Raw genomic sequence first — 56388 nt, 5'->3', positions numbered from 1 at the left:
TGCATTTTGCCTGCCGGATCACCGAGGTCTATCGGGGTGAAGAACACTGGCATCTGCAGGACGCCGAAGGCTTCACTCACGGCCCGTTCAGCCATGTGGTCATTGCCACGCCGGCGCCTCAGGCGACCGCGCTGCTGGCCTCCGCTCCGAAACTCGCGGGCGCCGCTGCCGGAGTCAAAATGGACCCGACCTGGGCGATCGCCCTGGCCTTCGACACACCGCTGGATACGCCCATGGAAGGCTGCTTCGTGCAGGACAGTCCGCTCGACTGGCTGGCCCGCAACCGCAGCAAACCCGGACGCGACAACACGTTGGACACGTGGGTCTTGCACGCCACCAGCACCTGGAGCCGGCAACATATCGATCTGTCCAAGGAAGCCGTGATCGAGCAATTACACGGTGCTTTCGCCGAGCTGTTGCACAGCGCGATGCCCGCACCGACGTTCAGCCTCGCCCACCGCTGGCTCTATGCCCGCCCCGCCAGTAGTCATGAATGGGGCGTGTTGGCCGATGCTGACCTGGGCCTTTATGTGTGCGGCGACTGGTGTCTGTCCGGTCGTGTCGAAGGCGCCTGGCTCAGCGGCCAGGAAGCCGCCCGCCGCTTGCACGCGCACCTGCAGTGAACCGTATCAATCCGGGTAAATTGCTGCTGTCGAAATGGACAGCAGCCCAACCGCAAAACCGCGAAAAACATTTTCTGGTGACCGAATTGTTCCGGGATGAGGACGGCACGGTGCTGGAAGTTGAATTGCAGGCGGTGTTGACGAAGCGTAGTGAGCGGCTCGATTGGCAGGTCTTGCAGAACGACAGCACTTGGTTGATGGGCTGGAAGTAAACCCTGTGGGAGCGAGCTTGCTCGCGATAGCGGTTCTACATTCAACATCTGCATGTCAGTCAGATTGCAATCGCGAGCAAGCTCGCTCCCACAGGGCTCTCTAGCGCCTCGACAAAAACCTATACAAATAATTTGACTTGTACAGCTTCGAATCTATGATGAAGATTATGTTGTACAGATCCAACACTCTGTACAGGTTTAGATTCGAGGTGCTCCAATGCCCATCGCCCCCGCCAAACCGAAAATCGCGATCAGCGCCTGCCTGATGGGTGCCGAAGTGCGCTTCAATGGCGGGCACAAGGAATCGCGGCTGTGCAGTCGCACTCTCACTGACTATTTCGATTTCGTCCCGGTGTGCCCGGAAGTTGCTATCGGTCTCGGCATTCCTCGCGAACCGATTCGCCTGGTGGGCGATGCCGAGCATCCCGAAGCCGTCGGCACGGTCAACCGCGACATCAACGTCACCCAACCGCTCGCCGAGTACGGTCAGAAAATGGCCGCGGAACTGCGCGATATCTGCGGTTATATCTTCATGCAGAAATCGCCGTCCTGCGGGCTGTTGCGGGTCAAGGTCTACCACGTCAACGGCGCCCCGGTGGATGGCGGTGGGCGCGGTATCTATGCCCAGGCTTTCTGCGAACAACACCCGGACTTGCCGGTGGAAGAAGACGGTCGCCTCAATGACCCGGTGTTGCGAGAAAACTTCCTCACGCGGGTATTCGCCTACAGCGCCTGGCAACAATTGCTACAGGAAGGCCTGAGCCGTCGTGGCCTCATGGATTTTCACTCGCGCTACAAATACCTGCTGATGGCCCACAACCCGGTGCAATACAAAACCCTGGGCAACCTGCTGGGCAACATGGGCCAGACCGACCCTGCTGAACTCGGCCCGCGCTATTTCAGTGAGCTGATGGAGGCGCTGAAAAAATGCGCCACCCGCCGCACCCACACCAATGTCCTGCAGCACATCAGTGGTTACCTCAAGCAAGCCATCAGCGCTGAAGATAAACAGGAAATGCAACGCGTCATCGGCCAATACCGCCACGGCATCGTGCCGCTGGTGGTGCCGTTGACGCTGCTCAAGCATTACTTGCGCCAACACCCGGATCCGTACATCGCGCAACAGGTTTACCTGCAACCGCACCCGGAAAACCTCAGCCTGCGAAATGCGATCTAAATGAACAGCACACCCGACACCAGTGCCAGCGAAGACCTCGGCGCCGACTTCAAGAAAGCCCTGGACGAAGGCTGGCTGCCGATTCGTGAAGTCGCGCGCCAGACCGGGGTCAACGCCATCACCCTGCGCGCCTGGGAACGGCGCTATGGCCTGATCGTGCCGCAACGCACGCCCAAGGGGCATCGGTTGTTTTCGGCTGAACACGTGCAACGAATTCTGACGATTCTCACCTGGCTCAATCGGGGTGTTGCCGTCAGCCAGGTCAAGCAACTGCTCGACACCCCGCAAGCTTTTACCGAGTCCGTCGAAAACGACTGGCAATTACTGCGTAACACACTGCTGCAAGCCGTCACTCAACTGGCCGAACGCGCTCTTGATGACAGCGTCAATCAAGCCATGGCGCTGTATCCGCCACGGACCTTGTGCGAACAACTGCTGATGCCGTTATTGACCGAACTGGAACAACGCTGGCAAGGCCAGTTCGGCGCGCAGATGGAGCGCGTGTTCTTTTATTCGTGGTTACGCAGCAAATTTGGCGCGCGCATCTACCATAACAATCGGCAATTACGTGCCGCACCGCTGCTGTTGATCAACCACTCGGATTTGCCCTTGGAACCTCACCTGTGGATCACCGCTTGGCTGATCAGCAGCACCGATTGCCCGGTGGAAGTTTTCGATTGGCCACTGCCGGCCGGGGAACTCGCGCTGGCGGTCGAACACCTGCAAGCCCGCGGCGTACTGCTGTATTCCAGCAAAGCCATGAACCTTGCGCAGTTGCCGAAACTTTTGAATGGCGTCAGTTGCCCAAAAATGATTGTCGGACCAACGGTATGCATCCACCACGCCGAGTTGTCCGTAAAAACCACTGAAATCGCTGATTTGTTCCTGGCCGAAGATCCCTTGGCGGCCCATCAGGATCTTGTTCAGCGTGGGCTAATTTAATGTCGAACACGGGAACCACCATGCAATTGATCTGGTTGCGCAGCGACTTGCGCCTACAGGACAACACCGCCCTCTCGGCCGCCGCTGCCCGAGGCCCGAGCGTGGCGGTGTATCTGTTGAGCCCGGAGCAATGGCTGGAACATGACGACGCGCCGTGCAAAGTGGATTTCTGGCTGCGCAACCTGGGCGAATTAAGCCTGGCGCTGGGTAAGCTCAACATTCCCCTGCTGATTCGCACAGCGTCGCGCTGGGACGCAGCGCCGAAGGTTGTGCTGGATCTGTGTCGCCAGCTGAAGATCGACGCCGTGCACGTCAACGAGGAATACGGCATCCATGAAAGTCGCCGTGACGCAGCAGTGGCCCAAGCGTTGAAGGCCGAGGGCATCGACTTTCACAGTTACCTCGATCAACTGTTGTTCTCGCCGGGCACCGTGCTGACCAAGACCGGCACGTACTTCCAGGTGTTCAGCCAGTTCCGCAAAGTCTGCTACGACCGTTTGCGCCGCTCACTGCCAAGTCGGGTGGTCGCCCCAGGCGTTCAAGCGCCGTTGCACATCGACAGCGATGAAATCCCTTCCCGTGTCGACGGTTTCGAAACCCCCAGTGACAGCCTGCGCGCCCTCTGGCCTGCCGGTGAAGCCGAAGCCCGGCGCCGTCTCGATACCTTTGCCGATGCGCAAATCGATTACTACCAGAGCGAGCGCGACTACCCGGCCAAGCCTGGCACCAGTCAGCTTTCGGCCTACCTGGCGGCCGGGGTGATTTCCCCACGCCAGTGTTTACACGCCGCACTGCAAAGCAATCAGGGCGAGTTCGACAGCGGCAAGGTGGGCGCCGTCACCTGGATCAACGAATTGCTGTGGCGCGAGTTCTACAAACACATCCTGGTGGGCTACCCAAGGGTTTCCCGCCATCGCGCCTTTCGCCCGGAAACCGAAGCCCTGGCCTGGCGCGATGCGCCGGATGAACTCGCCGCGTGGCAAGAAGCCCGCACCGGCCTGCCGATCATCGACGCGGCGATGCGCCAACTGTTGGAAACCGGCTGGATGCACAACCGCCTGCGCATGGTGGTGGCGATGTTCCTGACCAAGAATCTGCTGATCGACTGGCGTGAAGGCGAGCGCTTTTTCATGCGTCACCTGATCGACGGCGATCTAGCCGCGAATAACGGCGGCTGGCAGTGGAGCTCCTCCACCGGCACCGACTCGGCGCCCTACTTCCGCATTTTCAACCCGCTGAGCCAGTCGGAAAAATTCGACGCCGAAGGGGTGTTTATCAAGCACTGGCTGCCGGAACTGGCCGGGCTGAATAAAAAAGAAGTGCACAACCCCGCCAACCTCAGCGGATTGTTCGGCGTTACAGATTATCCGTCGCCAATCGTCAATCTGAGCAAGTCTCGCGAGCGCGCCCTGGCAGCCTTTAAAAACCTCCCATCGCGACAAAACGCCGGAGGTGGCTATGAGTGAGTTCCTGCGGCGTTTTGCCCAGCAGTTTGCGGACCTGAACAAGGACAACCTGCAACATCTCAATCAGCTCTATACCCACGATGTGCAGTTCACCGATCCACTGCACGAAGTAAAGGGCCTGGTGCAGATGCGCAGCTACTTCACCGAGCTCTACGCCAACGTCAGCGAAGTGCATTTCGATTTTCATGGCTTCGACCAGATCAGCGAAGGCGAAGGTTATCTACGCTGGATCATGAGCTACCGCCATCCGCGTTTGGCCGGCGGCCGATTGATTAGGGTCGACGGTTGTTCGCACTTGCTTTGGCGCGACAAGGTTTATCGCCACCGGGATTATTTCGATGCCGGGGCACTGATTTATGAACATCTACCCGTATTGGGCCGGGCGATCGCCTGGCTGAAAAGGAGACTGGGATGAGCCTTACACCTCCACGGCGGTACTGGCTGACGGGGGCGAGCAGCGGCATTGGCGCCGCGCTGGCCGAAGAAATCTTGAAAACCGGTGCGCATCTGGCCGTCAGTTCGCGCTCGCTGGTGCCCCTCAAAATCCTGTCCCAGCGTTATCCGGGGCAAGTGATGGTGGTCGCCGGGGACCTGACCAACAGTCAGACCGTGCGTGAAATCGGCGAGCGGATCGCCGAGGATTGGGGCTCGCTGGACACGGTGATCCTCAACGCTGGCACCTGCGAATACGTCGATGCCAAGCAGTTCGATGCATCGATCATCGAGCACGTGGTGCGCACCAATCTGTTGGCCAGCAGCTATTGCATCGAAGCCGCCCTGCCGTTGCTGCGCGAGGGTACCGCGCCGCACCTGGTGGGGGTCGCCAGTTCGGTGACGTACTTGCCGCTGCCCCGGGCCGAAGCCTATGGCGCCTCGAAGGCCGGGTTGCGCTACTTGTTTGAATCGTTGCGCATCGACCTGGCGCCCGAAGGCATTGAAGTCACCGTGGTCAGCCCCGGGTTTGTCGAAACACCGTTGACGGCGAAAAACGATTTCCCGATGCCGCTCAGTTGGCCTGTGGATAAAGCCGCGCGGCACATCTTCGCCAAACTCAAAAACCGGCCACTGGAAATTGCCTTCCCGGCCCTGTTCATGGCGGCGCTCTGGCCGCTGTCGAAATTACCTAACCGGGTGAAACTGGCGATCGGCAAACGCATGGTTCGCAGCCATCCGCCGATCAAGGATCAGCCGTGAACATCGCCATTATCGGCAGCGGTATCTCGGGCCTGACCAGCGCCTACCTGCTGAATCGCAGCCACGAGATCACCCTGTTCGAAGCCGGCAACTGGGTCGGCGGCCACACCCACACGCTGGAGGTGACCGTCGATGATCAACAGTATGCGGTGGACTCCGGCTTCATCGTGTTCAACGACTGGACCTACCCGAATTTCATACGTTTGCTGGGCCAGCTCGGCGTGGGGTTCAAACCTACCGAGATGAGCTTCTCGGTCACCGACCCGGACTCAGGCCTCGAGTACAACGGCAACAACCTCAACAGCCTGTTTGCCCAGCGTCGCAACCTGCTGTCACCAGGGTTCTGGGGCATGTTGCGCGACATCCAGCGGTTCAACAAAGAAGCCCTGCGCGATCTTGAGGAACAACGGATCGGCGCCGACACCACCCTCGATCAGTACCTGAAGGCTGGCGGCTATGGCGAGCGTTTCGTCCTGCATTACATCGTGCCGATGGGCGCGGCGATCTGGTCGATGTCCATGGCTGACATGCTCGGTTTCCCGATGCAGTTCTTCCTCAGGTTTTTCAAGAATCACGGTTTGTTGTCCATCAGCAATCGTCCGCAATGGTGTGTGATCGAGGGTGGGTCCAGCGCTTACATCGCGCCACTGACCGCTTCTTTTAAAGAGAAGATTCGCCTCAACTGTCCGGTTACCCGCGTCGAACGCGATTCCCAGGGTGTGGTTATCCACAGCCCCGCCGGCAGCGAGCGTTTCGACAAAGTGGTATTCGCCTGCCACAGCGATCAGGCCCTGAAACTGCTGGCCGAGCCAAGCGCTGCCGAGCAGTCGATCCTCGGCGCCCTGCCCTACGCCGACAACGAAGTGGTTTTGCACACCGATACCCGCCTGCTGCCTGAGCGAACACTCGCTTGGGCGAGCTGGAATTTTCGCCTCGGTGGCGCCGGGCACACGCGGGCCGCCGTCACCTACAACATGAATATCCTGCAAGGCATCCAGAGCGACACCACGTTCTGCGTCAGCCTCAACCAGGGCGCCGGCATCAACCCGTTCAAGGTGCTAGCCAAATACACCTATGCCCATCCGCAATACAGCCTGAAGGCAGTGGCTGCGCAGCAACGCTGGGAAGAACTGGATGGCGCGCTGCACACTTATTATTGCGGCGCCTATTGGGCCAGCGGCTTTCACGAAGACGGGGTCGTCAGTGCCTTGCGCGTGGCCCGGTCGCTGGGTGAAGTGCTGTGAACAGCGCCCTCTACAGCGGCTGGATCGCCCATCGGCGGTTTGCGCCCAGGCGTCATGAATTCCGTTACCGGATCGGCCTGCTGTACCTCGATCTCGACGAACAGGATGCGGTGCTGGGTTTGTCGCCGCTGTCGGGGCGTAGCCGTTTTGCCCCGTTCTCGTTTCGCGAGCGCGACTATCTGAAAGCGTTTACCGGCACTGGCGTGCGACTGATCGATGCCGTACGGCGACAAGTCGGCCAAGCCATCGGCCATGAGCCCCAGGGCTCGATTTGCCTGCTGACCCAGGCCCGCAGTTGGGGCCTGTCGTTCAACCCGGTGAGTTTTTTCTATTGCCACGAAGCCGACGGCCAACTGGCGGCGATCCTCTGCGAAGTCACCAACACCCCGTGGCACGAGCGTTATCACTATGTATTGCCGGCCAAGGCGCCGGAACACTTGGGCGATTTCCATCAGCATTTCGCCGTGGCCAAGGCCTTTCATGTCTCGCCGTTTCTGCCGCCCGATCTCGAATACCGCATGAGCTTCAGCCCCGCCGCGCAAAAGCTCGGCGTGCACATGGCCGACTGGCAGGGCGAGCTGAAACTGTTCGACGCCACGCTCAACCTGCAACGGGTCACGCTGGACCGCGCAAGTTTGCACCGTTACTTGCGGCGCTTCCCGTGGATGACTGCGAAAACCTGTCTGGCGATCTATTGGCAGGCCCTGCGCCTGCTGCTCAAGCGCGCCCCGATTTTTGCTCACCGGGCTGCCGATGGCAGCTTTCAAACCGCCATCGTCGCCCCACAGGATCGCCGCCATGAAATCCCCTAGCGTTTCGGCCAAAGCCAATCTGCTCAGCACCAACGGCTTGTCCGGCTCGCTGCTGCGCCGGGGTGTTTTGCGCCAACTGGCGCACCTCAAGCACGGGCAACTGGTGGTGATCGAGGACGGTGAACGGCATGTTTTCGGCACGCCCGGCGATCATCTGATCGGGGAGATTCAGATCCTCGATGCGTCGGTCTGGGGATTGGTGGCGAGCAACGGCTCAATCGGCGCGGGCGAAGCGTTTATCCACGGTTATTGGACCTCGCCGGACCTGACGGCGGTGGTCCGGGTCTTCGTCAGCAACCTGGAAGTACTGGATGCGCTGGAAGGTGGCCTGGCCAAACTTGGCCGGCCGTTCGTGCAAGGGCTGCACTGGCTCAACCGCAATACGCGCAAGGGCTCGCAGAAAAACATCGCCGCTCACTACGACCTGGGCAATGACCTGTTCGAACAGTTTCTCGACCCGACCATGATGTATTCGGCGGCGCAATTCCTCAGCCCCGACGACACCCTGGAACAGGCGCAGTTGAACAAGCTGGAACGAATCTGCCAGAAGCTCGACCTGCAACCCGCCGATCACCTGCTGGAAATCGGCACCGGTTGGGGCAGCATGGCGATCTACGCCGCGCAGCATTACGGCTGCAAAGTCACCACCACCACGCTGTCCAAAGAACAATACGCCTTCACCGCCCGGCGAATCGAAGCCCTGGGTTTGCAAGACCGGGTCACCTTGTTGCTCTCGGACTACCGCGACCTCACCGGGCAGTACGACAAATTGGTGTCGATCGAGATGATCGAAGCGGTTGGCCATCGCTTCCTGCCAACCTACTTCAAGCAATGCGCGCACTTGCTCAAGAGCAACGGCTTGATGCTGTTGCAGGCGATCACCATCCGCGAGCAGCGCTACGAACAGGCCAAAACCAGTGTTGATTTCATCCAGCGCTACATCTTCCCCGGCGGTGCCCTGCCCTGTGTGCAGAAAATGCTGGAGATCGTCAGCCGCGACACCGACATGAACCTGCTGCACATGGAAGATTTCGGCCTGCATTACGCCCGCACCCTGCGCCTGTGGCATGAGAATTTTCGCCGTGCCCACGGTCGCTTGAGCGAATTGGGCTACGACGATTATTTCCTGCGGCTGTGGGAGTTTTACCTGTGCTACTGCGAAGGTGGCTTCCTGGAGCGCACCATCGGCACCGCGCAATTGCTGCTGGCCAAACCGGCGGCAATGCCAGCGCCCCTGCTCGGCCGTTTCGATGCTTGAACGCCTGGCCAACGCTGCATTGTTCCAACTCGGCTGGTTCGCCTGCGTCGTGGGCGGCAACAGTCTATGGCTGTTGGTGGCCCTGGCGGCGCTGGTGATTCATCTGCTGTGGATAAGTCGCTGGGTCGATGAAGGCCGATTGATCCTCAGCGTGGTGTTGCTGGGTACCGCCGTCGACAGTTCATTACGCTGGCTGGGGGTGTTCGACTTCACCGACGTTGCGCCGTTGATTCCGCTGTGGCTGATGCTGTTGTGGGCACTGTTGGCGACCACGTTGCGTCACTGCCTGAGGTGGAGCGCCAACCCTTGGTGGCTGGCCAGCCTGTTGGGCGCCGTCGGAGGGCCGCTGTCGTATTACGCGGGCAGCCAACTGGCGGGGGTGCAATTTCCCTACGGACAGGTGCCCACGCTGGTGGGCATCGGACTGCTCTGGGCGATGCTATTTCCTACGCTGCATTTCATGGCCCGGCAGTTGGCGGCGGATCACCACGACTGAGCGTCCGTCAGGCCTTTCACACAGCAACGGTCCACTGCCTTACACTGCGCCCCATGAAAACCATCCCCCATACGCAAATCACCGATCCGGTGGTCACGTGCTCGACCTGCTCAGCCTGCTGCTGTCAGCTCGAAGTCATGTTGATCACGGAAACGGGTGTGCCTGAGCGTTTTATCGATACCGATGACTGGGGCGGGGAAGTGATGTTGCGGCTGGATGACGGCTGGTGTGCGGCGCTGGATCGCAACACGATGATGTGCACCATCTACGAAAAACGCCCGCTGATCTGCCGGGAGTTCGAGACGGGCTCGCCGGAATGCATTGAAGAGCGGCAGGGGATTGTGTCGGTTTACCGCTGAATCTCCAATGTGGGAGCGGGCTTGCTCGCGAAAGCGATTTAACATTCAACATCTAAGTTGACTGTCAGTCCGCCTTCGCGAGCAAGCCCGCTCCCACAGGGTTCGGTGCCAATCGGTCGATTGCTTACAACGGCATCGTGTAGTGCAGCGAATAGCTTTCCACACCGTCGTTGCTACTGCTCAGGCCGGCGTTGGAATAGTGCGTCGCACGAATCCCGACTTCATGCCCACCGGCGAAGCGCAGGCCGAAGCCGAAGCGGTCTTCGAACTGGAAGGCCTGCCCGATGTGGTTGTCTTCCAGTTTGGTATTGGAGAACACCGCAACACCGATCCCCGCCTCGAGATACGGTTTGACGTTTTGCCCGGCAAACTCGTAAACAAACACGGGAGAGAACGACAGGCTGCTAGTGCCCGAAGTCTTGTCGCCCTCCCAATAGGTGTAGGCGCCACTCCAGTAACCGGTCAGACGACCGACATCACTTTGCAGCCAGCTCTTGTCCCAATCGAATTGCATACCCAACCGGTAGGTCATGGTCGAGTCGCTGGTCTGACCGACCCCGAACTCCACGCCAGCCGCTTGTGCGGTCAAACTTTGCCCCATCAATGCGGTCGCAATCGCGGCCAAACAGAATAGTCGCTTCATCAGAAACACCCTTTTCCGAACGATTTCGTGTGGTTTTTTTTGTAGCTTGCAAACACAGCTATAGAAGTCGACGGTTAATCAGAAGTTCACCCCAATTACTCGCTTGCCCCGGCTTTTTTTCTAGTACTTGAAGCTTTGCACAATGCCAGCCGAATTCCACAATACCGGCAGGATATTTCTGAAATGTTCCGGTTCGGCACTCGTCCAGAACTGCGCGGCACGAACGGGGCCCTCGGCGAGTAACTCACGCTCGGCCAACAGGCGTTGCAGTTGCCGCGCCACGGCGGCACCCGTGTCGATCAAGCTGATGTCCTCTGGGATCATCTGCTTTAGCAACGGCTTTAGAAAGGGATAATGCGTGCAGCCGAGAATTATCGTGTCGCAGCCTGCGGCCAGCAGCGGCTCGACATAGCCCTGAAGCAATTGACGCAGGCTCTGACTGTGCAGATCGCCGCTCTCAATCAGCTCCACCAACCCTGGGCAAGGTTGGGTGATCACCCGCACATCCGTGGCAAAGCGATCGAGCAGCGCGGCAAACTTCGCGCTCTGCAAGGTGCCGGTGGTGGCGAGTACGCCGACCACGCCACTGCGGGTGGCAGCGGCGGCCGGTTTGACGGCCGGCTCCATGCCGACGATGGGCCACTCGGGATAATCGCGGCGCAGATTGGCAACGCCGGCCACGGTCGCGGTGTTACAGGCCAGCACCAGCGCCTTGGCGCCCTGCTGCTGAAAAAAATCGGCGATGACGCTGCAACGTTGCTGGATGAATGCCGGGGTTTTCTCGCCGTAGGGAATATTCCCGCAATCGGCGACGTACAACAGCGACTCGTTGGGCAGCAAACGCTGGATCTCAGCCAGCACCGAAAGCCCACCGACGCCGGAGTCGAACACGCCAATCGGCGCTTCACGCATGGGCAGTACCACAGACGCTGCAACCCGGATCACGTTTGACCCGCAATTCGCGGAAGCGCGTGCCCAAGGCATCGATCAACAACAAGCGCCCCACCAATGGCTCGCCGAAACCGGCCAGCAACTTCAGCGCTTCGAGGGCTTGCAGGCTGCCGACCAGGCCCACCAGCGGGCCAATCACCCCGGCTTCGCTGCAAGTCAATTCGGCTTCGCTGCCGTGCCCGTATAAACAGTGGTAACACGGACTTTCAGCACGTCGCGGATCAAACACCGACAACTGCCCTTCCAGGCGAATCGCCGCGCCGCTGACCAAGGGTTTGCGCGCAGCCACGCATGCAGCGTTAACCGCCTCGCGAGTAGAGAAATTGTCGGAGCAGTCGAGCACCAGATCCACCGCAGCAACCGCTGCGGCCAGGGAATCTTCATCCAGCGCCGCACGATGGGCGACCAGTTGAATCTCGGGGTTGATCGCGCTCAAACGGCGGATCGCCGAATCGACCTTGCTCACGCCGACGCTGTCGGTGTCGTGAATGATCTGGCGTTGCAGGTTGGTCAGGTCCACCGTGTCGAAGTCTGCCAGATGCAGTTCACCGACTCCGGCTGCCGCCAGATAAAGCGCGACGGGCGAGCCAAGACCGCCGAGCCCGACGATCAGCACACGGCTTTCTTTCAGCCGCAATTGACCGTCGATGTCGACGTGTTGCAACAGAATCTGTCGGCTATAGCGCAACAATTCCTGATCATTCAGCACGGCAGGCGCCCCAGGCTGATGCGTTCGTGGCCGCCCAGATCGGTGCGGCTGTGGACTTCTTCAAAACCGCGGGTCAGCAGCAAATCGCGCACCGCGTCGGCTTGATCATAGCCATGTTCCAGCATCAGCCAGCCGCCGGCTTCGAGGTAGTCCGGCGCCTGGGCGACGATCAAACGCAGATCGTCGAGCCCGTCGACGCCGGCCACCAACGCACTGGCCGGCTCGAAACGCACGTCACCTTCCACCAGATGCGGATCCGCCGAAGCAATGTACGGCGGGTTGCTGATGATCAGTTGAAAGCGTTGACCTTCCAAAGCGCTGAACCAATGGCTACTCAGCACCGTGGCGTTGTTCAAATGCAGGCGCTGGCGATTGCGTTCAGCCAGGGCCACGGCTTCGATCACCCGATCCACAGCCGTGACCTTCCAGGCCGGACGCTCGCTGGCCAGGGCCAACGCAATGGCGCCGCTGCCGGTGCCGAGGTCGAGGACCGTGGCCGGTGTCGCGGGCAATAACTCCAGCGCGGTTTCCACCAGCAACTCGGTGTCCGGGCGCGGGATCAGCGTGTGCGGTGCGACTTCCAGATCGAGTTTCCAGAAACCTTGCTGGCCGAGGATGTAAGCCACCGGCTCACCGCCGCGACGACGTTGCAAATAACTGGCAAAGGTCAGCGCCGCTTCGCTCGGCACGATGCGCTCGGGCCAGGTGTGCAGGAAGCTGCGGTTCTTGCCCAACGCATGGGCCAGCAATAGCTCGGCATCCAGGCGCGCGGTCGGCGAGTCGGGTAGATCGGCGGCACGTAACAAACTGGCAATGATCGTCATTTATTCACCTATCGCCGCCAATTGGTCGGCCTGGAACTCGGCCAACAATGGCTCGATCACTGCTTCCACGCCACCGGCGAGGATCTCGTCGAGGGAATACAGCGTCAGGTTGACCCGGTGGTCGGTGACCCGGCCCTGGGCGAAGTTGTAAGTACGGATCCGCTCGGAGCGATCACCCGAACCCACCAGCAGTTTACGCTCGCTGGCAATGGCATTGGCTGCGGCGCTGGTCTGCTGGTCGTTGAGCTTGGCCGACAGCCAGGACATCGCCCGGGCGCGGTTCTTGTGCTGGGAACGTTCTTCCTGGCACTCAACGACAATACCCGACGGCAAGTGCGTGATGCGGATCGCCGAGTCGGTCTTGTTGACGTGCTGTCCACCGGCCCCGGAGGACTTGTAGGTGTCGATGCGCAAGTCGGACGGGTTGATCTCGATCGCTTCCTGCTCGTCCGGCTCGGGCAACACGGCCACGGTGCACGCCGAGGTGTGGATGCGCCCCTGGGATTCAGTCGCCGGCACCCGTTGCACACGGTGCGCGCCGGATTCGAATTTCAGCTTGCCGTAGACATTCTCGCCTTCGACCCGGGCGATGACTTCTTTATAGCCGCCGTGCTCGCCGATGTTCTCCGAGAGAATCTCCACCCGCCAGCCACGTCGCTCGGCGTAGCGCGAATACATGCGAAACAGGTCGCCGGAGAAAATCGCCGCCTCGTCACCGCCGGTGCCAGCACGGATTTCGAGGAACACGTTGCGCCCGTCGTTCGGGTCCTTGGGCAGCAACATGCGTTGCAGCCTGGCTTCGATTTCGATCAGTTGCTCTTTGGCTTCGCGAACTTCTTCCACGGCCATTTCGCGCATGTCCGGGTCGCTGTCCTTGAGCAGTGCCTGGGCGCCTTCGAGGTCGCCTTGTACTTTCAGCAGCTGTTTATAGGTTTCAACAATCGGTTCGACTTCCGCGTATTCCTTGGAATAGGCGCGAAATTTGGCCTGATCGGAAATGACCTCGCCATCGCCAAGCAGAGCGGTCAATTCCTCGAAACGGTCCTGGAGGATGTCCAGCTTATTGAGCAGTGACGCTTTCATTGCGGTTTTTTATCCGAGCTATCCGACGAGCCCTCATTGAGGGCAAAGAGTTCCTGGGCCATGGCCAGCGCATCGAGGCGGCCTTCGGCAGTCAACTTTTTCAACTGCACGCTAGGCGCGTGCAGCAATTTGTTAGTCAGGCCGCGCGCCAGTTGCACCAACACGTCTTCGGCGCTGCTGCCGTTGGCCAGCATGCGCTGGGCCTTGAGCAATTCTTCGTCACGCATGCGCTCGCTTTGCTGACGGTAGGCCTTGAGCACATCCACCGCCGCCAGTTCACGCAGGCGCACCATGAAGTCATCGGCGCCGATCGCCACCATCTCTTCTGCGGCCTGGGCTGCGCCTTGGCGGCTCTTGAGGTTTTCGGCGACCACTTCGTGGAGATCGTCGACGCTGTAGAGGTAAACGTCGTCCAGTTCGCCGACTTCAGGCTCGATGTCCCGAGGGACGGCGATGTCCACCATGAAGATCGGTTTATGCTTGCGCAGCTTCAGGGCACTTTCCACTGCGCCTTTACCGAGGATCGGCAACTGGCTGGCGGTGGAGCTGATGACGATGTCGCTGCGCACCAGTTCGGCCGGGATGTCCGACAGCAGCACCGCGTGGGCGCCGAACTGTTCGGCCAGGATACTTGCGCGCTCCAGGGTTCGGTTGGCGACGACAATACGCTTCACACCCAACTCATGCAGATGACGGGCGACCAGGGTGATGGTCTCGCCAGCGCCAATCAGCAACGCCTGGCTGCGTTGCAAGTCGCTGAAAATCTGTTTGGCCAGGCTGACCGCGGCAAACGCCACGGATACCGGGTTTTCACCGATGGCGGTGTCGGTGCGCACTTGCTTGGCCGCATTGAACGTGGCCTGGAACAACCTGCCGAGCAGTGGACCGATGGTGCCGGCCTCCCGCGCCACGGCGTAGGCCGATTTCATCTGGCCGAGAATCTGCGGTTCGCCCAACACCAGGGAATCGAGCCCGGAAGCGACCCGCATCATGTGACGAACTGCCGCATCATCTTCGTGCACATAACTGCTCGCGCGCAGCTCATCGAGGCTCAAATGATGATAATCGGCCAGCCAGCGCAGGATGATGTCCGCCGAAAGGTGATCCTGCTCTATATAAAGCTCACTGCGATTGCAGGTGGAAAGGATCGCAGCTTCGCGGCTGTCGGTGAGTCGGCAGAGCTGCTGCAACGCCTCCACCAGCTGCTCAGGGGTAAAGGCCACGCGCTCGCGGACGTCTACTGAAGCAGTCTTGTGGTTAATACCGAGTGCAAGGAAGGCCATTCAAGGTCGCTGATGGTGACGTGAAGCCGGCAATTGTCCTACTTCGACACAGACAGAACAACTACCGCTGACTATTGTCCCAATCACTTGCCTCTATAAAGGCATCAATTGAGACTCGGTTATGTTTGGCCGAAGGCTTGTGTCATGATGATCCGACCGCAGGTTAGTCGTCCTTCTCCTATATGAATAGATCTTCCGCGTTGCTCCTCGCTTTTGTCTTCCTCAGCGGCTGCCAGGCTATGGCGCCCGTTTCGTCGGACGGCACGCCGCCGACTGAAGACAGCACTCCGGCCCCTGAAAAGCCCAAGGTCTACAGCTCCTTCAGTGAAGAAACCGTCTTCAGTCTGTTGAGCGCCGAACTGGCTGGCCAGCGCAATCGTTTCGACATTGCGCTGGACAACTACGTCACCCAGGCGATCAACACCCAGGATCCGGGCGTCTCCGAGCGGGCATTCCGCATCGCCGAGTACCTGGGCGCCGATCAGGCCGCCCTGGATACCGCGCTGATCTGGGCAAAAAATGCCCCGGACGACCTTGAAGCGCAACGCGCAGCCGCCGTGCAACTGGCGCGCGCCGGGCGCTATGACGACTCCATGGTCTACATGGAGAAAGTCCTGCTGGGCAAAGGCGACACGCATTTCGACTTTCTCGCCCTGTCCGCGGCTGACACCGACCAGGACACCCGCAACGGCCTGATGAAAAGTTTTGACCGTTTGTTGCAGCGGCATCCGAACAACGGCCAGCTGATTTTCGGCAAGGCTTTGCTGATGCAACAGGACGGCGACGCCAAAGGTGCACTGACCCTGCTGGAAGACAATCCGCCGGACGAAGGCGAAATCGCCCCGATCCTGCTGCGGGCGCGCCTGCTGCAAACCCTCAACCGTGGCGGTGAAGCCCTGCCACTGCTGCAAAAAAGCATCAAGAAATACCCGGACGACAAACGCCTGCGCCTGACCTACGCGCGCATGCTGGTCGAACAGGACCGCATGGATGACGCCAAGGTCGAGTTCTCCAGCCTGGTCCAGCAGTATCCGGAAGACGACGAATTGCGTTATTCCCTGGCGCTGGTGTGCCTGGAAGCCAAGGCCTGGGACGAGGCCAAGGGTTACCTGGAAGACCTGATCGCCCGGGAAAGCCATGTGGATTCGGCACACCTGAACCTCGGCCGTATCGCTGAAGAGCGCAACGACCCGCAGGGTGCACTGATCGAGTACGCCCAGGTCGGCCCCGGCAATGATTACCTGCCAGCGCAGTTGCGCCAGGCCGATATTCTGATGAACAACGGCAAGACCGCCGAAGCCCAAAGCAAACTGCTGGCCGAGCGCGACGCACAACCGGATTACGCGATCCAGTTGTACCTGATCGAAGCCGAAACCCTGTCCGCCAACAATCAGGGCGACAAGGCCTGGGGCGTGTTGCAGAAAGCCTTGCTGCAATACCCGGACGATCTGAATCTGCTCTACACCCGGGCCATGCTCGCGGAAAAACGCAATGACTTGGCACAGATGGAAAAAGACCTGCGCCTGATCATCAAGCGCGACCCGGACAATGCGATGGCGTTGAACGCCCTCGGCTACACCCTGTCCGACCGCACGACTCGCTACGAAGAAGCCAAGGCCCTGATCGAGCACGCACACCAGCTCAATCCGGAAGACCCCGCAGTCCTCGACAGCCTCGGCTGGGTGAATTTCCGCTTGGGCAATCTCGATGAAGCCGAGCGTTTGCTGCGCCAGGCACTGGAACGCTTCCCCGATCAGGAAGTCGCGGCTCACCTGGGCGAAGTCCTGTGGGCCAACGGCAAACAACGGGAAGCCAAGCAAATCTGGGGCAAGTTCCTCAAGGATCAGCCCGACAGCCCTACCCTGCGCGGCACCATCAAGCGCCTGACCGGATCAGAGACTCTTTAAGATTATGTTTTTGCGCCACGTTATCGTTTTCAGCCTCATTGCCCTGCTCGCCGGTTGCGCGGGCTTCGGCGCCCGCGAATCGGTCCAGGGTCAAGGCAATCCGGCCCAATGGAACGCGTACAAACAGCAGATGACCAGCCTTGATGGCTGGCAGATCAACGGCAAGATAGGCATTCGCGCGCCTAAAGATTCAGGCAGCGGCACGCTGTTCTGGTTGCAGCGCCAGGATTACTACGACATCCGCCTCTCTGGCCCACTGGGTCGCGGCGCCGCACGCCTGACCGGTCGCCCGGGCAAGGTGTCGCTGGAAGTCGCCAACCAGGGTCGCTTTGAGGCGCCGACACCGGAAGCCTTGCTCGAAGAACAACTGGGCTGGAAATTGCCGGTGTCCAACCTGGCCTGGTGGGTTCGCGGGCTCCCGGCTCCGGACAGCAAAAGTCGCCTGACCCTGGACGCCGACAGTCGTCTGGCCAACCTAGAACAGGATGGCTGGCAGGTCGAATACCTGAGCTACGCCGAACAAAACGGCTATTGGCTGCCCGAGCGGATCAAACTGCACGGCACCGACCTTGATGTCACGCTGGTGATCAAGGAATGGCAACCACGCAAACTGGGGCAGTGAACATGACTGCTCCGCGCCTGACGCTGCCCTCGCCGGCCAAACTCAATCTGATGCTGCATATTCTTGGGCGCCGTGAAGACGGTTACCACGAGCTGCAGACGATTTTTCAGTTTCTCGATTACGGTGATGACATCACTTTCGCCGTGCGCGATGACGGTGTGATTCGTTTGCACACTGAATTCGATGGCGTTCCCCACGACAGCAACCTGATTGTTCGAGCCGCAAAGAAACTTCAGGAGCAATCCGGTTGTGCCCTCGGCATCGACATCTGGATCGATAAAGTCCTGCCCATGGGCGGTGGAATCGGTGGCGGCAGTTCAAATGCCGCGACGACTTTGCTTGGCCTCAATCACCTCTGGCAACTGGGCTGGGATGAGGATCGGCTGGCCGTGCTGGGCCTGACCCTGGGCGCTGACGTCCCGGTTTTCGTCCGTGGGCACGCGGCTTTTGCCGAGGGTGTCGGCGAGAAACTGACCCCTGTAGACCCCGAAGAACCGTGGTATCTCGTGCTCGTACCGCAAGTATCTGTAAGTACAGCAGAAATTTTTTCAGATCCTTTGTTGACACGTAACTCTTCTCCCATTAAAGTGCGCCCCGTTCCCAAGGGAAACAGTCGAAATGACTGCTTACCGGTAGTAGCAAGGCGTTATCCAGAGGTACGTAACGCATTGAATTTGTTAGGTAAATTTACCGAAGCAAAACTCACCGGAACTGGAAGTTGTGTGTTTGGGGGCTTCCCAAGCAAAGCTGAAGCTGATAAAGTCTCGGCCCTTCTTACAGAGACCCTTACAGGGTTTGTAGCAAAGGGAAGCAACGTTTCGATGTTGCATCGCAAGCTGCAAAAACTGCTCTAAAGGAACCGATTACTGGGTAATCGTTGCAACAGATACAGGGGCGTCGCCAAGCGGTAAGGCAGCAGGTTTTGATCCTGCCATGCGTTGGTTCGAATCCAGCCGCCCCTGCCATTTTCCTATACTCATCCAGGTTACCCTCAGCCTTCAGGTACTGCGCGTGTCCAAGATGATGGTCTTTACGGGGAACGCTAACCCCGATCTGGCTCGGCGTGTTGTACGTCAGCTGCATATCCCTCTCGGTGACATCTCTGTCGGTAAGTTCTCCGACGGCGAAATTACTGCCGAGATCAATGAAAACGTCCGCGGTAAAGATGTCTTCATTATTCAGCCGACTTGCGCTCCGACCAACGATAACCTGATGGAACTGGTAGTGATGGCTGATGCCTTCCGCCGCTCCTCGGCTACTCGTATCACTGCTGTTATTCCTTACTTTGGTTATGCCCGTCAGGATCGCCGTCCGCGTTCCGCACGTGTGGCTATCAGCGCGAAAGTCGTCGCTGACATGCTTACCGTAGTCGGCATCGATCGTGTTCTCACGGTTGATTTGCATGCTGACCAAATCCAGGGTTTCTTCGATATTCCAGTAGATAACATCTACGGCTCCCCGGTTCTGGTGGATGACATTGAAGATCAGCGCTTCGAAAACCTGATGATCGTGTCCCCGGACATTGGCGGCGTCGTGCGTGCACGTGCTGTTGCCAAATCCCTGGGCGTGGATCTCGGGATCATCGACAAACGCCGTGAGAAAGCCAATCACTCTGAAGTGATGCATATCATTGGTGATGTCGAAGGGCGTACCTGTATTCTGGTCGATGACATGGTCGATACCGCCGGCACTCTGTGCCATGCGGCGAAGGCCCTGAAAGAGCATGGCGCTGCCAAGGTTTTCGCCTACTGCACACACCCTGTGCTGTCCGGTCGGGCGATCGAAAACATTGAAAATTCCATGCTGGACGAACTGGTGGTGACTAACACCATCCCGTTGTCCGCTGCTGCTCAAGCCTGCTCGCGTATCCGTCAACTGGATATCGCGCCGGTAGTTGCCGAGGCGGTCCGCCGCATCAGCAATGAAGAATCGATCAGCGCGATGTTCCGTTAAGGGCCCTGCCCTTCTCGAATGTCTCGTTGACGAAAAGCGCCCCGCCCCGGCATTCCTGTCGGGGCGGGGCTTTTTTGCCCATATCGCCTTTAGCGCTGGTCGCAACCGCTGGGGCGAATGTGGTTATTTTGGAGATACAACATGAACGATTTTACTCTGAATGCTGAAGTGCGTTCCGACCTGGGGAAAGGTGCGAGCCGCCGCCTTCGTCGTCTCGCAAGCCTGGTTCCAGCTGTAGTTTACGGTGGCGAAAAAGCCCCTGAATCCATCAGCATGCTGGCTAAAGAAGTTGCCAAACTGCTCGAAAACGAAGCGGCTTACAGCCACATCATCGAGCTGAACGTTGGCGGCACCAAGCAAAACGTAATCATCAAGGCTCTGCAGCGCCACCCGGCTAAAGGCCACGTGCTGCACGCTGACTTCGTACGCGTTGTAGCGGGTCAGAAACTGACCGCTATCGTGCCTGTACACTTCGTTGGCGAAGAAGCTCCGATCAAGAAAGGCGGCGAAGTTTCGCACGTTGTTTCCGAAATCGAAGTGACCTGCCTGCCAAAAGACCTGCCTGAATTCATCGAAGTTGACCTGGCTAACGCCGAAGTCGGCTCGATCATTCACTTGTCCGACCTCAAAGCCCCTAAAGGCGTTGAGTTTGTTGCTCTGGCCCACGGTGATGACAAGGCTGTTGCCAACGTCCACGCTCCACGTGTTGCTCCAGAAGCTACCGAAGAAGGCGAAGCAGAGTAATTCACTCTGTGAAGCCGGAGTGATCAAGTAACATCGCGGACTGGAACGTAGCGAGAAAGCGGGCGAGCACGCGGAGTTTACATAATGGTAAATGAGCACGTGTCGTCCACTTTCGCCGCACTCCCTGATTGCGGCGATGTTATCCACCACTCCAAGGAAGGGCCCCTATCGTGACCGCCATCAAACTGATCGTTGGCCTGGGAAATCCAGGCGCTGAATACGAACAGACCCGGCATAACGCAGGGGCCCTTTTTGTTGAGCGCATCGCGAACGCGCAAGGCGTAAACCTTGTGGCCGATCGCAAATATTTCGGCCTGACCGGGCGCTATTCGCATCAGGGTCAGGATGTTCGTCTGCTGATTCCCACCACGTACATGAACCGCAGCGGCCAGGCTGTCGCGGCACTCGCCGGTTTCTTCCGCATCACGCCTGAAGAAATCCTCGTGGCGCATGACGAACTCGACTTGCCTCCGGGCGTTGCCAAGCTCAAACAGGGCGGCGGCCATGGCGGTCACAACGGGTTGCGCGACATCATCGCGCAACTGGGCAATCAGAATACCTTTCACCGCTTGCGGCTTGGCATTGGCCACCCGGGCGTTGCCAGTATGGTTTCAAATTTCGTCCTGGGTCGTGCGCCACGCGCCGAACAGGAAAAACTCGATGCCAGCATCGACTTTGCCCTCGGCGTGCTGCCGGATATCCTCGCCGGGGAATGGAACCGCGCGATGAAAAACCTGCACAGCCAGAAGGCCTGACTCACTCCTCGGGGAAAACACCATGGGATTCAATTGCGGCATCGTCGGCCTGCCTAACGTCGGCAAGTCCACCCTATTCAACGCCCTGACCAAATCCGGGATCGCGGCCGAGAACTTCCCCTTCTGCACCATCGAGCCGAACACCGGTATCGTGCCGATGCCGGATTCGCGTCTGGAAGCCTTGGCAGCCATCGTCAACCCAAAGCGCATCCTGCCGACCACCATGGAATTCGTCGATATCGCGGGCCTGGTTGCCGGCGCCTCGAAAGGTGAAGGCCTGGGCAACAAGTTCCTCGCCAACATCCGTGAAACCGATGCCATCGCCCACGTGGTCCGCTGCTTCGAAGACGAGAACGTGATTCACGTCTCCAACAGTGTCGACCCGAAACGCGACATCGAAATCATCGACCTGGAACTGATCTTCGCCGACCTCGACAGCTGCGAGAAGCAACTGCAGAAAGTCGCGCGCAACGCCAAGGGTGGTGACAAGGACGCCGTAGTCCAGAAAGGCCTGTTGGAGCAATTGATCGCTCACTTCACCCTCGGCAAGCCTGCACGCACCCTGATGAAGACCATGGGCGCCGACGATAAAGCCGTGATTCGTGGCTTCCACCTGCTGACCACCAAACCGGTCATGTACATCGCCAACGTCGCTGAAGACGGTTTCGAGAACAACCCGCTGCTGGACATCGTCAAGGCCATCGCCGAAGAAGAAGGCGCCATGGTGGTTCCGGTCTGCAACAAGATCGAAGCCGAAATTGCCGAGCTGGAAGACGGCGAAGAGAAAGACATGTTCCTCGAAGCCCTGGGCCTCGAAGAGCCTGGCTTGAACCGCGTGATCCGCGCCGGCTACGAGATGCTGCACCTGCAGACCTACTTCACCGCCGGTGTTGAAGAAGTCCGCGCCTGGACCGTGCGCGTCGGGGCCACCGCACCGCAAGCCGCTGGCGTGATCCACACCGACTTCGAAAAAGGCTTCATCCGCGCCGAAGTCATCGCCTACGACGACTTCATCCAGTACAAGGGCGAAGCCGGCACCAAAGAAGCCGGTAAATGGCGTCTGGAAGGCAAGGACTACATCGTGAAAGACGGCGACGTGATGCACTTCCGTTTCAACGTGTAAAAACAGCTACGCAACAAAAAGCCGCGTTTGATACGCGGCTTTTTTGTGCCTCAAATCCGGGAAACACCACCAACCTGCAGGAGCGAGGCTTGCCCGCGAAGGCGTCATCACTGGCGCTAAAAGCTTCGCGGGCAAGCCTCGCTCCTACAGAGCCCATGGTGTTCAGGCCTTTTTGGTTCTTGGCAGGAAGATCGCCAACACCCCAAACAGCGGCAGGAACGAACACAGGAAGTACACGTATTCAATCCCGTGAACATCCGCCAGATGCCCCAGCAACGCCGCGCCAATCCCGCCAAAACCAAACATCAAACCAAAAAACACCCCGGCAATCATCCCGACATTACCCGGCACCAATTCCTGCGCGTACACCACGATGGCAGAAAACGCCGAGGCCAGGATAAAGCCGATGACCACGCTGAGGATGCTGGTCCAGAACAGGTCGACATGGGGCAGGATCAGGGTGAACGGCGCAACGCCGAGGATCGAGAACCAGATCACTGCCTTACGCCCGATCTTGTCGCCAATCGGTCCGCCGAAGAACGTCCCCGCCGCCACCGCACCCAGGAACAGGAACAAGTGCAGCTGCGAACTGGCCACCGACAGGTCGAACTTCTCGATCAGGTAGAAGGTGAAGTAACTGGTGAAACTGGCCATGTAGAAATACTTGGAAAACACCAGCAAACCGAGCACCACCAATGCGCTGATCACCCGGTTTTTCGACAGGCCGTGGGTCGCCGCCTGACCTTGCTTGAGCTTGAACAGGTTCAGGTGGTTGGCGTACCAGCGGCTGATGCGATAGAGCACAAACAGCGCAAACACCGCAAACAACCCGAACCACGCGACGTGGCCCTGGCCATACGGAATGATGATCGCCGCCGCCAGCAACGGACCGAACGCCGAACCCGCGTTACCACCGACCTGGAAGGTCGATTGCGCCAGGCCAAACCGCCCGCCCGAAGCCAGTCGTGCCACGCGAGAAGCTTCCGGGTGAAAGGTCGAGGAACCGATGCCGATCAACCCGGCGGCCAGCAGAATCATCGGGAAGCTGCCGACTTCCGACATCATCAAAATGCCGATCAGCGTACACACCGTTCCAGCCGGCAAAAGCCACGGCTTGGGATGGCGATCGGTGTAGTAACCGACCCACGGCTGCAGCAGCGAAGCCGTCAGTTGGAATGTCAGGGTGATCAGGCCGACCTGAGTAAAGGTCAGGCCATAGTTGGCCTTGAGCATCGGGTAAATCGACGGCAGCACTGACTGAATCAGGTCGTTGATCAAGTGCGCCAGCGCTACGGCGCCGATGATGCGCATGACCAGAGGGCTGCTTTGTGGAGTCGCGGACGCCGGCGTCGAACCGGTCTGGGCATTGCTGATAGCCATGGGGATTTTCCGTACTACAGATGGGTGCACACGGGCAGGTGCGTCAATGTGCCATTTTTCAGTGCAGCAGCGCCATCCCCTTAGCCTGCTAACGACCTCGACGTTCATCGAAGAGTGGGTGATAGCGCAACGCCATGGTCTAAATCTTGCCTTGTTTATCCCCTTCAACGCGGCCCCCTTACAAAGGGGATCGAGAATGGGAAGTTTCGCTACAGAGTCGGCCTACAGAGCTGGCGAGGGTGAACTTTCGAGGCCTTTTAAAGGGGCACAAGTCGCGGTCGCAACGATCACGACGCACGCCGATGGTGCGTGGTGTCCAGAGGAGTCATGGGGCATGCAGGCTTTTTTATCACCGGGGATCGGATTGCTGGGGCGTTTTGGCTTCGCACGCAAATTTCAGCTGCTGTTTTTGCTGTTTATCCTGCCGCTGGCCGGCAGCCTGTGGATGATCGGCCAGGATTATCGCGACAAACTGCAACTGATTTCCGGCGAACGTGCCGGGGTTCGTCAACTGCTGGCCCTGGATGCACTCGACAACCTGCTCGCCGCCCAGCGTGACCGCGCGGCCCGTTGGCGCGCCACCGAAACCAATCGCCAGCCGACGCCAGCCACGATCGCCGCCATGGGCGCTTTCGACGCCGTGCAGCCCGCCGTCACCCAAGCGACTTCCGACCTGGGCAATGCCTTGAAAACCGAAGGCGCCGAGGGCGAAACCCTGACCCGCTATCAAGCCCTGCAAACCGCCCTCAATGGCCTGGACTCGAAAAGCCTGAGCGGTGTCGGCTGGTGGCCGGACGGCTACGATCGCTTCACCAATGCCCTGAGCGCCCTGCAAGCCTTGCGCGAACAGATCGTCATGGACAATCGCCTGACCCTGGCGCCGTGGCTGGAAACCTATTTGCTGACGCAGATTTCTACCCAACATGCGCCGGACCTGATCGAACGGGTCGGACGTCTGGCGGCCGTCGGCCAGGCGTCGGTGGTGTCCGGGCAGTTCACCCTGCAAAGCCGTCTGCAACTGCGGGACTTGCGCAGTCGCATCGGTGATGCCCGGGAACAGCTGGTTAAAACGGCGAGCCTGCTCGAAGCACGCCTGCCCAGCGCCTTGCAAACCTGGGCCGGGCAATACCATGACAGCCTCAAGCATCTTGATTCGACCTTGAAAGTGCTGGACGACGGCGTGTTCGGCGGCAGCATCAACCTCAAGCCGGACGACTTCGAACGCAACCTCGACGCGCTGCTCACCGACCTCGCCTCGCTGCGCCAGCAATCGCTGGTGTCGCTGGATCAACGCCTGGATTACTACCACGGCTCGGCGATCCGCCAGTTCATTCTGGTGGCGACGATCTTTGGTTGCCTGCTGTTGGCCGCGTTGTACCTGTTTGTGTGCTTGCAGGCCTCGATCCGTCGCAGCGCCAGCGGCATCACCGTGCTGGCTGAAGCCCTGCGCGACGGTAACCTGAGCCTGCAAGTGCCGGTGCAGGGGCGCGATGAACTGGCGGCGATCAGCACCGCGCTTAATGTGGCGGTGGTGCAATTGCGCAACAGTTTGCTCGGGGTCGATCACGAGACCTTGCAACTGAGCAATGCCGTGCGCACCCTCAACGATCACTCCAGCGGCGCGCTGGGGGAAGTCGAGGCCCAGCAAATCCAGATCAGCCAGATCGCCGCTGCTGCCACGCAATTGGCCGCCACCTCGCAAGGAGTCGCCCAGAGCTGTGAGCAGGCGTCCGGTAGCGCGCAACACACCCAGCGCATCGCCGCCGACAGCAGCCGCGACAGCCAACGCACCACGGCGAGCATTCAGCAGCTCAATCAGCGCCTCAACGACACCGCGGCTGCATTGGGCCGGGTCAGTGAGCAAGGGCAACAGATTCAATTGGTGGTCGACACTATTCGTGGCGTCGCCGAGCAGACCAACCTGTTGGCGCTCAACGCCGCCATCGAGGCTGCCCGCGCGGGCGAGCAAGGTCGCGGCTTTGCCGTGGTGGCCGATGAAGTGCGCAGTCTGTCCCAGCGCACACAGTCGTCCACCGCACAGATCGCCAGCACCGTCGATAGCCTGCGCAGCACGGTGAATGAAGCGGTGACCCTGATGGAAGCCGCTTGCGGCCAGGCTCAAACCGACGCGCAAGCCGTCACGGGCCTGGGCGCACGCCTGGGGGAAATTGCCAGCGCGGTGCAAAGCGTCACCGACACCCTGGCGCAAATCGCCACCGCCGTTGAGGAGCAAGCAAGCACCGCCGATGAAGTCAGCGGCAACATCCAGCAGGTCGATCAGGCCGCCGTCAGGTTACTGGAAGGCGCGCGGGCCGTGAACCTTGCGGCAGACACCTTGAGCCAGGGCAGCAAGGCCTTGAGTGCGAATACCGGGAGATTTCAACTGCGCTGACGCCCTGCCCCGCCCTGTTTTTTCGGGCCAGGACGATAACCGGTTGAAAGTGTGGAGAAATATTTTAAATTTACGCTTGACGCATCTTCGTTCCAGGTGAATAATGCCCGCCACTTGGCTACATAGCTCAGTTGGTTAGAGCATAGCATTCATAATGCTGGGGTCCGGGGTTCAAGTCCCTGTGTAGCCACCAAGTACTAAAAACGGCTTACCGAAAGGTAGGCCGTTTTTTTATGCCTCGAGAAAAGTGCCCGCCCCGTCAGCCGCGCAGCGTCGATAACGCGGACAACCCGCGCTCCCAAATCTGCCAGGTACGCAGCCAGACCATGGCCTGCCAATCGCTGTCGGCCGGATAGAACTGCTCCAGCAGATTGAGTTTGATCCCGCGCCCAACCTCATCACTTGGGTTGCCGTGCAGATGCAGCCAATGGTCATCGCGCAGATGCCGATGAACCTCTACCCCCGGATACGTCCCGCACTCGATCACAAACGGCATCAACCGCACGTGAGGCAACGCATTGAGCAACGCCTGGGAGGTATAACCCGTTGCCGTCGCTGCGACCCCGGTTTCGCTGGTGGTGTTGGCGCCAGTGTGCAAGGTGTAGAGCCACGGACCGTAAATCGCCTGGGCATCGTCCAGCGCCGGGTAAGCGGCCTCGGTAATGGTCAGCAGCATCGGATGACCGTATTCACCGGCCCCGGTGTGCAAGTCAAAACACATCGCAACGTCGGCATGGGCAACGTGCTTCTGAATGATCTGGTGCAACGTGCGATTCGACCAGCTCGGCGCCAGACCACCAAAGAACAAACCATCGGGGTGACTGTGCTGGCCACCCTCGACAATCGACATCACCGCCGGCCAGCCGCGTTCCTTGATGTGCGCATCGAGCAAGGCATCGGCGCGATCACGCTCGGGGCCGAGCAACTCACTGCTGGCGTAGATTTCATGCAATGCCGCGTAGGCCTGGTTGTCTGGCAGCGGACGCTCGAAGTTCAGGTGATTGCGGTTCAGGTCGATATTGTCTTCATTGACCCGGCGCAACCACGCCGTGCCCCACGGGTTGATCAAATGGATCATCACCACCGCGACATCCGCCGGCAGCGAACGCTTGCCCAAGTCCTGCAACCATTTGATCTGACAGCCCGAGCCGTAGAAACCTTCGACCCCATGGGTGCCGCTCAACGCAATCAGCAGACGCTTGGCAGACGGATCGCCGAGCACCGCCACATCAGTGCTCAACGATTCACCGAACGGCCCTTGGAGTGGATGGGGATATTCGGTCAGTGTCGCGCCTGCTGCGGTGGCTGCGGCGAGGAATTGTTCACGTTGCCCACGGTAACTCGGCTGGGTAGGAAACTGGCTCTGCATGTCTGCCTCTTGTTGGTTTTCTGGCCGCTCTGATGCTCTCGACCCTACAGAAAATCCGTCCGTTGATGAAGGACAAAAGTGCCTTTGCTGTCGGACGTGGTTTGCGTCGCACCCTGTCGGCCGATAAAGTCCCCGAATCTTTTATCCCACGGACGGAGTGCCCTACGTGTTCTCAGCCTTTCACTTGAGCCGCTATCGCCTGTCAGCCCTGTCGCTGATCGCCACCGCGCTGACCCTCGCCGCGTGCAACGCACCACCCACGTCGACATTGCCCGTGGCGCCGGAAGCCGCCACCGGTTTTCGCACTGACCTGCAAACCCGCCACGCCTCGAAACACATGGCGGCGGCCGCCAATCCGCTAGCGGCTGCGGCCGGGCGGGAGATGCTGCGTCAGGGTGGCTCGGCCATCGATGCGGCCATTGCGATGCAAGCGGTATTGACCCTGGTGGAACCGCAATCGTCGGGCATTGGTGGCGGTGCGTTGATCGTATTGTGGGACGGCAAGGCTGTGCGCACGTATGACGGTCGGGAAACCGCTCCGTCCGGCGCCACCGAGAAACTTTTCCTGCAAGCCGATGGCACGCCGATGCCGTTCACTCAAGCGCAGATTGGCGGTCGCTCAGTGGGGACGCCGGGCGTGTTGCGCGCGCTTGAGCTGGCGCATCAGAAACACGGGCGCCTGCCCTGGGCGACACTGTTCGAACCGGCGATCAAACTCGCGGAGCAAGGCTTTGCGATCTCGCCGCGTTTGCATCAGCTGATTGCTTCGGACTCGTCGCTCAAGCGTTCGCCGGACATGGTGGCGTACTTTCTGAATGCGGATGGCAGCCCCAAAGCCGTCGGTACGCTACTGAAGAATCCGGCATTGGCCGCGGTATTCAAACGCATCGCCAAGGAAGGCCCCGACGCGCTCTACAAAGGGCCGGTTGCCGAAGAAATCGTCGCCAAGGTCCAGGGCCATAAAAACCCCGGCAGCCTGTCGCTGAATGACCTTCAAGGCTACAAGGCCAAGGAACGTGCGCCGCTGTGCTCCGACTACAAACGCTGGCAGGTCTGCGGCATGCCGCCACCGTCGTCGGGCGGAATTGCCGTGGCGCAGATCCTCGGCACCTTGCAAGCCCTGGAAACCCGCGACCCGCGCTTTGCCCTGGCGCCGCTCAAACCGCTGAAGACGGATAAGCCGGCAGGCATCGAGCCAGCGCCAGAAGCCGTGCACCTGATCTCTGAAGCCGAACGCCTGGCCTACGCCGACCGCGCGCAATATGTGGCCGACACCGACTTCGTGCCAGTGCCGGTCAAAGGCCTGGTGGACCCGACTTACCTCGCCAGCCGCGCCGCCCTGATCGGCGACCGCAGCATGGGCACGGCCAAACCCGGCACGCCGCCGGGTATTCAAGTCGCCTACGCGCCGGACCGCTCGCCCCTGCGCATCTCCACCTCGCAAGTGGTCGCTGTCGATGACGCAGGCGGCGCCGTGTCCATGACCACCACCGTTGAGTCCGCGTTCGGCTCACACTTGATGGTCCAGGGCTTCCTGCTCAACAACCAGATGACCGACTTTTCGTTCATCCCCGAAGAGAACGGGCAGAAGGTCGCCAACCGCGTCGAACCCGGCAAACGCCCGCGCTCGTCCATGGCGCCGACCCTGATCTTCGATCGCCAGAGCGGCGAGTTCGTAGCCACCGTCGGCTCCCCGGGCGGCTCGCAAATCATCGAATACGTCGCCAAATCCACCATCGGCCTGCTCGACTGGAACCTCGACCCACAAGCCGCCATTAGCCTGCCCAACTTCGGCAGCCGCAACGGCCCGACCGAACTGGAACAAGGGCAGTTCAGCCCGGCGCTGATTCAGGCGCTGAAGGATAAAGGGCATGTGGTGAATGAAATCGACATGACCAGCGGGACCCAGGCGATTGTTCGAGTGAAGGATGCGCAGGGAAAGGCTTCGCTGGCGGGTGGAGCGGATCCGCGGCGTGAGGGGGAGGCGTTGGGGGATTGAGTCTTACGCGGGGATGAGAAAAGGCTTACCGGGAGGTAGGCCTTTTTTATTGGGAAAGCGAGTCAGATCTGCTATCTCACGCTGTCTTTTCCTACCCGCAATTTGGCGCGACGTATATAGAATTTGTCGGCCCCACAAGCAGTACAACGCAGTCGACGCTAATGCCGTCGGAATGGAGTCACTCGTGAAAAATCGTCCGATTCACACCGGCGAGGATTACCGCGCAGCGTTAAAAAACGTGTCTGAACTCTTCGACAACGAGCCTGAACCCGGCACGCCAGAAGGTGATTACTTCGACATCATGATCACGCACATCGAGGCGAATGAGTCGAAGCACTTTCCAGTCCACTCAACACCTGACAAAAACCCCGGAGGCTAGAAAACCCGGCCTCCGGGCCCAAATCACGCCGGCACACCCAAAATAATATGCGAAGCCTTGATCACAGCCGTCGCACTCACACCCGGCGCCAGCCCCAACTCTGCAACCGCCTCACGGGTAACGATCGAGTAAACCTCGCTGCCGCCATCCAGTTGGATGACCACTTCGGCGTTCACCGCGCCATCGGTCACGTGGGTGACTTTGCCTTCCAGGCAGTTGCGCGCCGAGAGGCGGATGTCGCTGGATTCGGTCATCAGCATCACCCACGGTGCCTTCACCAGTGCGACCGCTTCTTTGCCGACCGCCAGGCCCAGGCTCTTCACGCTTTCCATGGTCACCACCGCTACCAGTTCATTGCCGCCCGCCAGTTTCAGGGACACTTCGGCATTGACCGCGCCGGGCTGCAATTTGCTGATGGTGCCTTTGAAGACGTTACGTGCGCTGACTTTCATGATGTTGTGGCCTCTGTTAGTAATTTTTGTATACAACTTTGCACATCATTCGGGATTACTCAGCGCTGCGCAACTACACGCTCACATACACCCACGCTTCGATCCCGGATTGTAGTACCACGCTGACGCGCTGGTAGTCCGACACTTCGTAGCTGTCGGCGGCAGCCAGCTCTTCAGGGGTGATCTGGAACACCATGCCGGGAATCGGCGCACTGCGTTCGCTGCCCGGGCGCAGAATCGGGTGATGGGTCTTGCCGCTGGTGGCCAGTACTTCGGGGTCGGTGATTTCTACCCAGGATTGCTCATACCCCAGCATCGCATCGGCGCTGCCGCTCAGTTCGCGGCCGAAGTTGGCCAGTTGCACGGCTTTGTCCTGCAAGGTGCCGTAGGAAAACAGGTAAACAGTTGCAGCCGTCATCGATAAATCCTTGAGTGAATATTTGCTTAACGACTGATCTTCAACGCTTGCCGCGCCTGATGCTTTTCCAGCGCCAGGTCGATCAAGCGGCTGACCAGTTCGCTATATGTCATGCCGGTGGCCTGCCACAGCTTGGGGTACATGCTGATGCGGGTGAAACCGGGCAGCGAGTTGATTTCGTTGATCAGCACTTCGCCGCTCTCCGTCAGGAATACATCGACCCGCGCCAACCCTGAACAACCCAACACCTGAAAGGCCTCAACGGCCAAGGCGCGAATACGCTCGCTCGCCTCAACGCTGATGTTAGCCGGCACCACCACTTGGGCGGCCTGGTCGTCGATGTATTTGCTGTCGTAGGAATAGAACCCACTGCTCACCACGATCTCGCCGCAACCACTGGCGATCGGCTGATCATTGCCGAGCACCGCGCATTCAATCTCGCGACCGCTGACGGCAGATTCGATCAACACTTTTTCGTCGAAGCCCAAGGCCAGCTCAACCGCTGCTGTGTATTCGGCTTCGTCGGTGACTTTGCTCACGCCCACGGAAGAGCCCTGGTTCGCCGGTTTGACGAACAGCGGCAGACCGAGTTTGCCCTGCACGTCGGCAAACCCGGTACGCGCGGCGCTGGCACGGTTCAAGGTCACGAACGGCGTGACCGCAATCCCGGCGTCGCGCAGCAGGCGCTTGCTGATGTCCTTGTCCATGCACACCGCAGAACCCAACACATCGGAGCCAACAAACGGCAAATCCGCCATGCGCAGCAAACCTTGCAGGCAGCCGTCTTCGCCGAGGGTGCCGTGGACAATCGGGAAGATCACATCGACGTGGCCCAGCAGTTCCTGACTGGAGGTTTCCACCAATTGCTGACTGGCCTTGCCCGGCACCACCGCCAGTTCGCGATTGGATTGATTGAGGGCGATCAGCGCCGGGTTTTCCTGATTGAGCAGGAAGTTCGAGGGATCGTTGAGGTGCCAGTGACCTTGTTTGTCGATGCCGATCAGCACCGGTTCGAAGCGCGAACGGTCCAGTGCATCGACGATGTTTTTCGCCGATTGCAGCGACACCTCATGCTCGGCCGAACGGCCCCCGAAAATAATCCCAACCCGCAGCTTGCTCATTGCCTGGCCTCATGGTGAATGTGCTGTTTGATACCACGGCAGCACCGATGAATTAAAGACTGAAACTTCGCGCCGTCTCCATCAGTCATTGCTAATGCGCATCCCGTCATGCAGAGGCCGACCTTGAACGCTCCTACCGATCGTCGCAACACCCTCTCCCTGGACGGGCTCAACTTCTTTCTCGCCGACGTGCGCGACGGACTCGGGCCGTACCTGGCGATTTATTTGCTGGCGGTGCATCACTGGGACCCGGCCAGTATCGGCCTGGTGATGACTTTGGCCGGGATTGCCGCGCTGTTGACCCAGACCCCGGCCGGCGCACTGATTGATCGAACCCGCCGCAAACGCGGGGTGATCATCGTTGCGGCGCTGCTGGTGACGGTGAGTTGCGTGCTATTGCCCTTCATTACCTCGTTCACGCTGGTGGCGCTGACCCAGGCCTTGAGCGCTGCCGCGGCGTCGGTGTTCGCCCCGGCCATCTCCGCTATTTCATTGGGCATTACCGGGCCGCGAGCCTTTACCCGCCGCACCGGGCGCAATGAAACCTTTAACCATGCCGGCAATGCGGTTGCGGCGTTACTGGCTGGGGGATTTGCGTATTTATTCGGCCCCGTGGCGGTGTTTTACCTGATGGCGGTGATGGCGCTGGCCAGCGTACTTGCCATCAGCCTCATCTCGCCTCAAGCCATTGATCACGATGTTGCCCGAGGCTTCGACCCACAAGGGCCGGCCCATGGTGAACAGCCCTCCGGTCTGAATGTTTTGCTGCACAACCGGCCACTGCTGATATTCGGTATTTGTTGTGGGCTGTTTCATCTGGCGAATGCGGCAATGCTGCCGCTGGTGAGTCAGAAACTGTCCCTGGTGAACCTGCAAATGGCCACGCCACTGACGTCCGCCTGCATCGTCGCCGCGCAATTGGTCATGGTGCCGGTGGCGCTGCTGGTGGGCTGGAAAGCTGATGTCTGGGGGCGCAAGCCGTTGCTGCTGGCGGGGTTCCTGATCCTGCCCTTGCGCGGGATGCTTTATACCTTGTCGGACGACCCGTATTGGCTGGTGGCGGTGCAGCTGCTTGACGGTGTCGGTGCCGGGATCTTCGGCGCATTGTTTCCGGTAGTGATCAAGGACCTGACCCAAGGCACCGGACGCTTCAATGTGAGCTTGGGTGCGTTGTCGACGGTGTTCGGTCTGGGCGCCGCACTGAGCAACGGTTTGGCCGGATTCGTGGTTCAACTGGCCGGTTACAGCGCGGCATTCCTCACGCTCGCGGCAGTGGCGGCCACAGCGCTGGTGTTGCTCGTGCTCGCCATGCCCGAGACATTGAACAAGACACCTGCCGTTACCGATCAACCGGTGGCCACGGCGCTGACCTGATCAACGATTGGCCACCCAATGCGCGCCGAACAGCAGGTAGCAACTGCCGGCAAAGCGGTCCAGCCATTTGCGCGAACGCTCATAAGCACCCGCGACCCGACTCAGCAGACAACGGTTTGTCCCTGGGTTAACGTGTTCTGCATCGAGTTCAAGACAACGCCACCATGGCCAAGCACATGCCTCCGCGCGCTGCTGATTCAGGGCCAGTCGCTGGTCAGTGCCGCGCTGATGGCCGGTTTCACCGATCAGAGCCACATGACGCGTCAGTTCAGCAAAACCTACGGCCTGTCGCCGGCCCGCTGGATGAAGATGCACCGACGCTGAGTCACGCACGATCGTTCAAGAATCACCTCGATGCGCTGGTTATCGTGGAACCGGAATCACTCTGGAGCACCACCTGATGAACACGTTAAAAAGCCTGAACTTCCTGCAAAAAATCGACCTGATCGACCAACACTGGTCACCCCGGGTCATCGCCGAAATGAACGACTACCAATTCAAAGTGGTGAAGCTGCTGGGGGATTTCATCTGGCACGACCACCTGGAAACCGACGAAACCTTCATCGTTCTCGAAGGGCAATTGCGCATCGACTTTCGCGACGGTCACGTACTGATTTCAGCGGGTGAAATGTACGTCGTGCCCAAGGGCGTCGAGCACAAACCGTCGGCGGAACAGGAAGTGAAACTGCTGCTGATCGAACCCAAGGGCGTAGTGAACACCGGCAGTGAAGGCGGTGAACTCACGGCGATGAATGATCTGTGGATTTGAAAAACACTGGAAATACGCAGACTGTGATCGCCGTGATCATTTGACCGACTTCCCGGTCGACGAATAAGGACATTCCATGAGCGACTTCCCGACCCTCGAAACGCCGCGCCTGCAGCTGCGCGAAATCGTCACGGCCGACGCCCCGGCCCTGTTGGCGATTCACGGTAATCAACAGGCCATGCAGTGGTTCGGCATGGACCCGATTACCGAAATCGCTCAGGCCCAGGCATTAGTCAACACGTTCGCCGAATCGCGCACGCAACCCAACCCCGGTATCCGTTGGGGCATCCAGGACAAAGCGCACGACGAATTGCTCGGCAATTGCGGCCTGTTCAAATGGAATCGCCAGTGGAAAAGCTGCTCGCTGGGTTTCGCGCTTGGGCAGCCGGCCTGGGGCAAAGGCATCATGTCTGAAGCGCTGCAAGCCATGCTGGTCTGGAGTTTTGAACAGATGCAGCTCCATCGGATCGAGGCCACTGTCCACCCGCAGAACCAAGCGTGTTTGAAATTGCTCGAACGCTTGGGTTTCGTCCAGGAAGGACGGCTTCGTCAGGCGGGTTTCTGGCTGGGAAAACATCACGATTTGCTGCAACTTTCGTTGTTGCGCGCAGAGTTTGAACCGTCGCCGATCAGTGCTTTTTAGTCAGATTCGCCCAGCGCCTTACCGTCCACCGGGTCGCCGATCTTCAGGAAGTGTCCACCGGCGACATGGTGCAAGGTGCGCAGCGCGTCATGCCCTTCGAAGTGCCAGCGACCATCGCTGAACACGCGTTCGTCCGCTTGAGCGGCAATCACCTCGGCCAGGAACAGGTCGTATTGCTGGTGATTGTGCGGCTCCGGCAACAACCGGCACTCCAGCCACGCAACGCATCCTTCCAGCATCGGCGCATCGATCAACTCGCCGCTGAAGGTCTGCAGGCCGTAAGCCTGGAACTTGTCCTGGCCTTGACCCTGAGTCAGCGCCAGGCCAGACGTCGAGCCGACGGTTTGCACGATGTCAGCCTGGGCAACGCAGGGCACGTTCACCACGAACGTGCCCGAGGCTTCCAGCAGTTGTCGGGTCCAGGTGGACTTGTCCAGCACGACGGCAATCTTCGGCGGTTCAAAATCCAGCGGCATGGCCCACGCCGCGGCCATGATATTGCGCTGACCGTCGTGGGCCGCACTGACCAGCACGGTCGGCCCGTGATTGAGCAGGCGATACGCCTTGGACAACGGAACCGGACGGCGATGGGAAACGGTCATGGAAGTCTGCTCCAAGGGGAAAGCGCCGATTGTAGCGGCAACCGCGATTTAGGCCATGCCCGGAAAAAGGCTGCGATCTTTTCGCATTTATTCGAGCTTGCGAATCAAGTCGCCAGTTGATTGGCAAACTGCCCTACCGCGTTCACCACTTTTTGCGCGCCGTCCTGAATCTCGACAATCACCGTGCCCGCCTCCGCCGCCAGCGCCAAACCTTGCTCGGCCTGTAGCTTGCCGTCAGTCATCAGGGCCACGGCGTTGCGCGCCATGTCCTGGTTCTGCCGCACGACGCCGACAATTTCATCCGTGGCCTGGCTGGTGCGTGAGGCCAGTTGCCGAACCTCGTCCGCCACCACCGCAAAACCCCGACCCTGTTCGCCGGCACGCGCGGCTTCAATCGCCGCGTTGAGCGCCAACAGGTTGGTCTGTTCGGCAATGCCACTGATGGTCTTGACGATGGTGCCAATCACCAGCGACTGCTCGTTCAGGGCTTCGATGCCTTCGCCGGCGGTTTGCATATGTTTGGCGAGGTCGCGCATCACGCTCACCGCCTGAGTCACCACTGCCGTGCCGCGCTGGGCGCTGTTATCGGTCTGAATCGACGTGCTGTAGGCGATGTTGGCCGCCTCGGCGACCGCTTGTTCCTGATTGACCTGATCGGTAATCACCGTGGCGAATTTCACCACTTTGTAGAGTTTGTTATTGGCATCGACCACCGGGTTGTAGGACGCCTCCAGCCAGACCACACGACCGTGGCTGTCGACACGTTTGAAGCGATCGGCCACAAACTCGCCATTGTTCAGACGGCGCCAGAAGTTCTGGTACTCGGCGCTGTTGTATTCCTCTGGCTCACAAAAGGTGCGGTGATGTTTGCCCTGAATTTGCGCCAGGCTGTAACCCATGCCGTTGAGGAAGCGCTCGTTAGCGCTCAGCACATTGCCGTTGAGGTCGAACTCGATTACCGCCGTCGAACGCACCAGCGCACCGATCAGGTTCTCGTGCTCGCGCGACGCTTCGATGGTGCGGGTCAGGTCGCTGGAATAAATCGAAAAATGCTTGATGCGACCGCCCGCCGAACGCACCGGTTGCAGGATCGAACGCAACCAGGCCTCGGCACCATTGCCACGCAGCAAACGCACGGTGCCGGCGAAATGTTCGCCTCGGGTCAGTGCGTTTTTGAATCGCTGATGGAATTCGTCGGATTTCACGTGAGCCGGCACGATGTCTTCGATGTGTCGGCCGACCAGGTCATTGCTCTTGTAGAGCATCTCGCCGAGGAAATTCTGATTGACCGATTGAACCCGCCCATCGGGATCGAGGGTCAGGACCAGCATCTCGCTTTCCAGGCTGTCCTTCACTTGCAGGAGGCTGGAGAGTTCTTCGCGAAGAGCGGACAGCTCCTGCTTCAAGCGTTTATTGAACATGGGAAAGCACCGATGGACAGGGATGAAAAGCGGTATGCAGCCTAGGCATCGGCGTTGGGGATATTTTCTGAAGAGCGTTTGGGGGTTGTCCTACAAAAATAATGGCAACGTGGCACTGGCTCTGTCATTCCTACGGGGACCCGTTACAAAACCCACCGCTCTACCCCGGCCATATCAGGTATCCTGCGACTAAATTGCAACAACATGTTGCAACGGTATCTGCCCGATAAGGAGTCCCGTTTTGGAGTTATCGACTGCTGCCTGGATGGTTCACGACACCCGTTTGATCCTTTGCTGCCTGCTGGCGATTGCCACGATTATCGTGTTGATCAGCGCCACCAAACTCCCGCCCTTTCTGTCGATCCTGATCGGCACGTTCATTGCGGGTGTCGGGGCCGGTTTGCCGCCCGGGGACGTGGCCAAAGCGTTCAGCAAAGGCGCCGGGGCGATTCTGGGTGAGGCGGGGATCATCATTGCGCTGGGTTCGATGCTCGGTGCATTGATGGCTGAATCCGGAGCCGCGGATCGCATCGCTTCGACCTTGCTTGGCCTGGGTAAAGGCAAGTCGTTGCCGTGGGTCATGGCGCTGGTGGCGATGGTGATCGGCCTGCCGCTGTTTTTTGAAGTGGGCCTGGTGATGATGGTGCCGATCATCTTCGTCATGGCGCGCCGTTCGGGTCAGCCGTTGCTCAAGATCGCCATTCCGGCGTTGGCCGGGATGACCACGTTGCACGCCTTGATGCCGCCGCATCCCGGGCCGCTGATTGCGGTCAGCGCGTTGCATGCCGACCTCGGTTTGACGATGTTGCTGGGTTTCAGCGTCGCGATTCCGGCGGTGATTCTGGCCGGTCCGATCTATGGCAACTGGCTGTCGAAACGCATGCACGTCGACGAGCCGGCAGAGCTCGGTGCACTGTTCAGCGCGCCGCCCAAGGCCCCGCGCCAGCCGAGCTTCGGCATGTCGTTGCTGATTATTCTGTTGCCGGTATTGCTGATGCTCGGCAGCACGTTGGCGAAAGTCGCGATGAGCCCCGAAAGCACCGTCGCCCTGACCCTGAAGTTCCTCGGCGAACCGCTGGTGGCGTTGGGCATTGCTGTCATGGCGGCGGTGATCTGCCTCGGCTGGGCCAATGGCATGCCCCGCGAACACGTGGGCGGCACGTTGCGTAAAAGCCTCGCGCCGATTGCGGTGTTACTGCTGACCATCGGTGCCGGTGGCGGCTTGAAGCAAACGCTGCTCGATGCCGGCGTCAGTCAGACCATCAGTAAAGTCGCCGAAGGCGCGCACATGCCGTACTTGCTGCTGGCCTGGCTGATCGCCGTGGCGTTGCGGCAGGCCACCGGCTCGGCCACGGTCGCGACGACGACCACTGCGGGTATTTTGGCGCCGATGATGGCGGGGCTGGCGGCAACGCAAAGCTCATTAGTGGCGCTGGCGATTGGCGCCGGCTCGGTGTTTTTCTGTCACGTGAACGACGCCGGGTTCTGGATGGTGCGCGAGTACTTTGGCTTGCAGCTCAAACAGACGATCTGGGTCTGGTCGATCCTGCAAACCATCGTGTCGGTGGTGGGGTTGGTGGGGACGTTGTTGTGGTGGCATTGGTTGACGTGATGGCCGCCACGCCCCGGAAATAACTACAGACAGGGCGCCACGGACCGGCTCCCGACATGGGGCATGCGCGCCCCGAAATACGCCGCACTGCTCACGCCCGCCGCGCCCATCACCGCACAGAAAATCACGCAGATCCACGGGCTCCAGGGCATCAGACCAATCAGCAATAGCGGTGTGACACTCGCCCAGGCGGCGTAGGCAATGTTGTAAGTGAAAGAAATCCCCGAGACGCGAATCCGCGCCGGAAACAGACTGACCATCACCGACGGCACCGCGCCGACGACCCCACAACTGAGGCCGGCCACCGCGTAGGCCAGGCCGATCCAGTCGCCGCCAATGATCAGGCAGGTGTAGAGCACACCGATGCCCAACGGCAGTAACAGGCTGTAGAGCATGACCGTGCGCCAGGCGCCGATGCGGTCGACCAGCAAACCGGCGAGCACACAACCGATGTTCAGAAACACGATGCCCAAGGCGCTCAGGGCGAAGGTGTGGCTGGCGGTCATGCCGAAGGTTTTCTGCATCATGGTCGGGGTGATGACCACGAACACCACCACGGCTGAAGTCAGCACGCAGGTGAGGATCATCGCCGGCAGCATGGCCAGCCGATGTTCGCGCAGCACCGTGCGCAGCGGCAATTCGCCCGTTTCATCGCGGCGTGCCTGCATGGCCATGAACACCGGGGTCTCACTGAGCCAGCGGCGCAGCCAGACACCGATCACACCAAACACGCCCCCCAGCAGGAACGGGTAGCGCCAGGCGTAATCGAGGATTTCTGCCGGGGTGAAGGCCTGGGCCAGAAAGGTCGCGGTCAACGCGCCGATCAAATAGCCGAATGTCAGCCCGGCCTGGAGGAAACCGAGCGCATAACCGCGATGACCGGCCGGCGCGTGCTCGGCGACGAACACCCAGGCGCTCGGCACTTCACCGCCCACCGCCGCCCCCTGAAGGATGCGCAGGGCCAACAGCAGCAACGGCGCGAAATAGCCGATCTGCGCGTAGGTCGGCATGATCCCGATCAGCAGGCACGGCAGCGCCATCATCAAAATGCTCAGGCTGAAGACTTTCTTTCGCCCCAATTTGTCGGCGAAATGCGCCATCAGGATCCCGCCCAGCGGCCGCGCCAGGTAACCGGTGACGAAGATCCCGAAACTTTGCAGCAAACGCAGCCACTCGGGCATTTCGGGTGGGAAGAACAGTTGGCTGAGGGTCAGGGCGAAAAATACGAAAATAATGAAATCGTAGATTTCCAGCGCGCCGCCGAGCGCCGCAAGGCCCAGGGTCTTGTAGTCCGAACGGGTAAACGGCGCCGGGCGCGTATCGATATTGGCAGTCATGAAATGAACTCTGGCACAGGCAAAAACCAAGGCGCCCATGGTCTACGCAAATGCGGCGACGGACAACCCGTTAGACCAAAGTCCTAAACGCGTAAAACTTCGTCACAAAAAACAGTCGATTGATTTAATGTTGGCACCAGACCAGACGGGCCTTCACGGCCCGGAACATCACAATAATCATAAAAATCCGAGGTACTCCCGTGGCCGCTGATATCGACGATAGCCGCTATGCCCGCTTTGCCCTGCGTTGCTCAAGTTTTGCCGAGCGCTGGTTTCCCGATTCCTGGGTGTTCGCCGCTCTGGCGGTCATCATTGTGGCCCTGGCGACCATGGCCATGGGCGCCAAACCCACCGACGCTGCCATGGCGTTCGGTGACGGGTTCTGGAGTTTGATTCCGTTCACCATGCAGATGGCGTTCGTGGTGATTGGCGGTTATGTGGTCGCCAGTTCGCCGCCCGCCGTGAAGTTGATTGACCGCTTGGCGAGGATCCCGAAAAACGGTCGATCCGCCGTGGCTTGGGTCGCGTTGATTTCGATGGTTGCGTCGTTGCTGAACTGGGGCTTGTCGCTGGTCTTCGGTGGCTTGCTGGTGCGCGCCCTCGCCCGTCGCACCGACCTGAAAATGGATTACCGCGCCGCCGGTGCCGCGGCTTATCTGGGCCTTGGCGCCGTCTGGGCGTTAGGCCTGTCGTCGTCCGCCGCGCAATTGCAGGCCAACCCGGCCAGTTTGCCGCCGTCGATTCTGTCGATCACGGGCGTCATTCCATTCACTCAAACAATCTTTCTCTGGCAGTCCGGCGTGCTGTTGCTGGCGCTGATCGTGGTTTCGCTGATCATCGCTTACGCCACCGCGCCTGGCCCGAATTCCGCCCGTGACGCCAAGGCCTGCGGCATCGACCCGAGTTTCAACCTGCCGCCGCTGCAACCGCGCACCCGTCCCGGCGAGTGGCTGGAACACAGCCCATTGCTGACGATTCTGCTGGTGCTGTTGGCGGCTGGCTGGCTGTTCCATGAGTTCTCGACCAAACCGGCGATCAGCGCAATCTCCGGTTTGAACACCTACAACTTTCTGTTCCTGATGCTCGGCGCCCTGCTGCACTGGCGCCCGCGCAGCTTCCTCGATGCCGTGGCCCGGGCGGTGCCGACCACCACCGGCGTGCTGATCCAGTTCCCGCTGTACGGCTCGATTGCCGCGCTGATGACCACGGTCAAAGGCACTGACGCCCAAACCCTGGCCCACCACATCTCGACCTTTTTCGTGCAAATCGCGTCCCACGACACTTATGCACTATTGATGGGGGTGTACTCGGCGATCCTCGGTTTCTTCATCCCGTCCGGCGGCGGCAAGTGGATCATCGAAGCGCCGTACGTCATGCAAGTGGCCACTGACCTGAACTACCACCTGGGCTGGGCCGTACAAATCTACAACGCCGCCGAAGCCCTGCCGAACCTGATCAACCCGTTCTACATGCTGCCGCTGCTGGGCGTATTGGGATTGAAGGCGCGGGACTTGATCGGGTTCTCGTTTGTGCAGTTGCTGGTGCATACGCCGCTGGTGCTGTTTCTGCTGTGGGCGCTGGGGACGACGCTGGTTTATACGGCGCCGGTGATGCCTTAACAGGAGGACTGCACCTGCTAGGGAGAGTGGGTGCAGTCAGGTTTGATCGGATTCAGATATTTGCCGATCCGGTTCTCGGTTATATCGGGCGAGCCTGTTCAAGCACCTGTTGGCGATACTTCGCAGGAAGATCTTCGGGTGTCAGCAGATCGACTGTTACGCCGAGCAACCCCTCAAGCTCAACCTGAAGACCGCCGAGATCAAAAAGTGTGGCGCCGGGCAGTGCATCGACCAGCAGATCAAGGTCACTTCCCTCTTCATCCGTTCCGAGCAGCGCCGAACCGAAGACACGAGGGTTGGACGTACGGAATCGACCGACGACCTCGCGCACGGCCGCACGTTGTAGATCAAGAGCTGCGGAGGGTTTCATGATTCACCTTTGCCAGGTTCTGTATGGCGCCAGTCTAGCAGTGCCTGAAGATGGTAAACACCACGCACCATTACAGGATGCGTGCTGGGTATCGCAGTGCCAATCAACCGAAACTCTCGTGTAACCTCCCCGTCACATCGCGCTGCTAGCGTCCCGCCGAAACACATTGCAACAATTTCGTGAAAAGGAATCGAAATGGCCGACGAAAAAGACGGAACCGACCTCCCCTCCCCCGAAGCCGATCAACCCACCGATACCAGCCGCCGCCGCTTTCTGGGTGGTGTTGCGGTATTGGGTGTCGGAGCAACCCTGAGTGCTTGCGGCACTAAAAGTGATGACTCTGGCAAACCGGTCGAACGCCCGCTGACGCCCACCGAGCTGGACAAAGCCCTGCACGAAAACGTGAAGAATGTCGTGGTGATCTACGGCGAAAACCGTAGCTTCAACAACCTGTTTGCCGACTTCCCGGGTATCGAAAAGCCGTTGTCGGCGCTTAAGCCGGACGACTACCAGCAACGGGACCGCGACGGCAATGTGTTGTCGAATCTGCCTCCGGTTTGGGGTGGCCTGAACCAGGTCGGCCCGCAAACCCTCGATGGCGTGATCTACCCCGCCGGCACGCAATTTCAGGAACACTTGCCCAACGCGCCCTACGCCCTCAAAGGCCCGCAAGGTGAAGACTTGCCGCTGAGCCTGGTGACCCGCGACCTGTGGCACGTGTTCTACCAGAACCAGATGCAGATCAACGGCGGCAAGAATGACCGTTTTGTGGCCTGGGCCGACTCCGGTGCCTTGACGATGGGGCACTACACCCAGACCCGCTATTCATTGCGACTGTGGGATGTCGCCAAGGAATTCGTGCTCTGCGACAACTTCTTCCAGGGCGCTTTCGGCGGCTCGTACCTGAACCATCAATACCTGATCAGTGCCCAGGTGCCGTTTTACCCGGATGCCGCCAACTCGATCGCCAAGCCCAATATCGCCACGCTGCAAAGCGATGACCCGACTGACAACCGCCTCAAGCCGCTGGACGCCTCGCCCGCCAGCGCCATGACTGGCCCGCCGCAGTTCGGCCCGAGCCTGCTGACACCCGATGGCTACGCGGTGAACACCATGGCGCCGCCGTATTGGCCGACCTGGATCCGCGACCCCGAGCGCCCGGACTACGCCAAGCCTTTGCCTAGCGTCCTGGTGCCGCAAACCCACGAGCACATTGGCGACAAGCTGTCGAAGAAGAACGTCGACTGGGCCTGGTACGGCGGCGCGTGGCAAGCCACGATCGATGAGTACAAGGATTCGGGGGCCATTCCGAAAATCCCGAACTTTCAGTACCACCACCAGCCGTTCAACTACTTCAAGCGCCAAGGTCCGGAAAACCCGGCCGAGCGCGCCAAGCGCCTGCGTGATGGCGGGTTGGGCGATGAGTCGAGCACCAACAAGTTCCTGGCCGATGCCGAAGCCGGCAAGCTGCCGGCGGTGTCGTTCTACAAACCCCAAGGCAATCTGAACATGCACGCCGGTTACGCCGACATCGCGTCGGGCGACCGGCATATCGTCCGCGCGCTGAAAGTGCTGCAGCAAAGTCCGCAATGGAAAAACATGGTGGTGGTCATCACTGTCGACGAGAACGGCGGCTGGTGGGACCACGTTGCGCCACCCAAGGGCGATCGCTGGGGCCCGGGAACACGCATCCCGGCGCTGGTGATTTCGCCGTTTTCGCGCAAGGGCACAGTGGATCACACGGTGTATGACACGGCATCGATCCTGCGCCTGATCACCCGCACCTTTCAGCTGGAAACCCTCGACGGGATCAAATTGCGCGATGACGCGATGATCGCCCGTGGTCAGAAGCCAATGGGGGATTTGACCAATGCCCTGCATTTTTCCGTTTGATTGATTGAAGATCAAAAGTTCGCAGCCTTCGGCAGCTCCTACGGGGGCATGTCATCGGCTGCGATTTTTCGCGTAGGTACTGGACCGTACGACACATCTGGTTTCAGTATGTACCCGCCCCCGCCTACGAGGGCCCACGCTGAAAAGGATCTGAGCATGTTCAAACTCGCAGGACTTACCCTCGCCGCCCTCACCTTGAGTGCCGCCGCCCACGCCGATGTCGATCTCAAGCTGGGCAGCACCGAACGCGTCACCCGACTCTTCGCTTACCCCAACAATTGCAACGTGATCTGCTTTCGCAACTGGACGCTGGAGCAAACCGTCGAGCATTACCTGACCCAGAGCGTGCAGCGCGATGGTTACAGCGCCGCAAAAGTACGGGTCAAAACCGATAACCATCAGCTCTACGCCGAAATCACAGGCGTGCCCAAGGGTTATGACAAACCTCTGGCAGCCTTGCTGGATGCCGGGGATCTGGCCTACAACGGCGCGAAAAAGCTCAACATTGATGGCAAATGGGCTTATAGCTGGTATCTGTTCCTGCCGTTGGGCATGGCCCTGGAAAACCGCAAAAGCGTCGAGCTGCTGCACTTCCCGCCGGATTACTCCCTGACCCAGGCCCAGGACTACCTGGAATCGGCCACCACCGACCGTTGGGCCACGCTGCTGGTCGACAACGGCATTCCGGCGGCGCAGACGCCGGCCTACCAGACCATCATCGACATCGCGCCGATTGCCGCACCGTCCAGCGCCGGCAAGGACCTGGAAGGGGTCTACGACTACTTCAAGGACTACCAGACCACCATGGTCAAGGAAGTCAGCCAGAACGCCAAAGGCGCAGCGTTGCCGATGGTCGCTTTTGGCGCGCCGGTGCGTAACTGGATCAAGGCGCAATACGGCGTGACGGTAGGCGTGCTGGGCCTGGCGACGATCAGCCCGAGCGCCGGGGTGAAGGTGCCGGTGTTGGGTTCCAACCATCCGAGCTACATCTGGTACGCCGCTGATCCGGCCAGCTATACCGGTCCCGATGCACAGGCCAAGGCTGATGCCGCTGGCCTGAGCGTCATGGGCCAGGATTTGAGCGCCGCGTGCTGGCAGGCAGGGATGGGCAGCAAACCGGGCAGCGACCCGGCAGCGCTGCTCAAAAGCTGCACCCAGACCTGGCAAGTGACTCAGAAAGAAAAAACCTGCGAGCTGTTCTACACCTCGATCCGCAACCTGACGCCGGCCGACGCAGCAGCCAAGTGCGCCACGCCACCGGTCAAGTCGCAGCTGCAACAGTTGCAAGCCCCGGCCCCGGCGCCTGCAGTACCTGCACCGCACCTCTGAAACGACAAAGGCCTTTTGCGCGGGGTGCGCAAAAGGCCTTTATTTCAGGGTTTACAACGCCCCGACCGGACGCAAACGATACTGCGGCGGCAGTTGTTCAAAACCGCTGATGGTCGCGTTCAGGCTTTTCCAGCGACCGTCCTTGATGCCGTAGATGCAACCGTGGATCGACAGGCTCTGCCCGCGATGCCAGGCGTTTTGCACAATGCTGGTGTGGCCGACGTTGGCCACTTGCTGGACCACGTTGAGCTCGCAGAGGCGGTCGACCCGCTCTTCTTCGGTGGGCAGCTTGGCCAGTTCTTCGCGCTTTTCATAATAAAGATCACGAATCGAACGCAGCCAGCCATCAATCAGGCCCAACTGACGGTCCTGCATCGAAGCACGCACACCGCCGCAGCCATAATGGCCAGTAACCAGGATGTGTTTGACCTTGAGCACGTCCACCGCGTACTGAATCACCGACAGGCAATTCAAGTCGGTATGCAACACCACGTTGGCCACGTTACGGTGTACGAACAGGTCACCGGGCAGCATGCCCACAATCTCGTTTGCCGGCACCCGCGCATCGGAACAGCCGATCCACAGGTATTCAGGGGTTTGCTGGCGGGCCAGTTTGGCGAAGAAATCAGGATCTTCTTTCGTGATCGCGTCAGCCCAGCGCTCGTTGTTATCAATCAGATCTTGTAATTCGTTCATGCAATGAAGCCTCAAGAATGATGCGCAGTTTTGACAGACGACCACCCGTCGGGGTCACGCGCGCGATGCAAATACCCCTGACGACTCTGACCGGTGCTCCATGCCGGTGGAATTCTCGCACACCCAGTGGGTCCACCTTAGTAAGGCCCACAGTATGAGGAATTGCCATGACTGATTCACGACGTCCGTACGATGCGGTGCAACCGGAGCCCATCGATGACAACGAAGACCGCATGGGCTCGATGCATGAGCTGGATTTCGACGAGGAAGAACCCAGCGCCAAAATCGGTGACGAGCTGCCGGAAAACGAACGCGAACGCCTGATGCCCCGCGAACGTGTGCGCGAAGCCGGCATGACCGGGGCCTCGACCGACGACCATGAGTCTACTGATGATGACATGAGCCCGGAAACCCTGATCCATGAAGATGGCGCGCGGGATGCTCACGAGGCTGGCGAAGGCGACCAGGCAGACTGGGATTTGAGTATTGTCGATGAAGACGATATTGGCGGCGGGAATGGGTTGGATGAGGCGGAGTTGGCGAAGCGGGATCCGATTGACGGGAATCGTTGATCTGTAGCGCCTGAGCGGACGCCTTCGCGGGCAAGCCTCGCTCCTACAGGGTTGGTGGAGTTTTTGTGATGGCCATCCCACTGTAGGAGCAAAGCTTGCTCGCGATAGCGCCCTCAAGATCGCCATCGCGAGCAAGCTTTGCTCCTACAGCGAAGCCTTTGAATCTCAATCAACCAGGGTGCAGGCCATGACAACGGCATCTTCACGCCCGCCCACCGCCGGGTAGTAATCCCGACGCCGACCAATCTCGTTAAACCCATACCGCTCGTACAACTTAAAGGCGCCACGATTGCTGTCGCGCACTTCCAGGAAGCATTCCCGCGCCTTGGCGTCATATGCCCGGGACATCAAGTGCTCCAGCAACGTCAACCCCAGGCCTCGGCCCTGATTTTCCGGTTTGACGGTGATGTTCAGCAGATGCGCTTCATCCAGAATGATCTGCACCACACCGTGGCCGACCTGCTGCGAGCCTTCGAACATCAGCCAGATCTGGTACTTGCCCAGGCCATCGAGAAAAATCCCCCGGGTCCACGGGTGGCTATAGGCCGCGTACTCGATCTTCAGTACAGCGTCCATGTCCGCCTCGGTCATCGGGCGGAACGATACAGCGTCACTCATTCGATTCTTTCCAACGCGCCATCAGCCGACGCATGGCTTGCCAGACATCAGCCTTACGCTGTGGCTCTTCCATTAAAAGTTCCAGGCCCGGCAGGGCCCAGACCGAGCCCAGGCCTTCGACCTGGAGTTCACGGTTGAAGGATTCGGCGTTCGCCTCACCGGCAAACCGCACTGCCGGCAAGCCGATCAGCCACAGGCAGACGCACAGGGCGTCTTCGAGCCGGGCCGAGAGGAAACCCTGTACGAAATCGCGAGCGGCTTCCGGCCCTTGATCCATGGTGCCGCGGACCAGCAGCGGCCAGCGCACCGGTTCGCCGACGATTTGCGGGCTGTCCGGCAGACCGGCGGCGCGCAGCATGTCCTTGAGCAACATGTACGCGGGATCGCGGGTCTGGAAGGTTTCGCCTGTGGGTAACTCCACCAGCAGCAGGCAGCGCCCGGCCCGCAGCAGCTGCAAGGAAAAGCGCGGTGGTGGCACGACGGGCGCTTTGGCCACCACCGGCGCGGCTTCTTCTTCGGCCTTGGCGTTGGTGCGCGTGCTGGCCAGCGATGGCCGTGGGACCTCGATTTTCACCCGTTCGGCCGGTTTGACCACCGGTTCCACGGGCGCCTCAGCCACAATCGCCTGCACCACCGGGGCGACGACCAACGGTTCGGGCGCCTCCAGCAACTCGGGGCGCGAGGGCGCGGCAAAGGGCAATTCGGTGCGCGGCAGCCAGTTGACCACCTGCATGGCGGTCAAATAAGCGCGGCGACGGGACTCGATAAGCAAGGGTCGGCCACTTGTGGATAACTAATAGTGCGGTGATTCTACCGCCCTTCGCTCAAGATCGCCCGCGCTTGATCAATACTCTTACCCACAGAAACAGCGACTGCCCGTCCCGCGAGTGAATCGCAACCGGCGTGATGCAGTACAATCGCTGCTTTTATTCGACAACCAGCCGGCCATCCCGATGATCGAACCCAAGCGCGTCTTGCGCGCCCTCGCTGAACACTGGGCACTTCTGGAGCCACTGTGCGAGCACTTCGACCAAGGCACTTTGAGCCTCAACGAACTGCGTTCACAGTTGGCCGCCCAGCAACTGGACAGTACCCCGCAGGACATCACCAGCCTGCTGGACGTGTGGATCCGCCTCGACATTCTGGTGCCCGTGGCGAAAAGCCCGAACCGTTTCGAGCTCAATGCGCAGATCCACGACTTCCTCGCCTACCTGCGCCGTGAGCACCGTCTGGGCCTGTGCCTGGAAATCGAAGCCTACTTGCGCCACCTCGAACGCCTGGCCGGTTACATCCAGGATGCCTTCGACATTCGCGACGGCCACGACCTGGCGCGCCAGTTGCGCTTGCTCGACATGCGCGTGCGGGACGTATTGAAGAAACTCGCCAACGACGAACAGGCCCTGGTGGCCGTCGCCGAGCGCGCGAAGACCAGCGACCGGCAGATTCCGTTGCGTCAGCGTTACGCTGAAGTGTTGGCGACCTGGGACGAATACGTCGAGCCGATGATTCAGTTGGTGAACGCCGACGGCGCCTTCGAACAAGGTGTGCGCAAGGTCGAAAACGTCCTGCTGCGCATGCTCACCGAACAGCAGCGCCTCGGCCATCTGGTCGATGACGACATGCTGTTGCGCACCCACGCGCGCATCCTCGAAATGCAGACCAGCGCCCAGCTAACCCTGCGTCATGCCCGCGAATTGCTGCTGCCATTGCGTGAAGAAGCCCGCCGCCATAACGCCGTGACCCGTGGTGCGGCGCTGGCCTTATCGGCCATTCGTCGTAAAGGCATCGATGCGGTGCCGCAAGCCGCGATGCCGATGTTCACCCGGCCGCAAAGCACGTTCCTCGGCAGCGCCAGTCAGGTCGAAGCCTACGTTTATGCACTGGCGCGTTTCGAGCCGAAACCGGCGCGTTTTCCCAAGGCCCACAAAACCCAGAAAGGCGAAGCCCCACGCGCGCCGCGCACGGTTCGGGAAATGCTCGAACGCTGCGAAGACGCCCTGCCGATGCCGGACCTGATGACCTGGCTGCTGGAGCAGGAACCGGACGGAGCCACCGACGAATTGCTGTATTGGTTCTCGCGCCTGTCCCGGGAAAAACGCTTCACCCGTGAGCGTCTGGAACGCCGCGACTACCACACTCATGAGCACCAGGTCAGCCTGCGCTCCTTCGCCCTGCTCTCGGCCCGCGACAACGCCGCCGAGGATTCTGCGAGCACCCCAAATGCATCTTGATCTAAACGAACTGTCCCAGCTGGCGCCGATCTTTCGCGAGCTGTTCAAGGGCTACCACGTCAGCCGCCGCGACCCGGAGCTGTACGCGCAACTGTCGAACTTCCAGGACCAGTACCGCACGCTGTTCAAGGCGTTGGGCTATGAATTGGTCTGCGACACCCGTGGTTTCTATTACTTCGTGCCGGACCTCGCTGCTGCTGCGGTGAACAAGACCGCCCAAAGACTGGCGCTGTTCACCTTCATCCTCGTCGAACACCTGGCCGACCAGGGCCGCGACCCGGTCGCCGTGCTCGACGGCGGCAGTCTCGGCCGCGATGAATTGCCGTCACTGCTGGAGAAATACCGCGACCTGTTTATTCAGGCCGAAGTGCAGACCGTCGAAGAACTCGAAGAAAAGATCATGCGCCGCATGACCCAACTCGGTTTTGCCGGCGAAGAAAACGGCATCTACCGTTTCCTGCCGCCGATGCACCGTTTCCTCGATGTCTGTCTCTCGGTTCAGCAGGACCGCGATCTGGCCGCCAGCCTGCACAGCGTCTTGCCGTTGCCGGTGCCGGTATTGATCGATGACGACAGCGACGAAAAACTGCTGCAAACCGACGATCCGCTTGATCTGAGTGACTTCGAGGAAGAAAGCGAAGAAGACGCCATGGCCCGCGCCATTGCCGAAGAACAGGAGACCGACGCATGAGTAAGGAACGCTACGGCATTCGCCGCTTCGCCCTGTTGAACACCGCCGGTTACAGCCTCGGCCTGTTCCCGCTGGAAGAACCGCTATCGGTCTACGGCGCGAACAACCTCGGTAAATCCGCGTCGATTAACGCGTTGCAATTCCCGATTCTGGCGCGCATGTCGGACATGAGTTTCGGCAAGTACAGCCTGGAACAATCCCGGCGCTTCTACTTCGCCTCGGACACCAGTTACATCCTGGTCGAAGTCTCGCTGCCCCACGGTCCGCACGTGATCGGTGTGGTTGGTCGCGGCCCGGGCGGCGGTTTTGGTCACCAGTTCTTTGCCTACGCCGGCAAACTGGATCTGGCTCACTACCAGAAAAACGACACCTGCCTGCGCCAGAAAGAGCTGTTCACCAACCTTGAGCGCGAAGGCCTGAAAGCCTACGAACTCAAGCCCGATGAACTGCGGCGCTTGCTGGTCGGTGGCCACACGTCGATTCCGTTGGACCTGACGCTGATTCCGCTGCGCTCCACCAGCGAACAAAGCCTGAAGACCTTCCGCGCATTGTTCATCAACCTGCTGCACATGCGCGAAATCACCGCGGCCAAGCTCAAGCAGTTGTTCCTCGATGCCTTCGAACACAGCCTGCGTTCCGGCAGTGTCGATTACATTGCTGCGTGCGAAGAAGCGTTCCGCGATGTACGACGCATGGAGCAGGACTACAACTCGCTGGTCACCGCCGGCCCGCTGGTTGAAGCACTGGCTTCCGGGGTTGCCCAGCGCAATATCCTGCGTGGCAAGTTGCACCGCATCTCGCCGCTGCTCGACTCGTTGCTTGGCACCTGGTCGGACTACGCCAGTGCGCGCAAGGAAGAGCTGACGATTCAAGCCGAGCACTACCGCAACGAGCAGGACGCGCTGCAAAACGATCAGCGCGGCGGCACTCAAGAGTTGATGCGCCTGGAGCGGGAAATCACCGGGATCCAGCGCTGGCTCGGCGAATTGTCGGTGCTCAAGCATCGCTTCGCGTTGGTCACTGACGTCAAAGTCCTTGAGCAGCAATTGCTGGCGGCCAAGGATGCCCACGATGAACTCGCCGGTGCGTTGGCCCAGTCCCGGCAGTTCAGCGCCGAAGACCTGGAAGAACGTCTGCGGGATCTGGAAAAACGCCTGAAGTCGGTGAAGCAGCAACTCGATCACGCCGACAACAACAGCTACGCCCGTCTGCGTGAAGAGTTCTCGCAACAGGACGTCGAGCGCCTGATGCGCCTGTTCAACAGCGCGCTGTTCAGCCTGCCACTGGGCGAACACGGGATTACGCTGGACGAGGACGGTCAGTGGGTCAAATCCCTGGAACTGATCCTCGATGGCTTCAAAGGCGAGCGTTTCGAAGTGCCGGGCCTGGCCATCGACATCTCGCACATCGAGCCGCCCGCCCTGCAAGCCCTGGCTGACCGCGCCGCGTTGCGCGATCAGAAAGAGCGCTTGGAGAAAGAGCTCAAACAACTGAAAACCCAGGCTGCCGTGGTCGCCGACCGTGCGGCCAGCAAGACCCAGACCGAAGCGCTGTACCAGCAAGTGCTGGACGCGCAGAAAGCCCTGGAAGATTTCCGTCGCGCGCAAACCCTGAGTGCCGAAGAAGACGACAAGCTTGAGCAACTGGCGCAGATGGAAGCGGCGCAGGAAGAATTGAAGCGTTCCAGTGACGCCTTCACCGAACGCGTCCAGCAACTGTCGGCCAAGCTGCAATTGGTCGGCCGGCAGATCGGCGACATGGAATCCAAGCAACGCACCCTCGACGACGCCCTGCGCCGCCGTCAGCTGTTGCCGGCAGACCTGCCGTTCGGCACGCCATTCATGGACCCGATCGACGATTCCATGGACAACCTGTTGCCGTTACTCAACGACTATCAGGACAGCTGGCAGGGCTTGCAGCGCAGCGATGGTCAGATCGAAGCGCTGTATGCGCAAGTGCGCCTCAAAGGCGTGGCCAAGTTCGACAGCGAAGACGACATGGAGCGCCGTCTGCAATTGCTGATCAACGCTTACGCGCACCGCACCGACGAAGCCCTGACCCTCGGCAAGGCACGGCGTGCCGCCGTAACGGACATCGCCCGGACCCTGCGTAACATCCGCAGCGACTACGACAGCCTCGAGCATCAACTGGCGCTGTTCAACCGCGAGATCAACAAGCGTCAGGTCTCCAACCTGCAGAGTTTCCGCATCGTCCTCGCGCCGAACAAGGAAGCGCTCAAGCACATCGACCAGATCATCCACAGCGCCGGTCAGTACGAAGAAGGCGAGACGCTTTCGGTGTTCGACCTGAGCCAAAGCGCCGATCAGGACAACAAGAACGAAGAAGCCAAGGAGTACCTGGCGCGGCTGGTGGCGGCAAACCACAACCAGCTCGGCCTCAAGGACTTGTTCGAACTGGCGTTCGAGATCACCAAGGTCAACGGTCAACCGGTGATCCACACCGACATCGATGGCGCGGCGTCCAACGGCACCACGATGACCATCAAGGCGCTGACCAACATGTACTTGTTGCTGCACTTGATGGACCGCGACCAGGCCGGTCGCGTGCGCCTGCCGTACTACCTCGACGAAGCGGCGGACATCGACGAGAAGAACCAGGCGGCGCTGCTGGAAACCAGTCTGCAATTGGGCTTCGTGCCGATCCTGGCGAGTGTGAAGCCGCAGGTTTGCGCCAGTGTGGCGATTGACCTGGAAGGTGGCAGCGGACCGAACGGGATCTACATCGATGAGGCGGACTGGAAGTACATCCGTCGGCATGATGAGGTGAAGGCGACGGTGAACGTTGAGGCGGATGAGCCGGAGTTGGATGCGGTTTAGGTTGAACCGTTAGATATGAAAAAGGCCGCGATCCATTGGATTGCGGCCTTTTTTATTGAAAGCTTTTCGGTGACTTAAGGGCCCCATCGCGAGCAAGCTCGCTCCCACAGGTTTTATGTTCGACACAAATCCACTGTGGGAGCGAGCTCGCTCGCGATGGCGGCAGTACAGCCGCCAATAAACTACTTACCGAGCGAAATCTTCGGCGCCCAGGTCAGCCACTCATCTTCAAACTTGTCGAACAACGGGAACGTCTGCTCTGGCCGGGCCGGAGTGCCCATACGCTCACCGTCCGGCGTGGCAAAAGCGATGCCGCCCTGGATCAATGTCTCCAGCGACTCAGTCCGCACCGTGGCACCTTTGAACAAACCGAAGTCCAGGCCAAAACCGCTGGTGTTCCAGAACCGCGTACCGCTGCGCACCAATGGTGCGTATTTCGGCTCGATCAGGATATGCACCAACACGCGATCCGCCGTCGAACCCAACTCATACCCTGTCACCTTGCCGACGGTGATTTCGCGATAGGTCACCGGCACACCGGTTTTCAGCGAACCACGGCGAGCGGCGCTCAATACCAGGCTCAACCCGGCTTCAACCTTGGCGGACTCCGGTGGATTGGCCAACGCTACGAAGTTCTTTTGCGGGCCGAGGCTTTTCGCAGCCGGTTGCACTTCGATGTACTGACCGGTGACCAGGGTTTCGAGGTTCGACGTCTTGATCAGTCCCAGCTCTGGCTTGACCACCCAGAATTGGCTGCCTACCCGAGCGATGCGTTCCGGCACCTCGGTGATCCGCGCGGTCAGCATCACCGACTGCAAATCATCCGTGAGGTCGACGTCCTCGATCTTGCCGACATCCAGTCCTTTGAACCGGATTGGCGTGCCGGTGCGCAAACCGTCCGCACGATCGACTTTGATGGTGACCACCGCACCTTTCTGGTTCGCATCGTCATGGCTCGGGAACAGACGGAAACGCGGGATTTTCTTCTGCAACGGTGCCTTGGCTTCCGGTGTTTCGAAGGCGATACCTCCGGCCATCAGGCTTTGCAGCGATTCACTCTTGACCTGGATGCCGCCGGTCAAACCACCACTGAGCGTGATGCCGCTGGCGTTCCAGAACCGCGACGAGGCGTTGACCAAGCCCTCGTATTCCTTCTCGATGTGAACGCCGATCACCAATTGTTTCTTGGTCTTGGAGAACTGATAGCTCTGGACCGAGCCGACCTTGACCTGTTTATAGAGCACCGGGCTACCGACTTCCAGGGAACCCAGATTCTCAGTGAACAGCACCATGTGCAGGCCCGGTGAGCGCAGGTCCAGCGGCGGCGCCTTGGCCCTCGCCACGAATTCGCGCTGCGGCGCACTGCCCTTGTCGCCGGGACGAATAGCGATGTAGTTACCTTTGACCAGGGCCTCCAGACCGGTGATACCCGCCAGGGAAATCGACGGTTTAACCACCCAGAACTGAGTACCGGTGACCAGGTAATCCTCGGCCAGTGGATCAAGCGTCAATTCGGCGGTGGCGGCAGACAGATCGGGATCGATCTTCAGCGCCTTCAGGTTGCCGACCTGGATGCCTTTGTACATCACAGGCGTACGGCCCGCCTGCAAGCCTTCAAAGTCGCTGAGTTTGACCTTCACACGGATACCGGCGGCGGCGGCGTCGAAGTCTTCGTAGAGACGGAACGGCAGGCTTGGGTCGGTGGGCGGGCTGTCCTTGCGGTTTTCCGGCGTGGCGAACGCGATACCGCCGGCGACGATGCTGGCCAGGGATTCGCTGCGGATTTTCACACCGGACAGATTGGCGTCGATGCTGATGCCGCTGGAGTTCCAGAAGCGCGTGTGTTTGCGTACCAGGTTGGCGTAGGTGGGCTCGATGAAGACTTTGAGCTCGACCGTACTTTGGTCTTCGGACAGCAGATAGCTTTTGACCTGACCGACCTTGATTTGCTTGTAGAACACCGGGCTGCCACGGTTCAGCGAACCGAGACGATCAGCCTTGATGGTCAAGTGCAGACCGGGCTTGGAGTCCGACAGTGGCGGCTCTTCGGCCAGGGCCTTGAACTTGCGGGTCGGCTCGCCTTCACCGGGGCTGACGGCAACATAATTACCCGATACCAACGTTTCCAAACCGGTGATACCGGCCAGGCTCACGCTTGGTTTGACCAGCCAGAAACGGGTGCTGGTCTTGAGGTATTGCTCCACGTCCTTGTTCATCTCGATGGTGGCGATCACCCCTTTGGAGCTGCCTTCATCATCAAGCTTGAGGGTCTTCACCTTCCCCACCGACATGCCTTTGTAGACCACTTCGGTCTTGTTGGCTTGAATGCCTTCGCCGCTTTCAAAGCGCACCTGAATCTCGATGCCGGTTTCGTTATAGGCACGCCAGCCGAGCCAGCCACCGATGATCAGGGCGATCAGCGGCAGTACCCAGATAGCTGACCAGTTCGAGGCCGGTCGGGTTTTCGCTGTAGGCAAATCAGTCATGGTCGTCGTCCGACTCCGTGTTATCCCAAATCAGTCGGGGATCGAAAGTAACTGCGGCAAGCATCGTCAGAATCACCACACTGGCGAAGGCGATGGCGCCAAGATTGGCTTCGACGCTGGCAAGCCGTCCGAAATTAACAACCGCCACCAGGATGGCGATCACAAAGATATCCAGCATCGACCAACGGCCAATGAACTCGATAAACCGGTACATCACAATCCGTTGGCGTGCCGACAGTGGCTGGCGACGTTGCACCGAAAACAGCAGCAAGGCGATGCCGACGAGCTTGAACGTTGGTACCAAAATACTGGCGATAAAAACCACGGCCGCGATGGGAATCATGCCGTGCTGCACCAGTTGGATCACGCCGGACATGATGGTGCTGGGGTCGCCCTTGCCCAAGGAACTGACAGTCATGATCGGCAGCACATTGGCCGGGATGTAGAGAATCGCGGCGGTGACCAGCAACGCCCAGGTACGCATCAAGCTGTTCGGTCGACGGGCGTGAACCAGCGCACCGCAACGGGTGCACACCTGCTCATCGGTGTCGGCTTCCTGCTTGTTCAACTCGTGGCATTCGATACAAATCAGAATGCCTGCATCAATCGCCCGCATGGGCATCTTCTCCTGACAAAGCCTGCCAGATCTGGTGAGGCGACATCACAACCTCTAACCACACCTGGACCAACAACAAACTGATGAAACATGCCAGGCCAAGACTTACGGTGATGGCTGCCATATCTGCCAGCTTGACGATCGCGACCAGCACGCCCATGAGGTAAACCTCGAGCATTCCCCAATCCCGCAGGTGGTGATAAATGCGGTAAAGCAACAAACCGTAACTGCGCCCGATATCGAAACGAATGCTCAGGAGCACCAGCAACTGACAGAGCAATTTGAGCAGCGGAATGCCCATGCTGCACAGGAACACAACGACCGCTACGCCTTGCATACCGGTATTGAACAGGCCGACAACGCCGGTCCAGACAGTATCTTGCGATGATTGCCCGAGTAGATTGAGCTGCATGATGGGTAAAAAGTTCGCCGGGACATACAACAACAGTGCCGCGATGACCAAGGCGAGGCTGCGCTGAACCACATTGTGCCGGTGGGCATAGAGTTCGTAGCCGCAGCGTGGGCACAGGGCCTTCTCGCCACGGGCGAGTTCGGGCTTGCGCATCAGCAGGTCGCACTCATGACACGCCACCAAATCGTCCAGCGGTAAATCTGACAGCCCTGGGGCGTCAACCGAATCTGGCATAAAAGGCTCTTGCTCCGAAAAAGGTGGACCTATTCTAGTGTTCTGAATCGAAAATAACTGTGCAAATTTGTGCCGCTGTCTGGGCGCACTTTCCTGCGGGCAAAACAAAACCCCTACCTGCATACGCAGATAGGGG

The 56388-nt window shown here is 59.8% G+C and carries 52 protein-coding genes, 2 tRNA genes and 5 pseudogenes (1 of these 59 only partly in view); 36 read left to right on the top strand and 23 right to left on the bottom strand.

Features of this window, described 5'->3' with window-relative positions; genetic code table 11:
- The 12 genes from BK667_RS17855 to BK667_RS17800 form a co-directional block, all read left to right on the top strand.
- Positions 1 to 623 carry the 3' portion of an NAD(P)/FAD-dependent oxidoreductase gene (locus tag BK667_RS17855; RefSeq protein ID WP_123598436.1) on the top strand. The gene continues 364 nt to the left of window position 1, outside the view, so the window shows 623 of its 987 coding nt (coding positions 365-987); the start codon falls outside the window, past its left edge; the stop codon is at positions 621 to 623.
- Positions 620 to 835: a TIGR02450 family Trp-rich protein gene (locus BK667_RS17850; RefSeq protein WP_123598435.1), complete on the top strand. Its 216-nt coding sequence runs from the start codon at positions 620 to 622 to the stop codon at positions 833 to 835. Before BK667_RS17855 ends, BK667_RS17850 begins: the two co-directional genes overlap by 4 nt.
- Before the next feature lie 217 nt (positions 836 to 1052).
- Complete coding sequence (locus tag BK667_RS17845) at positions 1053 to 2012, top strand: YbgA family protein (RefSeq protein ID WP_123598434.1); 960 nt, start codon at positions 1053 to 1055, stop codon at positions 2010 to 2012.
- The gene (locus BK667_RS17840) at positions 2013 to 2954 is read left to right on the top strand and encodes a MerR family transcriptional regulator (protein WP_123598433.1); all 942 of its coding nucleotides are present in this window, start codon (positions 2013 to 2015) and stop codon (positions 2952 to 2954) included.
- Positions 2955 to 2974: 20 nt separating this feature from the next.
- Positions 2975 to 4420 carry a deoxyribodipyrimidine photo-lyase gene (gene phrB / locus BK667_RS17835; RefSeq protein WP_123598481.1) on the top strand — a complete coding sequence of 482 codons (1446 nt, stop codon included), beginning with the start codon at positions 2975 to 2977 and terminating at the stop codon, positions 4418 to 4420.
- Positions 4413 to 4835: a nuclear transport factor 2 family protein gene (locus tag BK667_RS17830; protein WP_123509204.1), complete on the top strand. Its 423-nt coding sequence runs from the start codon at positions 4413 to 4415 to the stop codon at positions 4833 to 4835. Before phrB ends, BK667_RS17830 begins: the two co-directional genes overlap by 8 nt.
- Positions 4832 to 5614 (top strand): SDR family NAD(P)-dependent oxidoreductase, encoded by a 783-nt coding sequence (locus tag BK667_RS17825; protein WP_123509203.1) that lies wholly within the window; start codon positions 4832 to 4834, stop codon positions 5612 to 5614. The genes BK667_RS17830 and BK667_RS17825 overlap by 4 nt, the downstream gene beginning before the upstream one ends.
- Positions 5611 to 6858 carry an NAD(P)/FAD-dependent oxidoreductase gene (locus BK667_RS17820; RefSeq protein WP_123598432.1) on the top strand — a complete coding sequence of 416 codons (1248 nt, stop codon included), beginning with the start codon at positions 5611 to 5613 and terminating at the stop codon, positions 6856 to 6858. The genes BK667_RS17825 and BK667_RS17820 overlap by 4 nt, the downstream gene beginning before the upstream one ends.
- A complete protein-coding gene (locus BK667_RS17815; protein WP_123509201.1) occupies positions 6855 to 7670 on the top strand; it encodes a DUF1365 domain-containing protein in 816 nt (271 codons plus the stop codon). The genes BK667_RS17820 and BK667_RS17815 overlap by 4 nt, the downstream gene beginning before the upstream one ends.
- A complete protein-coding gene (locus BK667_RS17810) occupies positions 7657 to 8928 on the top strand; it encodes an SAM-dependent methyltransferase (RefSeq protein WP_123598431.1) in 1272 nt (423 codons plus the stop codon). Before BK667_RS17815 ends, BK667_RS17810 begins: the two co-directional genes overlap by 14 nt.
- A complete protein-coding gene (locus BK667_RS17805) occupies positions 8921 to 9424 on the top strand; it encodes a DUF2878 domain-containing protein (RefSeq protein ID WP_123509199.1) in 504 nt (167 codons plus the stop codon). The genes BK667_RS17810 and BK667_RS17805 overlap by 8 nt, the downstream gene beginning before the upstream one ends.
- Positions 9425 to 9477: 53 nt before the next feature.
- Positions 9478 to 9783, top strand: a complete 306-nt coding sequence (locus BK667_RS17800; RefSeq protein ID WP_123509198.1) for a YkgJ family cysteine cluster protein — start codon at positions 9478 to 9480, stop codon at positions 9781 to 9783.
- Between the two features lie 124 nt (positions 9784 to 9907).
- Here BK667_RS17800 and BK667_RS17790 read toward each other — a convergent pair whose 3' ends face one another.
- The 6 genes from BK667_RS17790 to hemA form a co-directional block, all read right to left on the bottom strand.
- Positions 9908 to 10426, bottom strand: coding sequence for an acyloxyacyl hydrolase (locus BK667_RS17790; protein WP_123598430.1), 519 nt, complete (start codon positions 10424 to 10426; stop codon positions 9908 to 9910).
- Positions 10427 to 10546: 120 nt separating this feature from the next.
- Entirely contained in the window at positions 10547 to 11338 is a 792-nt protein-coding gene (murI, locus tag BK667_RS17785; protein ID WP_123598429.1) for a glutamate racemase, read from the bottom strand.
- Positions 11331 to 12086 carry a molybdopterin-synthase adenylyltransferase MoeB gene (locus BK667_RS17780; protein ID WP_123598428.1) on the bottom strand — a complete coding sequence of 252 codons (756 nt, stop codon included), beginning with the start codon at positions 12084 to 12086 and terminating at the stop codon, positions 11331 to 11333. The genes murI and BK667_RS17780 overlap by 8 nt, the downstream gene beginning before the upstream one ends.
- Positions 12080 to 12910: a peptide chain release factor N(5)-glutamine methyltransferase gene (prmC, locus tag BK667_RS17775; RefSeq protein ID WP_123598427.1), complete on the bottom strand. Its 831-nt coding sequence runs from the start codon at positions 12908 to 12910 to the stop codon at positions 12080 to 12082. The genes BK667_RS17780 and prmC overlap by 7 nt, the downstream gene beginning before the upstream one ends.
- Entirely contained in the window at positions 12911 to 13993 is a 1083-nt protein-coding gene (prfA, locus tag BK667_RS17770) for a peptide chain release factor 1 (protein ID WP_123509193.1), read from the bottom strand. It lies immediately after the preceding gene.
- On the bottom strand, positions 13990 to 15276 hold the full coding sequence (gene hemA, locus BK667_RS17765; RefSeq protein ID WP_123509192.1) for a glutamyl-tRNA reductase: 1287 nt from the start codon (positions 15274 to 15276) through the stop codon (positions 13990 to 13992). The genes prfA and hemA overlap by 4 nt, the downstream gene beginning before the upstream one ends.
- 182 nt (positions 15277 to 15458) lie before the next feature.
- Between hemA and BK667_RS17760 the strand changes: the two genes are divergently transcribed.
- From BK667_RS17760 to ychF, 8 genes are all read left to right on the top strand, one after another.
- Positions 15459 to 17183 carry a tetratricopeptide repeat protein gene (locus tag BK667_RS17760; protein WP_123598426.1) on the top strand — a complete coding sequence of 575 codons (1725 nt, stop codon included), beginning with the start codon at positions 15459 to 15461 and terminating at the stop codon, positions 17181 to 17183.
- 4 nt (positions 17184 to 17187) lie between these two features.
- A complete protein-coding gene (gene lolB, locus BK667_RS17755; RefSeq protein ID WP_123598425.1) occupies positions 17188 to 17805 on the top strand; it encodes a lipoprotein insertase outer membrane protein LolB in 618 nt (205 codons plus the stop codon).
- Between the two features lie 2 nt (positions 17806 to 17807).
- Positions 17808 to 18659 (top strand): 4-(cytidine 5'-diphospho)-2-C-methyl-D-erythritol kinase, encoded by an 852-nt coding sequence (gene ispE, locus BK667_RS17750; RefSeq protein WP_123598424.1) that lies wholly within the window; start codon positions 17808 to 17810, stop codon positions 18657 to 18659.
- Positions 18660 to 18695: 36 nt separating this feature from the next.
- Positions 18696 to 18770 (top strand) — tRNA-Gln (locus tag BK667_RS17745).
- A 46-nt stretch (positions 18771 to 18816) separates the two neighbouring features.
- The gene (locus BK667_RS17740) at positions 18817 to 19758 is read left to right on the top strand and encodes a ribose-phosphate pyrophosphokinase (RefSeq protein ID WP_003208392.1); all 942 of its coding nucleotides are present in this window, start codon (positions 18817 to 18819) and stop codon (positions 19756 to 19758) included.
- A gap of 141 nt (positions 19759 to 19899) precedes the next feature.
- Positions 19900 to 20502, top strand: coding sequence for a 50S ribosomal protein L25/general stress protein Ctc (locus BK667_RS17735; protein ID WP_123509188.1), 603 nt, complete (start codon positions 19900 to 19902; stop codon positions 20500 to 20502).
- 170 nt (positions 20503 to 20672) lie between these two features.
- Complete coding sequence (pth, locus tag BK667_RS17730; protein WP_008153430.1) at positions 20673 to 21257, top strand: aminoacyl-tRNA hydrolase; 585 nt, start codon at positions 20673 to 20675, stop codon at positions 21255 to 21257.
- A 22-nt stretch (positions 21258 to 21279) separates the two neighbouring features.
- Positions 21280 to 22380, top strand: a complete 1101-nt coding sequence (ychF, locus tag BK667_RS17725) for a redox-regulated ATPase YchF (RefSeq protein WP_046053455.1) — start codon at positions 21280 to 21282, stop codon at positions 22378 to 22380.
- A gap of 162 nt (positions 22381 to 22542) precedes the next feature.
- On the opposite strand, the gene BK667_RS17720 is transcribed toward ychF, so the two are convergent.
- On the bottom strand, positions 22543 to 23760 hold the full coding sequence (locus tag BK667_RS17720; RefSeq protein WP_123410093.1) for an MFS transporter: 1218 nt from the start codon (positions 23758 to 23760) through the stop codon (positions 22543 to 22545).
- A gap of 334 nt (positions 23761 to 24094) precedes the next feature.
- On the opposite strand from BK667_RS17720, the gene BK667_RS17715 reads away from it, so the two are divergent.
- On the top strand, positions 24095 to 26152 hold the full coding sequence (locus BK667_RS17715) for a methyl-accepting chemotaxis protein (protein ID WP_123598423.1): 2058 nt from the start codon (positions 24095 to 24097) through the stop codon (positions 26150 to 26152).
- Between the two features lie 116 nt (positions 26153 to 26268).
- A tRNA-Met gene (locus tag BK667_RS17710) sits at positions 26269 to 26345 on the top strand.
- Positions 26346 to 26411: 66 nt separating this feature from the next.
- Here the strand turns inward: BK667_RS17710 and BK667_RS17705 are convergent.
- On the bottom strand, positions 26412 to 27521 hold the full coding sequence (locus tag BK667_RS17705; RefSeq protein WP_123598422.1) for a DUF2817 domain-containing protein: 1110 nt from the start codon (positions 27519 to 27521) through the stop codon (positions 26412 to 26414).
- 166 nt (positions 27522 to 27687) lie between these two features.
- On the opposite strand from BK667_RS17705, the gene ggt reads away from it, so the two are divergent.
- A complete protein-coding gene (gene ggt / locus BK667_RS17700; protein ID WP_123598421.1) occupies positions 27688 to 29520 on the top strand; it encodes a gamma-glutamyltransferase in 1833 nt (610 codons plus the stop codon).
- Positions 29521 to 29704: 184 nt separating this feature from the next.
- Positions 29705 to 29866: pseudogene (locus BK667_RS17695) on the top strand (transcriptional regulator); the annotation flags it as partial.
- Between the two features lie 56 nt (positions 29867 to 29922).
- Here the strand turns inward: BK667_RS17695 and BK667_RS17690 are convergent.
- From BK667_RS17690 to ddlA, 3 genes are all read right to left on the bottom strand, one after another.
- Positions 29923 to 30351 (bottom strand): TOBE domain-containing protein, encoded by a 429-nt coding sequence (locus tag BK667_RS17690; protein ID WP_123514473.1) that lies wholly within the window; start codon positions 30349 to 30351, stop codon positions 29923 to 29925.
- Positions 30352 to 30424: 73 nt separating this feature from the next.
- Entirely contained in the window at positions 30425 to 30769 is a 345-nt protein-coding gene (locus tag BK667_RS17685) for a gamma-glutamylcyclotransferase family protein (RefSeq protein WP_123598420.1), read from the bottom strand.
- 26 nt (positions 30770 to 30795) lie between these two features.
- Positions 30796 to 31890, bottom strand: a complete 1095-nt coding sequence (ddlA, locus tag BK667_RS17680; protein WP_123514476.1) for a D-alanine--D-alanine ligase — start codon at positions 31888 to 31890, stop codon at positions 30796 to 30798.
- 108 nt (positions 31891 to 31998) lie between these two features.
- Here ddlA and BK667_RS17675 point away from each other — a divergent pair, with 108 nt between their 5' ends.
- Positions 31999 to 33264 (top strand): MFS transporter, encoded by a 1266-nt coding sequence (locus BK667_RS17675; protein ID WP_375539176.1) that lies wholly within the window; start codon positions 31999 to 32001, stop codon positions 33262 to 33264.
- Here BK667_RS17675 and BK667_RS33600 read toward each other — a convergent pair.
- Positions 33265 to 33363 (bottom strand): annotated as a pseudogene (locus tag BK667_RS33600) (lysine transporter LysE); the annotation flags it as partial.
- Between the two features lie 81 nt (positions 33364 to 33444).
- Here BK667_RS33600 and BK667_RS17665 point away from each other — a divergent pair.
- The 3 genes and pseudogenes from BK667_RS17665 to BK667_RS17655 form a co-directional block, all read left to right on the top strand.
- A pseudogene (locus tag BK667_RS17665) lies at positions 33445 to 33588 on the top strand (helix-turn-helix domain-containing protein); the annotation flags it as partial.
- 76 nt (positions 33589 to 33664) lie between these two features.
- Complete coding sequence (locus BK667_RS17660) at positions 33665 to 34033, top strand: cupin domain-containing protein (RefSeq protein ID WP_123514478.1); 369 nt, start codon at positions 33665 to 33667, stop codon at positions 34031 to 34033.
- Positions 34034 to 34109: 76 nt separating this feature from the next.
- Positions 34110 to 34676: a GNAT family N-acetyltransferase gene (locus BK667_RS17655; RefSeq protein ID WP_123598419.1), complete on the top strand. Its 567-nt coding sequence runs from the start codon at positions 34110 to 34112 to the stop codon at positions 34674 to 34676.
- Here the strand turns inward: BK667_RS17655 and BK667_RS17650 are convergent.
- From BK667_RS17650 to BK667_RS34000, 3 genes and pseudogenes are all read right to left on the bottom strand, one after another.
- Positions 34673 to 35278, bottom strand: coding sequence for a flavin reductase family protein (locus tag BK667_RS17650; RefSeq protein WP_123514481.1), 606 nt, complete (start codon positions 35276 to 35278; stop codon positions 34673 to 34675). The two genes, BK667_RS17655 and BK667_RS17650, sit on opposite strands and share 4 nt — an antisense overlap.
- Positions 35279 to 35382: 104 nt before the next feature.
- Positions 35383 to 35811, bottom strand: a pseudogene (locus BK667_RS34005) (methyl-accepting chemotaxis protein); the annotation flags it as partial.
- A gap of 159 nt (positions 35812 to 35970) precedes the next feature.
- A pseudogene (locus tag BK667_RS34000) lies at positions 35971 to 36609 on the bottom strand (PAS domain-containing protein); the annotation flags it as partial.
- Between the two features lie 331 nt (positions 36610 to 36940).
- On the opposite strand from BK667_RS34000, the gene BK667_RS17640 reads away from it, so the two are divergent.
- Positions 36941 to 38311, top strand: a complete 1371-nt coding sequence (locus BK667_RS17640; protein WP_123598417.1) for a GntT/GntP/DsdX family permease — start codon at positions 36941 to 36943, stop codon at positions 38309 to 38311.
- Positions 38312 to 38334: 23 nt separating this feature from the next.
- Here the strand turns inward: BK667_RS17640 and BK667_RS17635 are convergent, their stop codons facing one another.
- Entirely contained in the window at positions 38335 to 39648 is a 1314-nt protein-coding gene (locus tag BK667_RS17635; RefSeq protein ID WP_123598416.1) for an MFS transporter, read from the bottom strand.
- Between the two features lie 200 nt (positions 39649 to 39848).
- Between BK667_RS17635 and BK667_RS17630 the strand changes: the two genes are divergently transcribed.
- The gene (locus BK667_RS17630) at positions 39849 to 41267 is read left to right on the top strand and encodes a short-chain fatty acid transporter (protein ID WP_123410079.1); all 1419 of its coding nucleotides are present in this window, start codon (positions 39849 to 39851) and stop codon (positions 41265 to 41267) included.
- Between the two features lie 79 nt (positions 41268 to 41346).
- On the opposite strand, the gene BK667_RS17625 is transcribed toward BK667_RS17630, so the two are convergent.
- Entirely contained in the window at positions 41347 to 41637 is a 291-nt protein-coding gene (locus BK667_RS17625) for a nucleotidyltransferase family protein (protein ID WP_123514491.1), read from the bottom strand.
- A 195-nt stretch (positions 41638 to 41832) separates the two neighbouring features.
- Here BK667_RS17625 and BK667_RS17620 point away from each other — a divergent pair, with 195 nt between their 5' ends.
- Positions 41833 to 43530 carry an acid phosphatase gene (locus BK667_RS17620; RefSeq protein ID WP_123598415.1) on the top strand — a complete coding sequence of 566 codons (1698 nt, stop codon included), beginning with the start codon at positions 41833 to 41835 and terminating at the stop codon, positions 43528 to 43530.
- Between the two features lie 156 nt (positions 43531 to 43686).
- Positions 43687 to 44859 (top strand): hypothetical protein, encoded by a 1173-nt coding sequence (locus BK667_RS17615; protein WP_123598414.1) that lies wholly within the window; start codon positions 43687 to 43689, stop codon positions 44857 to 44859.
- Positions 44860 to 44910: 51 nt separating this feature from the next.
- On the opposite strand, the gene can is transcribed toward BK667_RS17615, so the two are convergent.
- Positions 44911 to 45555, bottom strand: coding sequence for a carbonate dehydratase (gene can, locus BK667_RS17610; RefSeq protein ID WP_123514497.1), 645 nt, complete (start codon positions 45553 to 45555; stop codon positions 44911 to 44913).
- A gap of 167 nt (positions 45556 to 45722) precedes the next feature.
- On the opposite strand from can, the gene BK667_RS17605 reads away from it, so the two are divergent.
- On the top strand, positions 45723 to 46127 hold the full coding sequence (locus BK667_RS17605) for a serine kinase/phosphatase (RefSeq protein WP_123598413.1): 405 nt from the start codon (positions 45723 to 45725) through the stop codon (positions 46125 to 46127).
- Between the two features lie 165 nt (positions 46128 to 46292).
- On the opposite strand, the gene rimI is transcribed toward BK667_RS17605, so the two are convergent.
- Both rimI and BK667_RS17595 read right to left on the bottom strand, forming a co-directional pair.
- Positions 46293 to 46745, bottom strand: coding sequence for a ribosomal protein S18-alanine N-acetyltransferase (gene rimI / locus BK667_RS17600; RefSeq protein ID WP_123410073.1), 453 nt, complete (start codon positions 46743 to 46745; stop codon positions 46293 to 46295).
- A complete protein-coding gene (locus BK667_RS17595) occupies positions 46738 to 47478 on the bottom strand; it encodes an energy transducer TonB (protein ID WP_123598412.1) in 741 nt (246 codons plus the stop codon). Before BK667_RS17595 ends, rimI begins: the two co-directional genes overlap by 8 nt.
- A gap of 220 nt (positions 47479 to 47698) precedes the next feature.
- Between BK667_RS17595 and mksB the strand changes: the two genes are divergently transcribed.
- The 3 genes from mksB to mksF are packed head-to-tail and all read left to right on the top strand — an operon-like array spanning position 47699 to position 52504.
- Positions 47699 to 48976, top strand: a complete 1278-nt coding sequence (gene mksB / locus BK667_RS17590) for an Mks condensin complex protein MksB (protein WP_185058238.1) — start codon at positions 47699 to 47701, stop codon at positions 48974 to 48976.
- Positions 48966 to 49667: an Mks condensin complex protein MksE gene (gene mksE, locus BK667_RS17585; protein ID WP_123598410.1), complete on the top strand. Its 702-nt coding sequence runs from the start codon at positions 48966 to 48968 to the stop codon at positions 49665 to 49667. Before mksB ends, mksE begins: the two co-directional genes overlap by 11 nt.
- Positions 49664 to 52504 (top strand): Mks condensin complex protein MksF, encoded by a 2841-nt coding sequence (gene mksF / locus BK667_RS17580; protein ID WP_123514505.1) that lies wholly within the window; start codon positions 49664 to 49666, stop codon positions 52502 to 52504. Before mksE ends, mksF begins: the two co-directional genes overlap by 4 nt.
- Before the next feature lie 182 nt (positions 52505 to 52686).
- Here the strand turns inward: mksF and BK667_RS17575 are convergent, their stop codons facing one another.
- From BK667_RS17575 to BK667_RS17565, 3 genes are read right to left on the bottom strand one after another with little or no spacing between them, the layout of a single operon-like run.
- The gene (locus BK667_RS17575; RefSeq protein WP_123598409.1) at positions 52687 to 54990 is read right to left on the bottom strand and encodes a PqiB family protein; all 2304 of its coding nucleotides are present in this window, start codon (positions 54988 to 54990) and stop codon (positions 52687 to 52689) included.
- Positions 54983 to 55606 (bottom strand): paraquat-inducible protein A, encoded by a 624-nt coding sequence (locus BK667_RS17570; RefSeq protein WP_123514509.1) that lies wholly within the window; start codon positions 55604 to 55606, stop codon positions 54983 to 54985. Before BK667_RS17570 ends, BK667_RS17575 begins: the two co-directional genes overlap by 8 nt.
- Complete coding sequence (locus BK667_RS17565; protein WP_123598408.1) at positions 55593 to 56252, bottom strand: paraquat-inducible protein A; 660 nt, start codon at positions 56250 to 56252, stop codon at positions 55593 to 55595. Before BK667_RS17565 ends, BK667_RS17570 begins: the two co-directional genes overlap by 14 nt.
- Positions 56253 to 56388: the final 136 nt, after the last annotated feature.

Source organism: Pseudomonas frederiksbergensis, assembly GCF_003732705.1.
Taxonomy (GTDB): Bacteria; Pseudomonadota; Gammaproteobacteria; order Pseudomonadales; family Pseudomonadaceae; genus Aquipseudomonas; species Aquipseudomonas frederiksbergensis_F.
The sequence above is the reverse complement of the archived record's forward strand: the minus strand, read 5'-3'. Positions and strand labels throughout refer to the sequence as shown.

Excerpts from the sequence above, each read along its gene's own strand:
- BK667_RS17845 (WP_123598434.1), top strand. The coding sequence starts at position 1,053 with ATGCCCATCGCCCCCGCCAAACCGAAAATCGCGATCAGCGCCTGCCTG.
- BK667_RS17840 (WP_123598433.1), top strand. The coding sequence starts at position 2,013 with ATGAACAGCACACCCGACACCAGTGCCAGCGAAGACCTCGGCGCCGAC.
- phrB (WP_123598481.1), top strand. The coding sequence starts at position 2,975 with ATGCAATTGATCTGGTTGCGCAGCGACTTGCGCCTACAGGACAACACC.
- BK667_RS17830 (WP_123509204.1), top strand. The coding sequence starts at position 4,413 with ATGAGTGAGTTCCTGCGGCGTTTTGCCCAGCAGTTTGCGGACCTGAAC.
- BK667_RS17825 (WP_123509203.1), top strand. The coding sequence starts at position 4,832 with ATGAGCCTTACACCTCCACGGCGGTACTGGCTGACGGGGGCGAGCAGC.
- BK667_RS17810 (WP_123598431.1), top strand. The coding sequence starts at position 7,657 with ATGAAATCCCCTAGCGTTTCGGCCAAAGCCAATCTGCTCAGCACCAAC.
- BK667_RS17805 (WP_123509199.1), top strand. The coding sequence starts at position 8,921 with ATGCTTGAACGCCTGGCCAACGCTGCATTGTTCCAACTCGGCTGGTTC.
- BK667_RS17800 (WP_123509198.1), top strand. The coding sequence starts at position 9,478 with ATGAAAACCATCCCCCATACGCAAATCACCGATCCGGTGGTCACGTGC.
- BK667_RS17790 (WP_123598430.1), bottom strand. The coding sequence starts at position 10,426 with ATGAAGCGACTATTCTGTTTGGCCGCGATTGCGACCGCATTGATGGGG.
- murI (WP_123598429.1), bottom strand. The coding sequence starts at position 11,338 with ATGCGTGAAGCGCCGATTGGCGTGTTCGACTCCGGCGTCGGTGGGCTT.
- prmC (WP_123598427.1), bottom strand. The coding sequence starts at position 12,910 with ATGACGATCATTGCCAGTTTGTTACGTGCCGCCGATCTACCCGACTCG.
- prfA (WP_123509193.1), bottom strand. The coding sequence starts at position 13,993 with ATGAAAGCGTCACTGCTCAATAAGCTGGACATCCTCCAGGACCGTTTC.
- hemA (WP_123509192.1), bottom strand. The coding sequence starts at position 15,276 with ATGGCCTTCCTTGCACTCGGTATTAACCACAAGACTGCTTCAGTAGAC.
- BK667_RS17760 (WP_123598426.1), top strand. The coding sequence starts at position 15,459 with ATGAATAGATCTTCCGCGTTGCTCCTCGCTTTTGTCTTCCTCAGCGGC.
- lolB (WP_123598425.1), top strand. The coding sequence starts at position 17,188 with ATGTTTTTGCGCCACGTTATCGTTTTCAGCCTCATTGCCCTGCTCGCC.
- ispE (WP_123598424.1), top strand. The coding sequence starts at position 17,808 with ATGACTGCTCCGCGCCTGACGCTGCCCTCGCCGGCCAAACTCAATCTG.
- BK667_RS17735 (WP_123509188.1), top strand. The coding sequence starts at position 19,900 with ATGAACGATTTTACTCTGAATGCTGAAGTGCGTTCCGACCTGGGGAAA.
- ychF (WP_046053455.1), top strand. The coding sequence starts at position 21,280 with ATGGGATTCAATTGCGGCATCGTCGGCCTGCCTAACGTCGGCAAGTCC.
- BK667_RS17720 (WP_123410093.1), bottom strand. The coding sequence starts at position 23,760 with ATGGCTATCAGCAATGCCCAGACCGGTTCGACGCCGGCGTCCGCGACT.
- BK667_RS17715 (WP_123598423.1), top strand. The coding sequence starts at position 24,095 with ATGCAGGCTTTTTTATCACCGGGGATCGGATTGCTGGGGCGTTTTGGC.
- BK667_RS17705 (WP_123598422.1), bottom strand. The coding sequence starts at position 27,521 with ATGCAGAGCCAGTTTCCTACCCAGCCGAGTTACCGTGGGCAACGTGAA.
- BK667_RS17690 (WP_123514473.1), bottom strand. The coding sequence starts at position 30,351 with ATGAAAGTCAGCGCACGTAACGTCTTCAAAGGCACCATCAGCAAATTG.
- BK667_RS17685 (WP_123598420.1), bottom strand. The coding sequence starts at position 30,769 with ATGACGGCTGCAACTGTTTACCTGTTTTCCTACGGCACCTTGCAGGAC.
- ddlA (WP_123514476.1), bottom strand. The coding sequence starts at position 31,890 with ATGAGCAAGCTGCGGGTTGGGATTATTTTCGGGGGCCGTTCGGCCGAG.
- BK667_RS17675 (WP_375539176.1), top strand. The coding sequence starts at position 31,999 with ATGCAGAGGCCGACCTTGAACGCTCCTACCGATCGTCGCAACACCCTC.
- BK667_RS17660 (WP_123514478.1), top strand. The coding sequence starts at position 33,665 with ATGAACACGTTAAAAAGCCTGAACTTCCTGCAAAAAATCGACCTGATC.
- BK667_RS17655 (WP_123598419.1), top strand. The coding sequence starts at position 34,110 with ATGAGCGACTTCCCGACCCTCGAAACGCCGCGCCTGCAGCTGCGCGAA.
- BK667_RS17650 (WP_123514481.1), bottom strand. The coding sequence starts at position 35,278 with ATGACCGTTTCCCATCGCCGTCCGGTTCCGTTGTCCAAGGCGTATCGC.
- BK667_RS17635 (WP_123598416.1), bottom strand. The coding sequence starts at position 39,648 with ATGACTGCCAATATCGATACGCGCCCGGCGCCGTTTACCCGTTCGGAC.
- BK667_RS17625 (WP_123514491.1), bottom strand. The coding sequence starts at position 41,637 with ATGAAACCCTCCGCAGCTCTTGATCTACAACGTGCGGCCGTGCGCGAG.
- BK667_RS17620 (WP_123598415.1), top strand. The coding sequence starts at position 41,833 with ATGGCCGACGAAAAAGACGGAACCGACCTCCCCTCCCCCGAAGCCGAT.
- BK667_RS17615 (WP_123598414.1), top strand. The coding sequence starts at position 43,687 with ATGTTCAAACTCGCAGGACTTACCCTCGCCGCCCTCACCTTGAGTGCC.
- can (WP_123514497.1), bottom strand. The coding sequence starts at position 45,555 with ATGAACGAATTACAAGATCTGATTGATAACAACGAGCGCTGGGCTGAC.
- BK667_RS17605 (WP_123598413.1), top strand. The coding sequence starts at position 45,723 with ATGACTGATTCACGACGTCCGTACGATGCGGTGCAACCGGAGCCCATC.
- rimI (WP_123410073.1), bottom strand. The coding sequence starts at position 46,745 with ATGAGTGACGCTGTATCGTTCCGCCCGATGACCGAGGCGGACATGGAC.
- BK667_RS17595 (WP_123598412.1), bottom strand. The coding sequence starts at position 47,478 with ATGCAGGTGGTCAACTGGCTGCCGCGCACCGAATTGCCCTTTGCCGCG.
- mksB (WP_185058238.1), top strand. The coding sequence starts at position 47,699 with ATGATCGAACCCAAGCGCGTCTTGCGCGCCCTCGCTGAACACTGGGCA.
- mksE (WP_123598410.1), top strand. The coding sequence starts at position 48,966 with ATGCATCTTGATCTAAACGAACTGTCCCAGCTGGCGCCGATCTTTCGC.
- mksF (WP_123514505.1), top strand. The coding sequence starts at position 49,664 with ATGAGTAAGGAACGCTACGGCATTCGCCGCTTCGCCCTGTTGAACACC.
- BK667_RS17575 (WP_123598409.1), bottom strand. The coding sequence starts at position 54,990 with ATGACTGATTTGCCTACAGCGAAAACCCGACCGGCCTCGAACTGGTCA.
- BK667_RS17570 (WP_123514509.1), bottom strand. The coding sequence starts at position 55,606 with ATGCGGGCGATTGATGCAGGCATTCTGATTTGTATCGAATGCCACGAG.
- BK667_RS17565 (WP_123598408.1), bottom strand. The coding sequence starts at position 56,252 with ATGCCAGATTCGGTTGACGCCCCAGGGCTGTCAGATTTACCGCTGGAC.